This is a genomic window from Arthrobacter sp. Soil736 (genome assembly GCF_001428005.1).
Taxonomy (GTDB): Bacteria; Actinomycetota; Actinomycetes; order Actinomycetales; family Micrococcaceae; genus Arthrobacter.
This window is the reverse complement of sequence record NZ_LMSB01000012.1, coordinates 444-57,585: the sequence shown is the minus strand read 5'-3', so window position 1 is coordinate 57,585 and position 57,142 is coordinate 444. Positions and strand designations below refer to the sequence as shown.

General features: G+C 64.7%; 49 protein-coding genes and 10 pseudogenes (1 of these 59 running past the window's edge). 43 read left to right on the top strand and 16 right to left on the bottom strand.

The features are described 5' to 3' along the window. From ASG92_RS08685 to ASG92_RS08670, 4 genes are all read left to right on the top strand, one after another. Positions 1-923, top strand: partial view of an acyl-CoA dehydrogenase family protein gene (locus ASG92_RS08685; protein ID WP_056626856.1) — the 3' portion only. 283 nt of this gene lie to the left of the window's left edge; 923 of the gene's 1,206 nt are visible here — the last part of the coding sequence; its start codon lies beyond the left edge, outside the window; the stop codon is at positions 921-923. A gap of 65 nt (positions 924-988) precedes the next feature. Next, entirely contained in the window at positions 989-2,215 is a 1,227-nt protein-coding gene (locus ASG92_RS08680) for an acetyl-CoA C-acyltransferase (RefSeq protein ID WP_056626852.1), read from the top strand. Beyond that, positions 2,215-3,045, top strand: a complete 831-nt coding sequence (locus tag ASG92_RS08675; protein WP_056626850.1) for an enoyl-CoA hydratase/isomerase family protein — start codon at positions 2,215-2,217, stop codon at positions 3,043-3,045. Before ASG92_RS08680 ends, ASG92_RS08675 begins: the two co-directional genes overlap by 1 nt. Before the next feature lie 2 nt (positions 3,046-3,047). Beyond that, a complete protein-coding gene (locus ASG92_RS08670) occupies positions 3,048-3,935 on the top strand; it encodes a 3-hydroxyacyl-CoA dehydrogenase family protein (RefSeq protein ID WP_056626847.1) in 888 nt (295 codons plus the stop codon). A 224-nt stretch (positions 3,936-4,159) separates the two neighbouring features. On the opposite strand, the pseudogene ASG92_RS08665 reads toward ASG92_RS08670, so the two are convergent. Then, positions 4,160-4,715 (bottom strand): annotated as a pseudogene (locus tag ASG92_RS08665) (HNH endonuclease); the annotation flags it as partial. Between the two features lie 224 nt (positions 4,716-4,939). Between ASG92_RS08665 and ASG92_RS08660 the strand changes: the two are divergent. Then, a complete protein-coding gene (locus ASG92_RS08660) occupies positions 4,940-5,839 on the top strand; it encodes a LysR substrate-binding domain-containing protein (RefSeq protein ID WP_056626845.1) in 900 nt (299 codons plus the stop codon). Positions 5,840-6,080: 241 nt separating this feature from the next. Next, entirely contained in the window at positions 6,081-7,475 is a 1,395-nt protein-coding gene (locus ASG92_RS08655) for an MFS transporter (protein WP_200951923.1), read from the top strand. A 77-nt stretch (positions 7,476-7,552) separates the two neighbouring features. Here the strand turns inward: ASG92_RS08655 and ASG92_RS08650 are convergent, their stop codons facing one another. Both ASG92_RS08650 and ASG92_RS08645 read right to left on the bottom strand, forming a co-directional pair. Continuing rightward, positions 7,553-9,406, bottom strand: a complete 1,854-nt coding sequence (locus tag ASG92_RS08650) for a helix-turn-helix domain-containing protein (protein WP_157372154.1) — start codon at positions 9,404-9,406, stop codon at positions 7,553-7,555. Between the two features lie 10 nt (positions 9,407-9,416). Next, a complete protein-coding gene (locus ASG92_RS08645; protein ID WP_056626841.1) occupies positions 9,417-10,475 on the bottom strand; it encodes an alcohol dehydrogenase in 1,059 nt (352 codons plus the stop codon). A 255-nt stretch (positions 10,476-10,730) separates the two neighbouring features. Here ASG92_RS08645 and ASG92_RS08640 point away from each other — a divergent pair, with 255 nt between their 5' ends. From ASG92_RS08640 to ASG92_RS27225, 6 genes are all read left to right on the top strand, one after another. Then, a complete protein-coding gene (locus tag ASG92_RS08640) occupies positions 10,731-11,666 on the top strand; it encodes an alpha/beta hydrolase (RefSeq protein WP_056626839.1) in 936 nt (311 codons plus the stop codon). A gap of 60 nt (positions 11,667-11,726) precedes the next feature. Next, complete coding sequence (locus tag ASG92_RS08635; protein WP_200951922.1) at positions 11,727-12,803, top strand: NAD(P)/FAD-dependent oxidoreductase; 1,077 nt, start codon at positions 11,727-11,729, stop codon at positions 12,801-12,803. Then, positions 12,770-13,351 (top strand): hypothetical protein, encoded by a 582-nt coding sequence (locus tag ASG92_RS29200; RefSeq protein ID WP_200951921.1) that lies wholly within the window; start codon positions 12,770-12,772, stop codon positions 13,349-13,351. Before ASG92_RS08635 ends, ASG92_RS29200 begins: the two co-directional genes overlap by 34 nt. Positions 13,352-13,434: 83 nt before the next feature. Further along, a complete protein-coding gene (locus ASG92_RS08630; RefSeq protein WP_056626837.1) occupies positions 13,435-14,829 on the top strand; it encodes an NAD-dependent succinate-semialdehyde dehydrogenase in 1,395 nt (464 codons plus the stop codon). A gap of 4 nt (positions 14,830-14,833) precedes the next feature. Next, positions 14,834-15,247: a carboxymuconolactone decarboxylase family protein gene (locus tag ASG92_RS08625; RefSeq protein ID WP_056626835.1), complete on the top strand. Its 414-nt coding sequence runs from the start codon at positions 14,834-14,836 to the stop codon at positions 15,245-15,247. A gap of 120 nt (positions 15,248-15,367) precedes the next feature. Then, positions 15,368-16,216: an NAD(P)-binding domain-containing protein gene (locus ASG92_RS27225; RefSeq protein ID WP_082579395.1), complete on the top strand. Its 849-nt coding sequence runs from the start codon at positions 15,368-15,370 to the stop codon at positions 16,214-16,216. Here ASG92_RS27225 and ASG92_RS08620 read toward each other — a convergent pair. Then, a complete protein-coding gene (locus ASG92_RS08620; RefSeq protein ID WP_056626833.1) occupies positions 16,117-17,115 on the bottom strand; it encodes a zinc-binding alcohol dehydrogenase family protein in 999 nt (332 codons plus the stop codon). The genes ASG92_RS27225 and ASG92_RS08620 overlap by 100 nt on opposite strands. Then, positions 17,108-18,463, bottom strand: a complete 1,356-nt coding sequence (locus ASG92_RS08615; protein ID WP_082579421.1) for an MFS transporter — start codon at positions 18,461-18,463, stop codon at positions 17,108-17,110. The genes ASG92_RS08620 and ASG92_RS08615 overlap by 8 nt, the downstream gene beginning before the upstream one ends. 110 nt (positions 18,464-18,573) lie before the next feature. Between ASG92_RS08615 and ASG92_RS08610 the strand changes: the two genes are divergently transcribed. The 3 genes from ASG92_RS08610 to ASG92_RS08600 all read left to right on the top strand — a co-directional run bounded on the left by ASG92_RS08610 (position 18,574) and on the right by ASG92_RS08600 (position 21,420). Beyond that, positions 18,574-19,098 carry a PadR family transcriptional regulator gene (locus ASG92_RS08610; protein ID WP_056627364.1) on the top strand — a complete coding sequence of 175 codons (525 nt, stop codon included), beginning with the start codon at positions 18,574-18,576 and terminating at the stop codon, positions 19,096-19,098. 524 nt (positions 19,099-19,622) lie between these two features. Further along, entirely contained in the window at positions 19,623-20,492 is an 870-nt protein-coding gene (gene catA, locus ASG92_RS08605) for a catechol 1,2-dioxygenase (RefSeq protein WP_056626832.1), read from the top strand. Positions 20,493-20,631: 139 nt separating this feature from the next. Continuing rightward, positions 20,632-21,420: an SDR family oxidoreductase gene (locus ASG92_RS08600; RefSeq protein WP_056626827.1), complete on the top strand. Its 789-nt coding sequence runs from the start codon at positions 20,632-20,634 to the stop codon at positions 21,418-21,420. A gap of 122 nt (positions 21,421-21,542) precedes the next feature. Here ASG92_RS08600 and ASG92_RS08595 read toward each other — a convergent pair whose 3' ends face one another. Beyond that, positions 21,543-23,282: a helix-turn-helix domain-containing protein gene (locus tag ASG92_RS08595; RefSeq protein WP_162256313.1), complete on the bottom strand. Its 1,740-nt coding sequence runs from the start codon at positions 23,280-23,282 to the stop codon at positions 21,543-21,545. A gap of 217 nt (positions 23,283-23,499) precedes the next feature. On the opposite strand from ASG92_RS08595, the gene ASG92_RS08590 reads away from it, so the two are divergent. The 6 genes from ASG92_RS08590 to ASG92_RS08565 all read left to right on the top strand — a co-directional run bounded on the left by ASG92_RS08590 (position 23,500) and on the right by ASG92_RS08565 (position 29,696). After that, positions 23,500-25,131 (top strand): NAD(P)/FAD-dependent oxidoreductase, encoded by a 1,632-nt coding sequence (locus ASG92_RS08590; protein ID WP_056626825.1) that lies wholly within the window; start codon positions 23,500-23,502, stop codon positions 25,129-25,131. Positions 25,132-25,216: 85 nt separating this feature from the next. Then, positions 25,217-26,587 carry an NAD-dependent succinate-semialdehyde dehydrogenase gene (locus ASG92_RS08585; RefSeq protein WP_056626824.1) on the top strand — a complete coding sequence of 457 codons (1,371 nt, stop codon included), beginning with the start codon at positions 25,217-25,219 and terminating at the stop codon, positions 26,585-26,587. 27 nt (positions 26,588-26,614) lie between these two features. After that, positions 26,615-27,664, top strand: coding sequence for a 2,3-butanediol dehydrogenase (locus ASG92_RS08580; RefSeq protein ID WP_056626822.1), 1,050 nt, complete (start codon positions 26,615-26,617; stop codon positions 27,662-27,664). Positions 27,665-27,827: 163 nt separating this feature from the next. Further along, on the top strand, positions 27,828-28,460 hold the full coding sequence (locus ASG92_RS27220) for a cysteine hydrolase (protein WP_082579393.1): 633 nt from the start codon (positions 27,828-27,830) through the stop codon (positions 28,458-28,460). Next, positions 28,457-29,119 carry a serine esterase gene (locus ASG92_RS08570; protein WP_056626817.1) on the top strand — a complete coding sequence of 221 codons (663 nt, stop codon included), beginning with the start codon at positions 28,457-28,459 and terminating at the stop codon, positions 29,117-29,119. The genes ASG92_RS27220 and ASG92_RS08570 overlap by 4 nt, the downstream gene beginning before the upstream one ends. Before the next feature lie 16 nt (positions 29,120-29,135). Next, on the top strand, positions 29,136-29,696 hold the full coding sequence (locus ASG92_RS08565; protein ID WP_056626815.1) for an NAD-binding protein: 561 nt from the start codon (positions 29,136-29,138) through the stop codon (positions 29,694-29,696). A gap of 65 nt (positions 29,697-29,761) precedes the next feature. Here ASG92_RS08565 and ASG92_RS08560 read toward each other — a convergent pair whose 3' ends face one another. Continuing rightward, complete coding sequence (locus tag ASG92_RS08560) at positions 29,762-30,103, bottom strand: hypothetical protein (RefSeq protein WP_200951920.1); 342 nt, start codon at positions 30,101-30,103, stop codon at positions 29,762-29,764. A gap of 192 nt (positions 30,104-30,295) precedes the next feature. Here ASG92_RS08560 and ASG92_RS08555 point away from each other — a divergent pair, with 192 nt between their 5' ends. Further along, positions 30,296-30,937 (top strand): NAD(P)-binding domain-containing protein, encoded by a 642-nt coding sequence (locus ASG92_RS08555; protein ID WP_056626813.1) that lies wholly within the window; start codon positions 30,296-30,298, stop codon positions 30,935-30,937. Between the two features lie 160 nt (positions 30,938-31,097). Here the strand turns inward: ASG92_RS08555 and ASG92_RS29195 are convergent, their stop codons facing one another. Then, complete coding sequence (locus ASG92_RS29195) at positions 31,098-31,460, bottom strand: hypothetical protein (protein ID WP_200951919.1); 363 nt, start codon at positions 31,458-31,460, stop codon at positions 31,098-31,100. A 1-nt stretch (position 31,461) separates the two neighbouring features. Between ASG92_RS29195 and ASG92_RS08550 the strand changes: the two genes are divergently transcribed. Further along, entirely contained in the window at positions 31,462-31,911 is a 450-nt protein-coding gene (locus ASG92_RS08550) for a DNA-binding protein (protein WP_200951918.1), read from the top strand. A 128-nt stretch (positions 31,912-32,039) separates the two neighbouring features. Here ASG92_RS08550 and ASG92_RS08545 read toward each other — a convergent pair whose 3' ends face one another. The 4 genes from ASG92_RS08545 to ASG92_RS08530 all read right to left on the bottom strand — a co-directional run bounded on the left by ASG92_RS08545 (position 32,040) and on the right by ASG92_RS08530 (position 36,967). After that, the gene (locus ASG92_RS08545) at positions 32,040-33,146 is read right to left on the bottom strand and encodes an NAD(P)-dependent alcohol dehydrogenase (RefSeq protein ID WP_240987056.1); all 1,107 of its coding nucleotides are present in this window, start codon (positions 33,144-33,146) and stop codon (positions 32,040-32,042) included. A gap of 33 nt (positions 33,147-33,179) precedes the next feature. Then, on the bottom strand, positions 33,180-34,631 hold the full coding sequence (locus tag ASG92_RS08540) for an aldehyde dehydrogenase (RefSeq protein WP_056626811.1): 1,452 nt from the start codon (positions 34,629-34,631) through the stop codon (positions 33,180-33,182). Between the two features lie 95 nt (positions 34,632-34,726). Further along, complete coding sequence (locus ASG92_RS08535) at positions 34,727-35,527, bottom strand: alpha/beta hydrolase (protein ID WP_056626806.1); 801 nt, start codon at positions 35,525-35,527, stop codon at positions 34,727-34,729. 84 nt (positions 35,528-35,611) lie between these two features. After that, positions 35,612-36,967 (bottom strand): aromatic acid/H+ symport family MFS transporter, encoded by a 1,356-nt coding sequence (locus ASG92_RS08530; RefSeq protein ID WP_056626804.1) that lies wholly within the window; start codon positions 36,965-36,967, stop codon positions 35,612-35,614. Between the two features lie 172 nt (positions 36,968-37,139). Between ASG92_RS08530 and ASG92_RS08525 the strand changes: the two genes are divergently transcribed. The 12 genes and pseudogenes from ASG92_RS08525 (at position 37,140) to ASG92_RS08480 (ending at position 48,003) form a co-directional block, all read left to right on the top strand. Further along, positions 37,140-37,973: a PaaX family transcriptional regulator C-terminal domain-containing protein gene (locus ASG92_RS08525; RefSeq protein WP_082579392.1), complete on the top strand. Its 834-nt coding sequence runs from the start codon at positions 37,140-37,142 to the stop codon at positions 37,971-37,973. 120 nt (positions 37,974-38,093) lie between these two features. After that, positions 38,094-39,668 carry an FAD-dependent monooxygenase gene (locus ASG92_RS08520; protein ID WP_056626803.1) on the top strand — a complete coding sequence of 525 codons (1,575 nt, stop codon included), beginning with the start codon at positions 38,094-38,096 and terminating at the stop codon, positions 39,666-39,668. Further along, the gene (locus tag ASG92_RS08515; RefSeq protein WP_056626801.1) at positions 39,661-41,697 is read left to right on the top strand and encodes an acetate--CoA ligase family protein; all 2,037 of its coding nucleotides are present in this window, start codon (positions 39,661-39,663) and stop codon (positions 41,695-41,697) included. The genes ASG92_RS08520 and ASG92_RS08515 overlap by 8 nt, the downstream gene beginning before the upstream one ends. Then, positions 41,694-43,367, top strand: a complete 1,674-nt coding sequence (locus ASG92_RS08510) for an AMP-binding protein (RefSeq protein ID WP_056626795.1) — start codon at positions 41,694-41,696, stop codon at positions 43,365-43,367. Before ASG92_RS08515 ends, ASG92_RS08510 begins: the two co-directional genes overlap by 4 nt. A 10-nt stretch (positions 43,368-43,377) precedes the next feature. Further along, positions 43,378-43,958 (top strand): annotated as a pseudogene (locus tag ASG92_RS27215) (cupin domain-containing protein); the annotation flags it as partial. A gap of 669 nt (positions 43,959-44,627) precedes the next feature. Continuing rightward, a partial coding sequence (locus ASG92_RS27205; protein WP_157372167.1) for a cupin domain-containing protein occupies positions 44,628-44,911 on the top strand: 284 nt, incomplete at its 5' end. Positions 44,912-45,069: 158 nt separating this feature from the next. Continuing rightward, on the top strand, positions 45,070-45,894 hold the full coding sequence (locus ASG92_RS08495; RefSeq protein ID WP_056626793.1) for a fumarylacetoacetate hydrolase family protein: 825 nt from the start codon (positions 45,070-45,072) through the stop codon (positions 45,892-45,894). Beyond that, positions 45,894-46,265: pseudogene (locus tag ASG92_RS29695) on the top strand (maleylpyruvate isomerase N-terminal domain-containing protein); the annotation flags it as partial. The gene ASG92_RS08495 and the pseudogene ASG92_RS29695, both read left to right, overlap by 1 nt. Position 46,266: 1 nt before the next feature. Then, positions 46,267-46,744, top strand: a pseudogene (locus ASG92_RS29690) (maleylpyruvate isomerase family mycothiol-dependent enzyme); the annotation flags it as partial. 1 nt (position 46,745) lies between these two features. Beyond that, a pseudogene (locus tag ASG92_RS29685) lies at positions 46,746-46,946 on the top strand (maleylpyruvate isomerase); the annotation flags it as partial. A 60-nt stretch (positions 46,947-47,006) separates the two neighbouring features. Next, entirely contained in the window at positions 47,007-47,576 is a 570-nt protein-coding gene (locus ASG92_RS08485) for an adenylate kinase (protein WP_200951935.1), read from the top strand. 79 nt (positions 47,577-47,655) lie between these two features. Further along, a complete protein-coding gene (locus tag ASG92_RS08480; protein ID WP_056626789.1) occupies positions 47,656-48,003 on the top strand; it encodes a nuclear transport factor 2 family protein in 348 nt (115 codons plus the stop codon). Positions 48,004-48,289: 286 nt separating this feature from the next. Here the strand turns inward: ASG92_RS08480 and ASG92_RS08475 are convergent, their stop codons facing one another. Both ASG92_RS08475 and ASG92_RS08470 read right to left on the bottom strand, forming a co-directional pair. Beyond that, a complete protein-coding gene (locus ASG92_RS08475) occupies positions 48,290-49,546 on the bottom strand; it encodes an FAD-dependent oxidoreductase (protein WP_056626788.1) in 1,257 nt (418 codons plus the stop codon). Then, on the bottom strand, positions 49,539-50,903 hold the full coding sequence (locus ASG92_RS08470; protein ID WP_200951917.1) for an aromatic acid/H+ symport family MFS transporter: 1,365 nt from the start codon (positions 50,901-50,903) through the stop codon (positions 49,539-49,541). The genes ASG92_RS08475 and ASG92_RS08470 overlap by 8 nt, the downstream gene beginning before the upstream one ends. A 48-nt stretch (positions 50,904-50,951) precedes the next feature. On the opposite strand from ASG92_RS08470, the gene ASG92_RS08465 reads away from it, so the two are divergent. The 6 genes and pseudogenes from ASG92_RS08465 to ASG92_RS27200 all read left to right on the top strand — a co-directional run. Further along, complete coding sequence (locus ASG92_RS08465) at positions 50,952-51,773, top strand: IclR family transcriptional regulator (RefSeq protein WP_056626786.1); 822 nt, start codon at positions 50,952-50,954, stop codon at positions 51,771-51,773. Positions 51,774-51,917: 144 nt separating this feature from the next. After that, positions 51,918-52,498 (top strand): annotated as a pseudogene (locus ASG92_RS29680) (cupin domain-containing protein); the annotation flags it as partial. Between the two features lies 1 nt (position 52,499). Then, positions 52,500-53,155 (top strand): annotated as a pseudogene (locus ASG92_RS29675) (cupin); the annotation flags it as partial. A gap of 169 nt (positions 53,156-53,324) precedes the next feature. Further along, positions 53,325-54,152 carry a fumarylacetoacetate hydrolase family protein gene (locus ASG92_RS08455; protein WP_056626785.1) on the top strand — a complete coding sequence of 276 codons (828 nt, stop codon included), beginning with the start codon at positions 53,325-53,327 and terminating at the stop codon, positions 54,150-54,152. Beyond that, positions 54,152-54,528, top strand: a pseudogene (locus ASG92_RS28210) (maleylpyruvate isomerase N-terminal domain-containing protein); the annotation flags it as partial. The gene ASG92_RS08455 and the pseudogene ASG92_RS28210, both read left to right, overlap by 1 nt. A gap of 1 nt (position 54,529) precedes the next feature. Next, positions 54,530-55,098 (top strand): annotated as a pseudogene (locus ASG92_RS27200) (maleylpyruvate isomerase family mycothiol-dependent enzyme); the annotation flags it as partial. A 189-nt stretch (positions 55,099-55,287) separates the two neighbouring features. Here ASG92_RS27200 and ASG92_RS08440 read toward each other — a convergent pair. Further along, entirely contained in the window at positions 55,288-55,554 is a 267-nt protein-coding gene (locus tag ASG92_RS08440) for a DUF1876 domain-containing protein (RefSeq protein WP_056626784.1), read from the bottom strand. 285 nt (positions 55,555-55,839) lie between these two features. Here ASG92_RS08440 and arfB point away from each other — a divergent pair, with 285 nt between their 5' ends. Further along, positions 55,840-56,262, top strand: coding sequence for an alternative ribosome rescue aminoacyl-tRNA hydrolase ArfB (arfB, locus tag ASG92_RS08435; protein ID WP_056626782.1), 423 nt, complete (start codon positions 55,840-55,842; stop codon positions 56,260-56,262). 173 nt (positions 56,263-56,435) lie between these two features. After that, a complete protein-coding gene (locus ASG92_RS08430; protein ID WP_056626780.1) occupies positions 56,436-56,720 on the top strand; it encodes a hypothetical protein in 285 nt (94 codons plus the stop codon). Between the two features lie 77 nt (positions 56,721-56,797). Here the strand turns inward: ASG92_RS08430 and ASG92_RS28955 are convergent. Continuing rightward, positions 56,798-57,142 (bottom strand): annotated as a pseudogene (locus ASG92_RS28955) (integrase); the annotation flags it as partial.

Below are 57,142 nucleotides of genomic sequence, written 5' to 3'. Positions count from 1 at the left end.
CAGACGGCAGCCTCAACACCTTCCTCGGCATCCACTCCAATCTGTGCATGGGCGCGCTTAACATCCTCGGCAGCGCCGAGCAGCGGGAACGCTGGCTTCCTGCCCTGGCCCGGATTGAAAAAACAGGAGCCTTCGCCCTGACCGAGCCCGACCATGGGTCGGACTCGGTTGCTTTGGAGACGCAGGCCCGGCGCGACGGTGACCAGTGGGTGATCAACGGCCACAAGCGGTGGATCGGCAACGGACATGTCGCGGACGTTATTGTCCTGTTTGCCCGCAACACCGAGGACGGGAACGTCAACGCGTTCGTTGTCGAAAAGGACGACGACGGCCGGTACCCCGCGGGCTACTCCCCCACCGTCATCACCGGCAAAGTCGGCAAGCGCGCCATCCTCCAGGCCGACATCGTCATCGAGGAGATGCGCCTTCCTGCCAGCAGCCGGCTGGAAGGGTGCCACTCCTTCCGCGACGTGTCCCGCGTCCTTCAGGCAACCCGGGGCGGCGCGGCATGGGAAGCAGTCGGCCACGCGATGGCGGCCTTCGAAATCGCAGCCGACTACGCCCAGACGCGTATCCAGTTCGGTAAGCCCATCGCCTCGTACCAGCTGGTGCAATCGCGGCTGGCGAACATGCTCAGCGAACTGACCACCATGCAGCTGCTGTGCACCCGCATGGCCGAACTCGCGGACCGTGGACAGCTCACCGTCGCCCAGGCATCGATGGTCAAGATGGCCACCGCCCAGAAGGGAAAGTGGATCTGCAACGAGGCACGTGACCTGCTCGGCGGCAACGGCCTGCTCCTGGAAAACCACGTCATCCGCCACATGACCGACATGGAGGTCGTTTCCACCTACGAGGGCACCGACTCGATGCAGGCCCTGATCGTGGGCCGCGACATCACCGGCATCTCCGCCTTCAACTAACCCTCCTGACCGCAACCGGACGTTGACCAACCCGGACAGTGACACGAACAAAGGAAAACCAAAACATGGCTGAGGCCTTTCTGATCGGCGGCGCCCGCACACCCGTGGGCCGCTACGGCGGCTCCCTGTCTTCCGTCCGACCGGACGACCTCGCGGCACTGACCGTGAGGGCCGCCGTCGAACGCGCCGGAATAGACCCCGCGACGGTCGACGAGGTCATCCTCGGCAACGCCAACGGCGCCGGCGAGGAAAACCGCAACGTCGCCCGCATGGCGTGGCTGCTCGCCGGATATCCGGACACCGTCCCAGGCATCACAGTCAACCGCCTGTGCGCCTCCGGGCTGAGCGCCGTCATCATGGCCAGTCACATGGTCAAGGCAGGCGCCGCCGACATAGTGGTCGCCGGCGGCGTGGAGTCCATGAGCCGCGCGCCCTGGGTGATGGAGAAGCCCGCCACCGCGTTCGCCAAGCCCGGAGCCGTTTTCGACACGTCGATCGGCTGGCGCTTCATTAATCCCGCTTTCCTCGCCGGGCAGCACTCCCGCGACGGCAAGGCCGCGTTCTCCATGCCGGAGACCGCCGAAGAAGTCGCCCGCGTCTTCGGCACCTCGCGCGATGACTGTGACGCCTTCGCCGTCCGCTCGCACGAACGGGCCCTGGCGGCCATCAACGCCGGCCGGTTCGCCGACGAAATCGTGCCCGTGACTATCACCGGACGCAAGGGCGCCGACACTGTCGTGGACACCGACGAGGGCCCCCGGCCCGGGACGACCGCGGATGTCCTCGCCGAACTCAGGCCCGTCGTCAAAGGCGGCTCCGTGGTCACCGCCGGCAACGCCTCCTCGCTCAATGACGGGGCATCAGCAATCGTCGTCGCCTCCGAGGCCGCCGTGAAGAAGTACGGTCTGACGCCGCGGGCCCGGATCCTGGAGGGCGGCTCGGCCGGAGTGGCTCCGGAGATCATGGGAATTGGCCCCGTCCCCGCGACACGCAAGGTTCTTGAGCGCGCTGGCCTGACTGTCGGTGATCTGGGCGCCGTTGAACTCAACGAGGCATTCGCCTCGCAGTCCCTGGCCGTCATGCGGGAGCTGAAGCTGGACGAGGACATCGTCAACGCCGACGGCGGCGCTATCGCCCTCGGCCACCCGCTCGGGTCCTCGGGGTCGCGGCTCGTCGTAACCCTGCTCGGGCGCATGGAACGCGAACTGGCCACGGACGGCCGCAAGCTCGGCCTGGCAACGATGTGCGTCGGCGTCGGACAGGGCACCGCCCTCCTGCTGGAGGGCGTGTAATGACCACTCAGCAAGTCAACGACACAGTAGATCCTTTGGCCGACGAAGGCCCCGCATTCCTCGACGCCGCCGCCTTCGCCACACTTCGGATTGCCGAGCGCCAGGACCGCGTCCTGGTCAGCCTGCACCGCCCCGAGGTGCGCAATGCCATCGACGAGACCATGGTCACCGAGTTGCACGCCGTTTGCGCCCACCTGGAAGCGGCCCCCAAGATCCTCATCCTGTCGGGAACGCCGGAGGACCTGGCGACAGGATCAAAGGCTTTTTTCGCCTCCGGTGCCGACATCGCCCAGCTGCGCGAACGCCGTCGCGATGACGCCTTGGCAGGCATCAACTCCTCACTGTTCGACCGCATTGCCAAGCTTCCCATGCCCGTCATCGCGGCCCTCGACGGGTATGCCCTGGGCGGCGGCGCCGAGCTCGCCTACGCCGCCGACTTCCGTATCGGCACGGCCGGCCTGCGCCTGGGCAACCCGGAAACCGGACTCGGCATCATGGCCGCCGCCGGCGCCACGTGGCGGCTTCGCGAGCTCGTCGTGGAACCGCTGGCCAAGGAGATCCTCCTCGCCGGACGCATCCTGACAGGCGACGAGTGCTTCCGGGCGGGACTGATCACCGAACTGGTTGAACCCGGGAACCTCCTTGACGCGGCCCACGCCCTCGCCGACCGCATTGCCCGGCAGGACCCCCTCGCAGTGCGGCTTTCCAAGGCCGTGTTCCACACCCCGCGGGAGGTCCACCCGCTCATCGACACTCTCGCCCAGGGCATGCTCTTCGAATCCCAGGCGAAGTTCGACCGCATGCAGCAGTTCCTCGACAGGAAGAAGTAGCAGTGACGAATAGCAACGAAACAACTCCCACGACCCCCTCCGGCCTCCTCCCCGCCACGGTCGGCGTTCTTGGCGGCGGCCGCATGGGTGCCGGCATCGCGCACGCCTTCCTCACCAGAGGCTCGAAAGTCGTCGTCGTCGAGCGCAACGAGGAAGCCGCCAGGGGCGCGCAGGGGCGGGTCGCCGCATCCGTCGCGGCGTCGTTCGACCGCGGCGTCCTTGAGGGCGATCGCAGCGAGGTCCTCCAGAGGTTCGAGACTAGCGTCGACTATGCCGACTTCGCCTTGTGCGACCTCGTTGTTGAGGCCGTTCCCGAGGACGAAAAGCTCAAGGCGGACGCGCTCCGCGCCGTGGCGAAACACCTGTCCCCCTCTGCCTATCTGGCGACCAACACGTCTTCCCTGTCGGTCAGCGGGCTAGCCGAGTCGCTGGCGAGGCCGGAGTCATTCCTGGGGCTGCATTTCTTCAACCCGGTTCCCGCCTCGACGCTGATAGAGGTGGTCGTTGCGGAAAAAACCTCCGAGGAGACCGTCGCCGCCGCGAGGCGGTGGGTGTCCGGACTGGGCAAGACCGCCGTCGTTGTCCGGGACGCGCCCGGCTTCGCTTCCTCCCGCCTTGGCGTCGCCATCGCATTGGAGGCGATGCGGATGGTCGAAGAGGGAGTCGCCACCGCCGAGGACATCGACAACGCCATGGTCCTGGGCTACAAGCACCCGGTGGGCCCGCTCCGGACTACAGACATCGTCGGGCTGGACGTGCGCCTCGGCATCGCGGAGTACCTGCACTCAACCCTGGGAGATCGTTTCGCGCCGCCTCAAATCCTTCGCGACAAGGTCGCTGCCGGTGAGCTCGGCCGGAAGACCGGCCGGGGCTTCTACGACTGGAGCTAGGACGAGCTGGAGCCCGGACGGACTGGAGCGAGGGCGCGTGCAGGCACCTGCTCCCGGCACGTGGATCCCGGTCACCGCATTCTTGTTAGCTACACCTGTCATCGGCTGCCTGGTTAGGAGGCGCGCTCTAGCCGCTCTGTAGTGCTGGTTCCGGGGAGTGGGGGCGCTGTGGAGCGGTAGGTGTGGCCGGTGGGGGTGCGGTAGTCGATGGTGTGTCGTGGGCCGGGGCATGGACGCAGGCTGACGCACCGCTCGGTGGCGGCATGGCTGGCGCGCTGGGTAACGGACCGCGGATCCCGCCGGTACGACGCGGCCCTGACCGCGGCCACAACGGCACGGTCTCCGGCGCCGGCGAAGGTGCCGGTGTCGGCGGAGAGATCGTCGTCCACCGCGGACCTGTCAGGCGCTGACAGGCAGGCCGTTTCTTTGACCAGCAGCGTGGCCCGCCATTCGTTCAGCTAGCCGGTCTCCAGGGCGGCCAGCGTGTGGCGGCATCTCGGTTACGAGCGCCTTCGCCAGCCCCAGCAGGCGGGAGCCGCGGGCCGGGGACTCGCTGCGGGCGAGGGCGATCTGCGCGGACACTCCCTGGCCCTGCTCCGCTAAGGGAATCCCGACCTCGGCCTGGGCGCGGCGCTGAGCGAAATCGAAGGCGACAGCGATCCGGGCCTGCATCCCCGCGGCGGCCGACTTCAGATCTTCAAGCCCGCGCAGCTGGTCGATCAGCCCGGCACCGTCAGAAGAAAGCTGCAGTGACCCCGCCGCGGCGATCAAATCCTGCACCGTGACACAGGAAACAGCAGCACATGAGGCCGGGCACGTTCCGACCGCTGGCCAAGAACCTTGGACTTTCGCCAAAATTTCGGAGTGGCCCTATGTCAGCGTGCGGAACGGAGGCCTGCGCCTCGCCGCGGGGAGCCACTCCAACCCGACTCAATTGGTTACTCGGAACAGAATCGAAACTGACTCGGTGATACCCTAGGCTCAATAATGCGCGAGGAGAATCGGTGGAAGTCAGCCAGCTAAGAGCCTTCCTTGCCGTGGCAGAGGAACTCCACTTCGGGCGCGCCGCCGAACGGCTGCACATCGCCCAGCCGCCCCTAAGCCGGACCATCAAACAGCTCGAGTCTGAGCTTGGGACACGCCTGTTGGATCGAAGCACCCGCTCAGTGAGGCTCACCTCCAGCGGGCAGGCGCTGTTGGCTCCTGCCGCCGAAGTACTGGAGGCCCTGCGCCGCGCTGAAGAGGCGGTCCGGTCTGCCGAAAACGGCGAGGTCGGACTCGTGCGGATCGCCTTCGCCGGGGTCTCCACGCACCAGCTTGTTGCCCGGCTTGCCCGGCTGGTGAGATCCAATAGGCCAGGGATCCAGCTCGAGCTGTCCAGCCAGAACTTCGCCCAGCCAGCCATGAAGAAGCTTGTGCAGGGCGAGACTGACATCGCACTGGGGCGCTGGGATGTCATCCCATCAATGGTTTCCTCGCGCGTGGTCATGAAGGACTCGCTCGTCATGGCCCTGCCCGACACACACCCCTTGGCCGGCGCGCGCCGGCTGTCGATTGCGCGGCTTGCCGGCGATGGCTTTATCTCGCTCAGGCCTGACGAAGGCGCGGTCTTGCCTGACCGGCTCCGGCGGTTGGCCCACGCCAACGGCTTCGTTGCCGACGTCGTTCAAGTGGCACCGGATACCCAGACGGCGCTGGCACTGGTCAGCGCCGAAGTCGGGTGCCACCTAACCCTGGCGTCCGTCGCCCGGAATGCGACAGATCCGCATGTGGTGTTCGTCCCCCTCGAGGACTCCGCCGCCGATGTCGATCTGAGGGCAGCATGGCGCCGCGACGACACCAGCCCGGCCCTGAAGGCTGTGCTGGATGAAGTCATCAGCCTCGATGGGGCCACTGCGACCTAAACATCCAGGATTTGCCTTCGCGCCGGATGACCGTACTGCCCGGCGGCCGGCTGCCGCACGTCCTGGAACGATTGTCACCGCTCCTAGGGGCCGGCTGTTTCACATTGGAACACTGTGGGCCGAAACACGCCTCTACCGTGGATACAGACGCCGTGGCGGCCATCACATTGGGGGCGCCACGGCAGAGCATCCTTGGCCTCCAGCCGCGCTAACCAATGAGCCTGTTTCAAAGGAGAAACACATGACAGCTACTGCAACATCGTCGCCGCCCGCAATGACTCCACGCCGCGCCGCGACCGCCGCTCTCCTCGGCAGCGCACTCGAGTACTACGACTTTTTCGTATACGGCGCCGCAGCCGCCCTCGTCTTCAACGGGCTGTTCTTTCCGTCCGGCGATCCCGCCGTTTCCTTGATCGCATCGTTCGCCACCTTCGCGGTGGGTTACGTGGCACGGCCCGTCGGCGCGGTGGTGATGGGGCACTTCGGCGACCGCATCGGCCGCAAACGCATCATGCTTGCCACGGTCGTCATGATGGGCGTCGCATCCTTCGCCATCGGGTGTCTTCCAACGTACGGCCAGGTGGGCCTGTTGGCCCCGGCACTGCTGGTGGTCCTGCGCGTCGTCCAAGGCTTCTCCGCGGGAGCCGAATCTGCGGGAGCCTCCACCCTGACCGTTGAGCATTCCCCGGCGGGGCGGAGGGGCTTCTTCACCAGTTTCGTCATGGTCGGCTACGCCGTCGGCTGCTCGTTGGCGACGATCGTTTTCCTGCCGGTGGCTCTCCTGCCTGTCGAGCAGCTATACGGCTGGGGCTGGAGGGTTCCCTTCTGGCTCAGCGCCGCCGTCGTCGTCATTACCTACTACGTTCGCAGCCGTCTGGATGAAACCCCCGTGTTCGCCGAAGCCAAGGAAGTAAGCGCAGTCAGGAAGCTGCCGCTGAGCGACGTGTTCACGTACCACTGGCGTGACGTGATCCTTGTGGCCGGAGCATCCCTGATGGCAGCGATGCAGACCCTGTTCGCCGTGTTCAGCCTTTCGTACGCAACCTCTGTCGGGGTGGACCGGAGCGCGATGCTCGCTATCATCTCCGGCGCAATAGCGTTGTCAATTTTCGGCATCCCTGCAGCCGGCTACCTCTCCGACCTCATCGGCCGGAAGCGGACAATGCTGATCGCCTCTGCCGGCTGTGCGCTGACGATCTTCGGGTACCTTTGGGCGATCTCGACGACGGACATCCTGCTGATTGCGATCTTCGCGTTCATCAACATGACGCTGTTCTTCAGCTGCTACAACGGCGTGTGGACGTCGTTCTTTGCCGAGCAATTCCCGGCACCCGTTCGGTTCACGGGCATGGCCGTCAGCAACCAACTGGGCAACCTCCTTGCCGGATTCGCTCCGATGGTCGCGGCGATGCTCCTTGTCCCCGGTCCGTCGGGCTGGCTGCCGGTGGCAATTTTTGGCGCGGTTGCCGCCGGAATCGCCGCGATCGCCGTGATCGGAATGCGCGAGACGTCGAAGACCCCAACGGAACTGCTCGGTGGTCCAAGGGCCGCAGTCCTGGGGGCTCACCTGCCCGCCGCAGAGGTTCCCGAACCGTCCGGTCACTCAGCAGACTCGCTCATGAGCAAGTTCCACTAGGCCGCGTGGACAAGTCGACCCCCGACGCAAAGTCGGGGGTCTACTCATTCTGGCGGAGACGAATCGGCTTCCCGCGGTTATGCCCCGGGAGCCATCATTCGTTCGTCGTCATCGATTTTCAGGGCCCGCATCCTGCGGTAGAGGGTGGTGCGGCCGATGCCCAGGATCTCCGCAGCGCGGGACTTGTTTCCGTCGGCGTCCCGCAGGGCGCCGATGATCGTGTCGCGCTCGGACTGCTCGTAGCGGCTCAGCGAGGACCAGGACGTCTGGCGCATGGGGACCGGCAGGTCCTTGGTCTGGATCAGGCCGCTGACGGCCGGATGCTGCAGGGCGGCGAGGAGTCTGACCAGCTCGGCCACGTTGCCTGGCCAATGCCAGGCCAACAGGCATTGGAGCGCAGCGGGCGAGAACCGTAGTGCCGGCGCGCCCGGGAAAAGCTCGGCGGCGACCTCGCGCACGACGTCAGGCAGCTCGCCGGGCAGCTCGGCGAGGGAGGGGATGCGTACTGCAGCCGGAACGGCATTGGCTGCGTCGCCGAAGCTGTCTGTCCCGTCGATGCGTTCGGTGCGTTCAGTGAGGATTACCCGGGCACCCGGGTGGACGCCGGGGCGCGGAAGCTTCGCGAAGTCTTCAAGGCGGCCGCGCAGCTCGCCGGAGAGGTTGTCCCCTCCCGCGACGACGATCCCGCGGCCTTCGCGCAACGCGGCGTCCCCGCCGATCCAGACCTCGCCATCCACAGCGAGGTCGCCGGCGGTGAAGACCCGGGGTGTCTGGCCGGTATGTTGCCGCAGCCACGTTGAAGCCTGGTGGCGCTTGCCGGTACCGGGGCCCCCGATGAGGCGGATGAGCCCGTCGACGGCGGCGGAAGCGGAGAGCTGCCGTTGGACAGCGCCGTAGGGGGTCGGCCGGGCCCGCTGGGCGGCCATGCCGTCCAGCACATCGCGGAGGGCAGGCGCGGCCGCCCCTTTCAGGTTGTGGAGCGGGTTATGAACGACGGCAATCTGGCCGGCTGCCGCCGTGCTGGCAGGCTCCGTGAATTCCAGGGCGAAGATCGCGTCCTGACCGGCGCGGCCGAGGCGCCGAACCATGGCCTCGGTGCCCAGCATGGGCAACTCGAGGTGCAGCTCGTCCTCATCCCAGCGGTGCAGGCGAAGCATTTCCCATAAGTAGGCGTGGGACTCGGCGTCAAAGTGGGCCAAGGCGGGCAGGTCCGTCATGACAGTTTCCGAGTTCATGACCAGGACCGGGTGCCGGGAGGACCGGAAGCGGCGGTAAGTGCGCGCCAGCTCCAGGTCACGGGAGTCGGCCATGAGTTCGAGCGCTTCCGCGATCTCATGCCCGGCCTGCCGGGCCATGGCCACCATCAAGGGGCTGGCGGCGTCAACGTGGGAGGCGATGGAGAGCGAACCCACGATCCGGCCGGTGATGGGGTGCTTGATGGGAGCGCCCGCGCAAGCCAGCCGCGACAGGGCGTCATTGAAATGTTCGTTGCCTCGGACGAAGACGACTCCCCTCCCCTCGATGGGCGTGCCGAGCCCGTTCGTGCCCAGGGCTCGTTCGGAGAAGACGAAACCTTCCGCTGCGTTTGCCCGGTCCAGTGTCCGCCCGTCCTGGGCATCGACGATGCGGCGGGACACGATGCGGCCGTCCTCGTCAGCGAGGAAGAGGGCCATCCGCGAGTCGGTAAGGTTTGTCTGCCACTGGTCCAGGATCCGGCCAGCGGCTCGCAGGATGGCACTGTCAGGGTCGATCTCCCCCAGGATGTGGGGTCCGGCGCCGGGATCGACGTGGTGCGAGACCGAGCGGCGCCAGCTCTGCTCGATCTCCTCAGCGACGAGGGACGCCGGAACGGAAGCCCGGACGAGGCCCTGCATGATCAGCCGTTCGCGGGCGCTCCGTAGCTCGTCCTCGCGGCGTGACTTATCTAGCACAATCTCATTGTCAAGCAGTCAAGACGATGCGTCCAACAATCCCGCCAGCGGTCAGGTCGTCAAGGGCGCGGGATACTTCGGCAGCGGACAGCGTCCGCTCGACGACAGGGATGTTGGGCAGCTCCCCGCTTTGGGCGATCCGCACCAGGTCCTGCATCTGCGCGAGGGTGCCTACAAAGCTGCCCTCGATGCGGATCATGCGCAGGGCCAGCATTGCAGTCGGGATGGTCACTTCGCCGCCGAAGAGTCCGACCTGGATCATGCTCCCCGCCTTGGCCAGGACGTCGAAGGCCGAAGCGGCCGTGACGCCGTTGTTGACGAAGTCGACGACGGCGCTGGCAGGCCCTCCGGCCGCGCGGCGGATGTCCTCGGCTCCGCTGCCGGGCCCGGAGAGGACTGTGCTCGAGGCGCCCATCTCCCGGGCCAAAGACAGGTTCCCCTCGGCGACATCGACCGCGCAGATGTTGCGGTGGCCCCGCGCACGCAGGATCGCGATGGCTGTGAGGCCAAGGCCGCCTGCGCCGAAGATGACGACGGGCTCGTCCGGTTCAAGCGGAAGGACCTTGTCCACGGCGCTGTGCGCGGTCAGGCCGGAACAGGCCAGCGTGGCAGCCCAACTCGGGTCGATGCCCTCGATGTCCACGAGGTACTTCTCATCGGGCACGAGGATGTAGTCGGCGTAGCCGCCGTGGCAGGCCACGCCCAGGTTCTGTCCGGCAGCACAACGGTTGTCGTGGCCTTCGCGGCATTGGCGGCATTCACCGCAACCGATCCACGGGTAGATCAGGCGCACGTCGCCCGCACGAACGGATGCCACGTCCTCCCCCACCTGTTCGACGACGGCGACCACCTCGTGGCCGAGAACCATCGGATACTCGATGCCGCGGTCCTTCATGCTCATATGCCCGCGGCTGCCCAGGTCGTATCCGCCGGCACGCAGGTGGGTATCGGTGTGGCAGACGCCGGCCCGCGTGACTTTCAGGAGTACCTGCCGGCCCGCGGGGCTCGGGGTCGGAATTTCCAGGTCATGAATGGTGGTGTCGTCGGGGAGGACGGCGAATGCATGCATAGCGGGAGCACCTCGTTCATTGTGGCAATCAGAGTCTCCCTTCATCATGTCGAACTCTTTCAGAACCTTCCAATACCAAATCCGACGCCGATTGGGCGGCTTTGGGGTATCAATCGGATCGGAGCGCACAGTGTTTCACATTGGAACACATGTGGGCTGGAACACACGCCTACCTTTGATCTAAACGCCGCGGCGGCCATCACATTGGGGGACGGTCGCAGCGAGCAGGACACAGAACAAGTCAAAGGAGACACCATGACCACCAATGTTGCCGAACAGCACGGCGTGACTTCCGCCGGCCTCGAGGGCCAGGACGTGCTGCGCGACCTGTACGCCGATTGGGCCCAGATCATGGCGACGACGCCGGACCTGACCATGCGCCTGTTCCGCGCCATCTTCGACGAGTGGCACCAGCCCACCGTCGAGCCGGAGGGTGTGACCTACCGCGAGGACACTATTGGCGGCATTCCGGGCATCTGGTGCCTGCCTGAGGGAGCGGACAAGGCCAAGGTGCTCCTGTACACGCACGGCGGCGGATTCGCCGTCGGCTCTGCCTCCAGCCACCGCAAGCTGGCCGCCCACGTTGCCAAGGCCCTCGGCTCCGTCAGCTTCGTGCTTGACTACCGCCGCGCCCCCGAGTTCCAGCACCCTGCCCAGGTCGACGACGGCGTGGCCGCCTTTGATGCGCTCGTGGAGTCCGGCATCGACCCGCAGGACATCACCACCATCGGCGATTCCGCCGGCGGCAACCTTGCCATCGCCATCGCCCTGGCCCGCAAGGAACAGGGCAAGCAGGGCCCCGGCCAGGTCATCGCCTTCTCCCCCTGGCTCGACATGGAGAACAAGGGCGAAACCCTTGTCACCAATAACGACACCGACGCCCTGATCACCCCGGAACTGCTCGAAGGCATGATCACCGGAGTCCTTGGCGGCACCGTTGACCCGACGTCGCCGCTGGCGAACCCGCTGCACGCCGACTTCACCGGCTTCCCGCGCCTGTACGTCACGGCCGGCAGTGTCGAGTCGCTGCTCGACAACGCCACCCGCCTGGAGGAGCGCGCCCAGGCTGCAGGCGTCGATGTCACCCTGTCCATCGGCGAAGGCCAGCAGCACGTCTACCCGTTCCTGGCCGGGCGCTCCGCCCTTGTGGCTGAGGAGTTTGGGAAGCTCGCCGCCTGGTACCGCAAGTAACGACCCGCCCCCAACCTTCACCATTTCTTACCCCGCTTCAGAACGACAAAGGAGTCTGCCATGACTGCACAGACCACTACCCACACCGTTGACGCCGTCGTCATCGGTGCCGGATTCGGCGGCATCTACGCCGTCCATAAGATGCACAACGAGCTGGGCCTCACCACGGTCGGCTTCGATAAGGCAGACGGCCCCGGCGGCACCTGGTACTGGAACCGCTACCCGGGCGCCCTCTCCGACACGGAAAGCCACGTCTACCGCTTCTCCTTCAACCGCGACCTGCTCCAGGACGGCACCTGGAAGCACACCTACGTCACCCAGCCCGAGATCCTCGAATACCTTGAAGACGTCGTCGACCGCTTCGACCTGCGGCGCCACTTCCGCTTCGGCACCGAGGTCAAGTCCGCCGTCTACCTCGAGGATGAGGGTCTGTGGGAGGTCACCACCGGCGGCGGCGCCGTGTACCGGGCCACCTACGTCGTCAACGCCGTCGGACTGCTCTCGGCCATCAATCTCCCCAAGCTGCCGGGCCTGGACACGTTTGAGAGCGAGACCATCCACACCGCCGCCTGGCCCAAGGGCAAGGACCTCGCGGGCCGCCGCGTCGGCGTGATCGGCACCGGTTCCACCGGCCAGCAGGTCATCACCGCCCTGGCACCGGAGGTGGAGCACCTGACTGTTTTCGTCCGCACCCCGCAGTACTCCGTCCCGGTCGGCAAGCGCCCGGTGACCGCGCAGCAGATCGACACGATCAAGGCCGATTACGACCGGATCTGGTCGCAGGTCAAGAGTTCCTCCGTGGCCTTCGGCTTCGAGGAAAGCACCGTGCCGGCGATGAGTGTCTCGGAGGAAGAGCGCCAGCGCGTGTTCGAGAGGGCCTGGGAATACGGCGGCGGCTTCCGCTTCATGTTCGAAACCTTCGGCGACCTCGCAACGGACGAGGACGCCAACGAGGCCGCAGCCTCCTCATCCGCGGCAAGATCGCCGAGGTCATCGAGGATCCGGAGACGGCGCGCAAGCTTACGCCGACCGGCCTCTTCGCCCGGCGCCCGCTGTGCGACGACGGGTACTTCCAGGTCTTCAACCGGCCGAACGTGGAGGCCGTGGCCATCAAGGAGAACCCCATCCGCGAGGTAACCGCCAAGGGTGTGGTGACCGAAGACGGCGTGTTGCACGAACTGGACGTGCTTGTCTTTGCCACCGGGTTCGACGCCGTGGACGGCAACTACCGGCGCATGGAAATCCGCGGCCGCAACGGCCTGAACATCAACGACCACTGGGACGGGCAGCCGAGCAGCTACCTGGGCATCTCCACGGCCAACTTCCCCAACTGGTTCATGGTGCTGGGCCCCAACGGCCCGTTCACGAACCTGCCGCCGAGCATTGAGACCCAGGTCGAGTGGATCAGCGACACGATCGGGTACGCCGAGCGCAACGGGCTGCGTGCGATTGAGCCGACGCCGGAGGCCGAGGCCGAATGGACCGAGACCTGCACCCAGATCGCCAACATGACGGTGTTCACCAAGGTCGAATCATGGATCTTCGGCGCGAACATCCCGGGCAAGAAGCCCAGCGTGCTGTTCTACCTGGGCGGCCTGGGCAACTACCGTGCCGTCCTGGCCGACGTCACCGCCAACGGATTCCGCGGCTTCGAGCTGAAGTCGGCCGACGCGATCGCGGCCTGACGCCACATCCCTAGCCGGGGACGGCCGGTGCCATCGAACCGATGGCGCCGGCCGCCCGCCTTGACCACAAAGGAGAACCACCCATGGGTGTGTACACCACCATCGACCCGGCCACCGGGGACGAGACCGCAGAGTACCCGGAGATCTCGGATGCCGAGCTGAACGATCTGATCGGACGCAGCGCGGCTGCCTACCGCTCCTGGCGCACGACGCCGCTGGAGCAGCGCCGTGCCGTCCTCACCCGGGCCGCAGAGATCCAACGGGAGCAGTCGGACGAACTGGCCAAGCTCCTCACCCTCGAAATGGGCAAGCCGATCGCGCAGGCCAAGGGCGAGGTGGAGTTGGTTGCCTCGATTTACCAGTACTACGCCGACCATATGGAGGAATACATGGCGGACGAGCCCCTCAGCATCACAGGGTCCGGCACCGCCGTCGTTCGCACCGAGCCAATCGGCCCTCTCGTGGGGGTCATGCCCTGGAACTTCCCCTACTACCAGGTGGCACGTTTCGCCGCCCCGAACATCGCACTGGGCAACACGATCATCCTCAAGCACGCGCGGAACTGCCCGCAGTCCGCCCTGGCCATCGAGCGGGTCCTGGATGAGGCCGGGTTGCCCGCGGGCGTGTACCTCAACGCCTTCATCTCCTCTGCGCAGGTCGCGGATGCCGTTGCGGATCCGCGCGTCCAGGGTGTCTCGCTGACCGGGTCAGAGAAGGCCGGTTCCGCCGTTGGTGAGGTCGCCGGCCGGAACAGGAAAAAGTGCGTCCTGGAACTCGGCGGCTCGGACCCGTTCATTGTGCTTGACGACGCCGATGTCGACGCGGCGGCCGCCGTCGCCGTCGTCGGCCGGCTCAGCAACGGCGGGCAGGCCTGCACGGCCTCTAAGCGCTTCATTGTGCAGGACAGCGTGTACGACGAATTCGTTCGGAAGTTCCTCGACGGGATGGCCCGTTGGGAGGCCGGCGATCCGACCAGCCCGGAGACGAAGCTCGGACCGCTGGCGTCGACCGCGGGAGTCGAGGAACTGGACGAGCTGGTCCACGAGGCGCTGTCCCGTGGCGCCGAAATCCTGCTGGGCGGCAACCGGCCGGAAGGGGCCGGGGCCTACTACCCGGCCACCGTCCTGACTGGCGTCACACCCCAGATGCGCGCCTTCAGCGAGGAGCTGTTCGGCCCGGTGGCGGTCGTCTACCGTGTCGGGTCCCTGGATGAGGCGATCGACCTGGCCAATAACTCCCCGTTCGGCCTTTCATCCAGCGTCTTCACCTCGGACGCGGACAAGGCCAACCGGGTGGCGGAGGAGCTGGAAACAGGCATGGTGTGGATCAACAGCACCAGCAAGAGCTCGCCGGACCTGCCGTTCGGCGGCGTCAAAGGTTCCGGGGTCGGCCGCGAGCTTGCCAAGTACGGTTTCAACGAGTTCGCCAACAAGAAGCTCGTGCGAAACCCGCAGGGGCGACAAGTTAAAGAGGGATAGCCACATGGCCACAGATCGCTTCCAGCGCGGCCTCGACCGCATGAAGGAGCTCGTCTCCGCCGAGCACACCAACACTTTCGACCACGTCAAGCTCGTGGAGTCCTACAAGACTCTGGATGCGGACTTGTCCGACTACATCGTCTCCTTCGCCTTCGGAGACATCTACTCCCGAAGCAGTCTGACCCAGCAGGAGCAGACGCTCGTCACCATCTCCACACTGGTCGCCCTGGGCACCGAGCCCCAGTTGAAGCTGCACATCAATACGGGTTTCAACGTGGGCCTGACCAAGGAGAAGATCGTCGGTGCCCTGATCCACTGCATCCCCTACATCGGGTTCCCGCGCGTGCTCAACGGCCTGAGCCTCGTCAAGGAGGTCATGGCAGAGCGGGGTCTCGCCCCGGGTTCCTCCACAGACTGAGGCGGTTCCCCGACCCGGCGTCCCGTGACGCCTGCCGATCTTGGCCGGCAGCTCGATGTCGCGCCATTTCGGCGAGGCATCGTCTCTCACAACCTCCTCCCTCACAACTAAGGAACGCTCATGCATTTGGTAATTGGACTCGGGCCCATCGGCGGGAACATCGGCGCACGTCTCGCCGAGCTGGGAGAAAAGGTCTACGGCTACGACTTCAACACGGAGCGCGTCCGCGAGTGGTCGGAGGAGAACAAATCGCCGGCTGGCGTCGACCTGGCCGCAGTTGATTGGCAGTCGGTGAGCAGTGTCCACATTGCGGTGCGGTTGGCCGACCAAGTCTCGTCGGTGTTCCAGGCGCTCCAAGACCACACGGAACAGCCATTGACGATTTTCGTCCACACGACGCTTGCACCGGAAGATGCCCGGAAGATCTTTTCCTCGGCCCCCGGCTCGTGGCGCGCGTTCGAGGCACCGGTGTCAGGCGGACCCCAGGGTGCACGCCAAGGCACCATGACCATCTTCCTCGGCGGACCTGCCACAACAGATGCAGAGGACAAGCTGTTGGCCGACATCTCGGGCCGCGTCTTTCGGATGGAGTCGTACGGTCAGCCGGCCCTGGTGAAACTCCTCAATAACGCGCTGGCCACCTACAACCTGGCCGCCACGGCACGGATGCTCAATCTGGCGACGCAGCTCGGAGTGCCAGCCAAGGGCCTCTTTGAGGTGATTGGCGTGTCCACCGGCCAGAGCTGGATGAGTGACAACTTCACCGACGTCCAGTACGACCTGCTGCTCAAGGATGTAGGACTGCTCCGCGGCGAGATCGGTTCACTGCCCGCCGCAGATCTCAACGACGACGTCGAACAGGTGATTCTTCAGGCGCGTGCGAAATTGGGCACCGTGACCACCAGCTTGCCCGTAACGGACCCGTCCTCCATGTCCTGGTGCGCCTGCACGATGTCCTCGAGCGTGTAAATCCTGCCGATCGGGACGGTGACCTGCCCCGATGCGACAGCGTCCAAAAACTCCTGCAGGACAGCAGAGGGCAGGTCCTTGGCCCCTCCGGAGTACGCGGTGAGCCGGACACCATTCGGGATGTAGCCAATGGGGTAGAAGTCCGGCACGATCCACTGGTCCGAAAGCATGCCGGTGAAGCACACTGTCCCATGGACGGCGGTGGCACGGAGCGTGTCGCGCAGTGTCGGGGCTCCAACGAGCTCAACGGCGCCGCTGACTCCTTCAGGGAAGATCGTCCGAACCTCATCAGCGATACTTCCAGCGTCGATGATGACATGGTCTGCTCCGACGTCGAGGAGCGTTTGTGTCTTGTTGGGGTTCCTGGTGGTGGCCAGGACCGTGATGCCGCGGCGCTTCGCCAAGACGATGAGAGCAAGCCCGATGGAGGATGTGCCGCCCCTGATCAATAGGCCGCTGCCCCGTGCGGCGTTGACGCCAACCGTCAGCGAGCCGTAGGCGGTCTGCAGCATTTCCGGAACCGCACCCAAGGTGGCCCAATCAAGGGTGCTCTCGAACGGGATGACGCTCGAGACAGGCACCGAAGCGTACTCGGCGTATCCGCCGTCGAAAGTCCGCCCCATGCCGCCCATCAACGCAGCGACCTGGGTCCCCACGGGAAACTCTCCTCCGGGGGCGTCAACAACCACACCGGCCGCCTCGATGCCGGGAATGCGGGGAAAAGACCCGAACGAACCCATTCCGCGGCGGAAATGCAGCTCGGAACGGTTCAGGCCGAAGGCGCGGACCTTGATGAGGACCCACCCGGGTTTGGGAACTGGCCGGGGCACATCCCGTATTTTGAGGGCGTCCGGTGCTCCGGGCCCGTCCAGGACGACGGCGCGCATCAGTTCAGGCATGGTCCTTCACTCCTTTTAAGTCGGCGTCAGCTGTGGCGAGCGGTGCTACTGCGAGGGGCGCGGGTTGTTCGCCGCGCGGTGCCGCGGTCTCAGGTCCGCGCCGGATGGCCGGAATGGCAGCGAGGGCAACGACTGCGATCAGCAATCCGGGCACCAGCGGCCAGCCCGTCGATTCCGTGAGGGTCTGCACTGCGTACGGGGCAATGCCGCCAAAGATCGTTGTGGCGACAGTCCCGCCGATTGCTAAAGCCGTCAGGCGGCCCCTGACATCGAACTGCTCCGGGATTGCTGAGGCTCCGACTGCGCTGAGGCTGCCTGCGAGACAGGCAAGGACCACTGCCGCCGCTACCGCCGCGCCTACGGTTGATTGGCTGGCCGCAGTGAACATCGGGACAGGCAGAACAACCGCCGCAACGGCAAGGACCAGCAGCGTTGCACGCCGCCCGTACCGGTCAGACAGCCAGCCTGCCACAGGGGAAGCAAGAACGACGGCGACGGCCGCGAGCGTCGCCAGCCCAAGTGCGGAAGATTCGCTCCAGTTCCGGACCGATATCAGGTACGTCGGGAGATAGATGATGCCCACGTAATAGGCAGCAGAGCACAGTCCCGAAATGATGAACGTACGGACGATGGCCCGCCACTGCCGCCGCAATACACTCGGCAACGGCTCCTGCCGCGCCTTAAAGCGGCTTTGCAGGAACAGCGGCGTCTCCGGCAGTGCGGACCTGAGAGCCAGAATCAGCCCGGCAAGTACCCCGCCCACAATGAACGGGATCCGCCAACCCCACTGTTCGACCTCGGGTGCAGATAATGCCGTCACTGTCAGGGCAGAGACACCGGCAGCAAGCAACGCGCCAACTTCGCTCGCGGAAGCCGCCAACGAAGTGACCAGGCCGCGATTCCTGGCACGGCTGCTCTCCAGGAGATAGGTCATGACGCCCGTGTATTCACCGCCAACAGAGAACGCCATGAGGCATCGAAGCGCAAGGAGCCACACTGCTGCCGATTCGCCGACTTGGGCATGGGTGGGCAATGCGGCCATCCCGGCTGTGGCCAGGAACATCAAAGCCATGGACGCCAGAAGGACCGGGCGCCTCCCCCAGCGATCACCCACATAGCCGAACACCAGACCACCAACGGGCCTCAGCAAATAGGAAACAGCAAACGTCGCCAGTGTCATGACGACGCCCGTCGGACTGTCCCCAAAGAAGACCCGGGACAGCACGGAGCTCAGGTAGAGGAACAGTGTGAAGTCGTACCACTCCACAACGGTCGAGACCACGGCAATGGCAAGGCGGCCACGGGAAATACCCGGCTTGGATGTACCGGGGACAGGCGATGACGGCATGGACAGGTCCTTCGAAAACGAATGCAGGACGGCCAGCATATACCTCGAAACGAGGTATATGCGAGCGAATACCTCGTTTCGACATATAAGCGTCATGTAGCATGGCGTTCGTGCTGGAACTGATGATTTTGGGTTTCCTCGCGGAGGGCCCGCTCCACGGCTACGAACTTCGCCGGAAAATGAACGAACTGTACGGCTTCGCCCGTGAAATCAGTGATGGAAGCCTGTACCCCGCCATTCAGCGCCTCATCAAATCGGGGTCAGTTGTCCGCCGAATCGAGAAGGGCCGTGCCGCCCAGCGCCACACGCTCGAACTCACTCCGGAGGGCAGGAAAGACCTCGAGAACCGCCTGCGCACAGCCTCAGCGGGCGACATTACGGACCCCGGGCGGTTCATGGTGATCCTCGCGTTTCTGTCGCAGCTTCCCGACGTGAAAGAGCAGCACGAGGTACTTCGGCGGCGACTTCAGTTCCTCGAAGCCCCTGCAAGCTTCTTCTACGAAAATGGCCGGCCCTTGCGCCGGGCCGAAATAGAGGACGTCTACCGCAAAGGAATGGTCACGATCGGCCGGGCCGCCAGCCGCGCGGAAATCGCCTGGATCCGGCAATCCCTCGATAACGCTTATTCAGCCTGACATACCAAGATTGCCGAAGCAGGAGCACTCACGGAGTACCCCGAAGGATCAGTCCGGCCGCTGAGGCTGGACCACTTTTCCGCCGACTGGCGCGACGTCATTCCATCCATCGGCGTTCCTTCATGGGTCGCCACCGGCCGCCATTCACCCGGCTTCCCGCTGGAGGGCATGCAGTGGTTTGCGGACACCTTGCCCGACGCCACACTGACCGTATTCGAGAACGGCGGCCATTGCCCTCACTGGAACGAACCCGAGATTTCAACCGTGAACTGCTTGCTTTTCTGGAGAAGGCCGGGAACAGGTAATCACCTGATGGTTTCGAGGAGGTCTATCGCCTTGGAAGCCGGCGTCAGAAAATAGAAGTGCGCCCAAGATCCGGCATTCATTCGTTCGGGGTATCAATACGGACCGAAATAGGTATTTCCCTCCGATCAATCACGCGGCATACCGTAGAAGCATCCCCAACGTATCCCCGGATGCGGTCGCGACGACGCCTCTCCGGCAAACATGACATAGGAGTCATCATGAGCGTTGAAACCCCCCTCCCCCGCTCCGAAGCGACCGGTACCGCCGCCGAGGCCGGCGCCGGGGCCACAGCCCGCTTCCGCGCCAACAAAACCTCTGCGACAGTCTCCTCCCAGGACCGCGTGGCACGCCTGGCTGGACGCGTCATCAAGGCCATCAACGACACTGTCCTGGAAGAGAAAGTCTCTTACGACGAATACAACGCGTTGAAAGCCTGGCTGATCAAGGTCGGTGAAGACGGTGAATGGCCGCTGTTCCTCGACGTCTGGGTCGAGCACTCCGTCGAAGAAGTCGCAAATGAAAACCGCCACGGATCTAAGGGCACCATAGAGGGCCCGTACTATGTGCCCGACTCGCCCACACAGCAAACCCCGGCCACCTTGTCCATGCGGGACGCCGAACCCGGTACGCCGCTGCAGTTCCGAGGACAGGTTACCGACGTCGACGGCGTGCCGCTGAAGGGCGCCAAGGTGGAGGTCTGGCAGGCGGACGACCTCGGCTTCTATTCACAGTTCGCCCCTGGCCTCCCCGAGTGGAATCTCCGCGGTACCGTCCTGGCCGACAACGAAGGCCATTTCCAGATCAACACAATCCAGCCTGCCCCATATCAAATCCCGACCGACGGTGCCTGCGGGCAGCTCATCGCGGCTGCCGGCTTGCACGCCTGGCGCCCGGCACATCTTCATTTGAAGGTCTCCGCCCCCGGCCACCAGTTGATCACGACTCAGCTGTACTTCCCCGGCGATCCACACAATGCGGACGACATTGCCTCGGCCGTCAAGCCCGAGCTCATGCTCGACGTTCAGGAACGCGAAGATGCTCCGGGCCGCGTCACAACCTATGACTTCCGGCTCGACCCCGACGCCTGAGGACGCCCCCTACAGCCAACCGGGTGCGGTAACCGCATCCCAAGGAATAAGAACCGAACGGTCCACTGCGGGGTCCGGCGTCGGCGCCCCTCACATGTTGGGCGCTGCCTCGGACCTCGAATAACAAGGAGATTAATAGATGGCAGGACGAGTTGACGGCAAGCGGATCCTTATCACGGGCGCGGGAAGCGGCATGGGGCGGGCTGTTGCCCGGCGTCTGGCCGCAGAAGGGGCAAAGCTTACAATTTTCGACCTCAACGCCGAGGCAGCCGCAGAAGCAAGCGATGAAATCACATCGGCGGGCGGAACAGCGATCGCGGCTTCAGGAAATGTCGTGGAAAGAGAAGACGTCGCAGCCGCAGTCTCCGCGGGAGTGGAGGCCTATGGCGGCCTGGACGTGATGTTTTCCATCGCCGGCATCATCCGTCCCATGCACTTCCTGGACGTGACCGAGGAGAACTGGCGTTCGACGCTCGACGTGAACGGCCTCGGGTCATTGATCTGCCAGCAAGAGGCCGCCAAGCAGATGATTTCCCAAGGCACTGGCGGCAAGCTGGTTCTCACCTCTTCGATCGCAGGCCGCCAGGGCTACCCGAACTTCGCGCCGTACTGTGCGAGCAAGTTCGCCGTCAACGCCCTGGTACAGGCGGCAGCACGGGCACTCGCTGAGCACGGCATTACGTGCAACGCCTTCGCTCCCGGCGTCGTCGACACACCGCTATGGCGCAAACTCGACCTGGACATCATGGAACTTGGGGACACCTCGGCACCCGGGCAGGCCTTCGCTGAGTTCTCGGGCGGGATTCTCGCCGGCCGTGCCGGGACGCCTGAGGACGTGACCGGCACGGCCCTCTACCTCGCCTCAGCCGACTCCGACTACATGACCGGCCAAGTTGTCATGATCGACGGCGGGATGGTCCTCGTCTGAGGAACGCAACCATACGGCTCTAGAGAGATCCACCATTCGAAGCACCCCCGGAGAGCCTCCGGGGGTGCTTTACCTGTTAAGGCTGCGGCATGACCTGATAGCGGACTCCGCCGTCTTCGGAATCAGATCGACCCCTCGCCCGTGTCGAGTCCAAGCAGGCGCAGTTTCCGATAAAGGGTGTTCCGCCCTATACCCAGCAGCGCGGCAGCCTCGGATTTGTTGCCTCCGGCGGCGTCCAGGGCTCTGATGATCGCCCCTCTCTCCGCCGTCTCGATAAGGTTCAGGTGACGTCGCGGCGGCGCCTGCTGCACATGTTTTGGCAAATGCCGACGTTCGATGACCGAACCGTTCACCTGGCCGACCAGGCCCGCCACAGTGTCGGCAAGTTCGGCGATATTACCGGGCCAGTTCCACTGGACCATGGACTGCAAAGCAGCCGGCGAGATAGTGTGCCGCGATTCCGGGTCAACGACGTTGAGGATGGCCTTGACCAGTCCGGGGATCATTTCCGGGGTCAGGGCCAGGGCGTCCGTACGCTTGGCAGGTCCGATGGTGTCGATCAGCGCCTGAACAGCCAGCGCAGCCTGATCGCGCGAGGATGTGAGCAGGAGGCAGCTGGCGCGCTGTCCAGCGGTCCGTGCTTTCCGGTGCGCATCCACAAGGCTGGCCAGATGGACAACTTCCTGCTCGGCGATCTCCTCTACGCGCCGGATGAGCACGTCCGTGCCACCTGCCAGGAAGTCCGCCATGGCCGTCCACGGTGTAGCCGCCTCGGCGGAAACAACAAACACTTCAAGACGCGCCGTGCTTCCCTGCCCGGTGCGGAGTCCCCGGGCTGCTGTCGCCCTCCCGGAACCACGCGGTCCATCAACGAGCTGGACGGCAGCGTCCGGCCGGCTTGGTGCCGGCGCCTCCGTGCCCACACTCGGGGTCCGGGAAGGCAAAGCCAGTCCAGGACGGCGATCCGAAGCGTCATTCAGATCCGAGAAGTGCACAACGTAGTGCTCGCGCGGCCCATCCACCACCCTCCGTGCCGTGACCTCAATCGGGGTGCCCTCCAGTGCGCGACGCAGGGTGCTGCTGGAGGACCAGTCGTAGGAGTTGAGCAGTTCCCAGAGCATCACGTGCGATGCAACGCTGACGTAAGGCAACCCCGGCGTGTTGGCCAGGATTGACTCGTGGTTCATCACCACTGTGGGGCGTTGCGAGCTGCTGAAGCGCATGAAAGACATGGCAAGGGCGAGGTCTTCAGGCCGGGACGACGCCCGGAACCTCTCCTCGATTTGTTGGCTGATCTCCCGGGTGAGGGACAGCATGATGGGGTTCGCTGCCTCGGACGGGCCTGCCAGCGCTACCGAGCCGACTACCAGGCCACTGGGTGAATACACGGGCGCAGCCGCGCACGCATTCACCGCCAGAGCGTCGCTGTAGTGCTGGCTCCCCTTTACGAAGACAGGTCGCCTCTCGACCATCGACGTTCCCAGCCCGTTCGTTCCGATCGCGTCCTCGGAATAGTCGAAACCCTCCGCTGCGTGCACGCCATCAAGGCGCCGACGCTCACTGCTGTCACTCGTCCGTCTGGCAACGATGCTGCCCCCGCGGTCGCTGAGGAACAGCGTGGTCCCCGTGTCAGCAAGCTGATGCTGCCAGCGGTCGAGGACGGGGACGGCAGCCCGGCACAGCAGGGAATCCGTGTCCACGTCCTGATAGCGCTGCGGCGGGGCAGTACTTTCGACGGCATTGCTGAGCGACCGGCGCCAGCTTCGAACAATCAGGTCCGGCACGACATCGTCGGTACTGAAGTGGCCAGTCAAGCCAACACGAATCAACTGCTCCCGCGCTTCCCGTACGGGATCGGACATATCTGCCCCTTTGCAATGTCGGGCCGTCCACCCGGTTGTCGGCCAATCGGTACTCATCAGCGGTGGGAATTATTGCTGAGCAGGTATCAACCGCGGCGTCACGGGCTGAACGCAAGTGTTCCAAATCGGTACACCAGGTCCTGGTTTTGCCACCACAGACTGGTGATTACGAAGTGAATTATCTCACAGAGCCCTATTAGTCGGAGGAACAGACATCATGGACAACGCCGTCCCCGGGAAGATCCACCAGCTCGACGCACTCGTCGTTGGAGCAGGCTTCGGTGGAATCTACATGCTACACAAACTGCGCAACGAGCTCGGTCTCGACGCCGTGGCGATTGACCGCGCCGGAGGCGTGGGCGGAACCTGGTACTGGAACAAGTATCCGGGCGCCCTCTCGGACTCTGAGAGCTTCGTCTACCAGTACTCGTTCGATCGCGACCTCTACCACCAGACTCCGTGGACCACGAAGTATGTGCCCCAGGCGCAGATTCTGGCGTACCTGAACGGCGTCGTTGACCGGTACAGCCTGCGCGAACACATCCAGCTCGAAACCGGCATGACTGACGCTGAATTCGACGAGACCGCCGGCACGTGGACTGTCCGGACCGACCGGGGCGTCACATTCCAGTCCCGGTTCCTCGTCACCGGCCTCGGCCTGCTCTCGGCCACCAATCTTCCAAAGTTCCCCGGCATGGAAACCTTCCAAGGCAGGCTGGTGCACACAGGCGCCTGGCCGGAGGACCTGGACCTCGCAGGCAAGCGGGTGGGTGTCATCGGCAACGGTTCCACCGGCAACCAGGTGATCACCGCCACCGCCCCGGTGGCAGCTCATCTGACATCCTTCCAGCGCACACCGCAGTACAGCGTGCCGGCCGGCAACCGCCAGCTTACCGCGCAGGAACAGCAGGCCCACCGGGAGAACTTCGAGTCCAACTGGGAACAGGTACGGAACTCGTCCGTCGCCATGGGCTTCGAGGAGAGTGCCCTTCCGACGTTCAGCGTCTCCCCGGAAGAGCGCGAACGGATTTACCAGCAGACCTGGGAGGAAGGCGGAGGGTTCCGCTTCATGTTCGAAACCTTCTCTGATATCGCCACCGACCCGGACGCCAACGAAGAGGCAGCGAAGTTCATCCGCCGCAAGATCGCCGAAATCGTCAAGGACCCGGAAACCCGCCGCAAACTGACGCCTACCGATCTCTACGCCCGCAGGCCGCTGTGCGATTCGGGCTACTACGAAACGTTCAACCGTTCAAATGTCTCCCTCGTTAACGTCAAGGAAAACCCGATCGAGGAAGTGACGGAACAGGGCATCGTCACGGCTGACGGCAGCCTGCACGAACTTGACGTTCTTATCTGTGCAACGGGTTTCGATGCCGTGGACGGCAATTACGTGCGGGTCAACATCCGAGGCCGCGCGGGAGAAACGCTTAAGGAGCACTGGGCCGACGGCCCGACCAGCTACCTCGGCATGGCAACCAGCGGTTTCCCCAATATGTTCATGATCCTGGGCCCCAACGGACCCTTCACCAACCTCCCGCCGTCAATCGAGGCGCAGGTCGAGTGGATCAGCGAAACCATCAGCCACGTCGCGACCTCCGGCACGAGCTGGATCGAAGCCAAGTCCGAAACCGAAACCGCCTGGACCGAGACCTGCTCGGATATCGCCCACCAAACCCTCTTCCCACAGGCCGCCTCGTGGATCTTCGGGGCCAATATTCCTGGCAAGAAGCGCACCGTCATGTTCTACCTCGGTGGCATCAAGCAGTACCGTTCCATCCTCGCCGACGAGGCCTCGAACCAGTATCCGAACTTTATGACCGATGCCGACGCGCTGACACCGGCCTGACCAGCACCAGAGCCGCAAGCCCGGGAAGGACAGCAGGCGATGCCGTTCTTCCCGGGCTGCCCACAGCAAGGATGAAAGACTTTCAATGAAGAAATATGCAACAGTCGACCCCACCAGCGGCAATGTGGTGCAGGAGTACGACAGCATGACCGACGCCGAGGTGGCAGCCTCCCTGTCTCGCTCCCACGCTGCCTACCGGTCTTGGCACGCAACGGACCTTGCCGAACGCTGCGCCCTCTTGCAGCGCATAGCAGACCTTCACCGGCAGCACGCCATCGACCTTGCCAAGCTGATGACGCTGGAGATGGGTAAGCCGATCACCCAGGCTAAGGCCGAAGTGGAACTGTCCGCCGCCATTTACGAGTACTACGCCACTTCCGGCGAGAAGCTGCTCGCTGACGAAGAGCTCGACATCGCAGGCGCCGGCCGGGCGCTGGTGCGCACAGCTCCCATCGGCCCTCTCCTCGGCGTCATGCCATGGAACTTCCCGTACTACCAGATGGCGCGCTTCGTCGCACCCAACCTGCTATTGGGCAACACTGTGCTGCTCAAGCATGCCAGCAACTGTCCGCAACAGGCTCTGCGTATTGCCGAGCTTATCGACGCCGCCGGGGCCCCTGAAGGCGTCTACCAAAACATCTTCGCCACCTCCGACCAGATCGCCGACATCATTGCTAGTCCCGTCCTACAGGGCGTGTCCCTGACCGGGTCAGAGCGCGCAGGCAGCGCCATCGGTTCGCTCGCCGGGCGCCACATGAAGAAGTGCGTCCTGGAACTGGGTGGCTCCGACCCGTTCCTCGTGCTCCCCGACGCCGACATCAAGAAAGCCGCCAGCGCGGCAGCGGCCGGACGCTTCGGGAACGCGGGCCAAGCCTGCACGTCATCGAAAAGGCTCATCGTCGATGCTTCCAACTGGGACAATTTCCTGGAAGAGTTCCTGGCCAAAGCCTCGGAATGGCAAAGCGGAGACCCCATGAGCGAGGACACCCGCCTCGGTCCGATGTCCTCCGCCCAGGCTCGCGCAGAACTCGCCGAACAAGTCGATGACGCCGTGTCAAAGGGGGCGACAGTCCATCTGGGCGGAGTGGTCCCGGAAGGCCGCGGCGCCTATTACCCGGCCACGGTCCTCTCCGGCGTCACACCGGAAATGCGCGCCTTTCGCGAAGAACTCTTCGGGCCGGTCGCCATCCTCTACCGCGTCAATTCAGTGGACGAAGCGATTGAGATGGCCAACGATTCGCCGTACGGGCTCGGCAGCGCGGTGTTCACGGACGACGAGAAGCAGGCGGCCTACGTCACCGACCGCCTCGAGGTCGGCATGGTGGGAATCAACACCACCATAAAGAGCGCCCCGGACCTGCCGTTCGGCGGAGTCAAGAGCTCCGGGATCGGCCGCGAGCTCGGCAAATTCGGACTCAACGAGTTCGCGAACAAGAAACTCATCCGGACCATCTGAAGCTGACCACGACATTTAGGAGGCGCCATGCGCGCAGCGGTGTACTACGGCAAGAACAAACTTGAGATTGAGGACATTCCGGAGCCGTCCCCGGGCGAAGGCCAGGTGAAGATCAAGGTCAGCCGCAACGGGATCTGCGGCACCGACCTCCACGAGTACTACGACGGGCCGATCTTCATTCCGCCAACCGACCCTCACCCGCTCACAGGCCGATGCATGCCCTTGACGCTGGGCCATGAGTTCTCGGGTCTGGTGACAGAAGTGGGCAAGAACGTCACGGATGTCCACGTGGGTGACCGCGTCGCCGTCGAGCCCATCTACCGCTGCGGCGAGTGCCGTCCATGCCGGACTGGTGCGTATAACCTCTGCAACGTCATCGGATTCCACGGGTTGATGGCGGACGGGGGCATGGCCGAATACACGGTCGTGCCTGTCAACCAGGTGCACAAACTCCCCGACAACGTGTCGCTTGAGATGGGGGCCCTGGTCGAACCCATGTCCGTGGCCTATCACGCCGCCACCATGGGTGAGGTCAACGACCAGAGCAGGGCGCTGATTTACGGCGCAGGGCCCATCGGCATTGGCCTCTGGTTCGCCCTCCGCGGGATGGGGCTGACCGAAATCGACGTCGTTGAACCATCGGAGACCCGCCGCAGGTCCATCGAGGCACTCGGTGCTCGGACACTGGATCCGAGCAGCCAGGACGTGACCGCTCTCATTGCTGACCGGACCAACGGTGACGGGGTCGACGCCGCCTTCGATGCCGCCGGGGTCGCCCCTGCCGTCCAATCAGCCCTGGAATGCCTCGGCGAACGCCGCCCGCTTGTCAGCGTGGCGATCTACGAGAAACCCCTGCCGACACCCCTCATCAACCTTGTTCTGCGGGAGCGACGCATCCAAGGGACCATCTGCTACACCGGAGCCGACTACTCAGCAGTCATCGACCTGATGGCGAAGGGCCACTACAAAACCACCGGGTGGGTGGAGGACGTCCCTCTCACCCGCGTCATCGAGCAGGGATTCGAACAGCTCCGGGCCGGCCAAAAGATGAAACTTCTGGTCGACCCCGCAAGCTGATCCGCCGCAGTACTCCCCCGGCGTTGACGGCCGAATGCGTAAGCCTGGACCTGCCATTGCAGGTCCAGGCTTTCGGCGTGAAATGGGAGGGGAGGCTGCGGACGAAAGTCACGGAAATAGAATACCTCGAAACGACAGTTGTAGTTTAAAGTAATCTTGACGAATAAGACGCGCATACAGGAGTCACCATGGACACACGCCCCTCGACCTCAGCAAGACCGCTCTGCTACTGGTCGATCTTCAGAACGATAACGTCCATCCGGACGGGGCCTTCGCCTCGTTCGGTGCCGCCGACCACGCAGCTGAACAAGACCTGGTCCCCCACGTTCGCCAACTGCTCGAGTGGGCCCGCAACGAATCCATTCCGGTCATCCACAACCGCATCGTCTTCTACCCGGGCGGTGAATTCGGCGGCAGCAACGCTCCCATCTTCCGGATGATCGGCCCGGAATCGCTCAAGCTCGGCACATGGGGCGCAGATGCACTGGAAGGCTTGGAGGCACGGGCGGACGAACCTGTCCTGATCCGCAATCGGATGAGCAGCTTCAACGGCACGGGCCTGGACATGCTGCTAAGGAATTCAGGTGTCACCACCGTGGTGGTGGCAGGCGTCTGGACCAACATGGCCGTGGAACACACCCTTCGTGACGCTGCGGACCACGGCTACCGAGCCGTCCTCGTCACAGATGCGGCGTCGAGCATCAACGCGGACTGGCACGGGGCCGCGTTGACTTACGCATTGACCAACATCGCCGAGTTCGGGACCACTGACGAAGTTACCGGAGTAGCTGCATGAGCCAATTGCCTGATGCGGCCGTTGCGTGGCAAACTCCGGACAGTCCAGACAAGCCCCTTGTGGTTCTGCTGCATGGGCGAGGATCGCGCGAAACAGACATTCTCGCGTTGGCCGATTACCTCCCGCTCGGTCCGAGCTATGCAGCGGTGCGGGCCCCCATCGCCGAAGGTCCAGGATTTGCCTGGTTCGCCAACCGTGGAATCGGCCGCCCCGTAGCCGAGTCCTTGGTAGCAAACATGGCATGGTTCCGAGACTGGCTGGAAACTGTCGCCCCTGCTGCACGGCCAGTGATTCTCGTGGGGTTCAGCGGAGGTGCCGCCTTCGCCGGAGGCCTCATCCTCAACGATCCGGAACGCTTCGCAGGCGCGGCAATTCTTCATGGAACACTGCCCTTCGACGCCGGCGTGCCCACTACACCGGGCCGGCTCCACGGCACTCCCATGTTCGTTGCCCACGGTGACGGCGATTCAGTCATACCGGCAGAGCTGCTGAAATCCACTTGGAGCTATCTCACCGACGGGTCAGGCGCACAGACAGTGGGCGTCCGCTCGGCCGGTGGACACAGCATTAGCCAAGACGACGTCACGGCCTTGGCGCGCTGGATCACGGACGTGCAGGAGTCCCAAGCAGCGCGTCGCAGAACCATTGGTCACTTATAAGGAATTTATATAACTCATGGCGGCAGCCGAACGCCCAGCCGGGGGCCCGGTCCTGCTGGACGTTCCGGTCACCGGAGGAATCCCGGGAGCAGTTGCCGGAGCCCTTACGCTTTTTGCGGCCGGCAACGCAGACGCCATCGAACGGATACGCCCCGTGCTGGAAACCATGGGAAAGGTAGTCATTTCCGGGCCCAACATCGGTGACGGACAGTCCTACAAGATCGTCAACCAGCTCCTGGCGACCAGCCAGCTGGTGGTAGCCGCAGAAGCCCTTGCCTTCGCCGAACGGCTCGGACTCGATACGGGCAAAGTCTTCGACGCGGTCAAGGGAGGCGCCGGCGGATCCTGGATGCTGGAAAACTACGGTCCCCGGATGCTCGACGCGAACACCGGTGACATCGCGGCACGCGTGGACATCTTCCTCAAGGACGCAGCCCTGGTTGGCGAGACGGCCGAGCGGGTTGGCTTCGAAGGCGGGATGGCCACGGCCACAGTCGCCGTCCTGGAACGCGCCGCGGCCCTGGGACTTGCAGCCCGCGACGCCTCCGCCGTGATCGACGTCTACCGCAAAAGCTGACCAGTGGTCCGCGCTAAATACTGAACGCCCCCACCAGGAGAATCATGGCTCAATGGGCGGGACGATCAAGCATCGCGACAGGATTTGCGAACCCTCGTCTGGCGTTTCGCGCGGCGATGCGATCGGGTGCGCGCTGCCGCTTGGGCCAGCCGCGCCTGGATCAGGAGCAGGCGGGGCACAGCCACGTAGACGGCAGTGGGTACCACCACGAGGGTGAGCGTAAAAGCGCGCAGGACCGGATGCCACCTCGGCGCCAGGGCGGCCAACACCGTCATTCCTATTGCAGCCAGCGGAAAGATCGCCACCCAGGTGACCACGGCCCTTACATGGACGGAAGCCAAGCCGACGATTCGGTGATGATGTGCGTCCGTTTCGTCGGCTGCCAGCGCTTTGCCTTCGTGCTCCACTCAATCTCCAAACGTTTGGTTGGACTTGATGCTACTGAGCAAGAGCCGGCAAAAGCAAACGAACGGTTGGACAAATACTTGACGCTTCAACTTCTTCGGCGTACATTTAGTTGTAGCTTCAAGCATCGCTCCCAAGTAGAACAGAATCTGATGAAAACCCTCCTGGCCCGCATACTCGGAAAGAAGACTCCAATGACCAACCTCACTATCATCGGCAACGGCAACATGGCGCGCGGCATTGCCACCCGTGCCCTCGCTGCCGGCCTCACCGTGCAGATCCTCGGACAGGACGCCGCCAAGGCGCAGGAACTGGCCGCCGAGCTTGGCACCGGCGTCTCCTTCGGTACCACCGCCGACGCTCCGCGGGGCGCTATCGTGGTTCTGGCGGTCCCGTTCGATGCCGCCAAATCCGTGGTCAGCGCCTATGGCGCCGCATTGGCCGGCAAGACCATCGTGGACATAACCAACCCGGTGAACTTGGAGACCTTCGATTCGCTGGTCGTTGAGCCCGGCAACTCCGCGGCCGAGGAAATCGCGAAGGTTGCCCCCGCAGACGCCAACGTGGTCAAGGCATTCAACACGACCTTTGCCGGCACTCTCGTGGCCGGCGAGTCAGGCGGACAGCCGCTGGACGTCTTCATCGCCGGCGACAATGCAGAGGCCAACGCTGCTGTCAGCAGCTTCGTCAGCGGCGGCGGCATGCGCCCCCTGGTGGTCGGTCCGCTCAAGCGAGCCCGCGAACTCGAAGGCTTCCAGTTCGTCCTTATGACCATGCAGGCCAACCCGGAGTTCGCCGACTTCAACTGGGACACCGGACTTCTGGTCACCAAGTAATAACCGGCTGTAGCCAGCCGGCACCAAACTGAGAAGCGGACGACTGCGGGAACTTTCCCGCCGTCGTCCGCTTTCGCATGAAGTGAACGCCAGCCGGAATCCCCGTTCACTCGGGGAAGTCGAACCGCCTACAGTCACGGCCTGCGACGCGAGCACCACGTCAAGCATCGCGCTTGCGATGGCTCCCCCAAGGGTCCGCATCACGGCATTGATGCCGTTCGACGCTGCAGCGGCAGAGGGCGGCGCGTCGCTCATCACCAGTCCATCCCCAGCTGCTGCCCTTCGAGACGCCGAGGAGGACGGCAGCAAACCCCGCCCCGAGCCCGATGGCCCAGACGATGTCGAAGCGTCCTTCGCTCCGCACGGTGCTCGCGGGGATGATCCGCCAGACGAGCACGACTGCGATGGCGGCGAGCAGTGCAGAGAGCATAAAGAGGAGGCGCCAATCGAGGTATTGGGAGACCACTGCCGAGACGGGGAGGCCTACCGAATTGGCCCGGCTCGCGGGAGTCTCGAAAGCCACCGTGTCGCAGCTCGAGTCGGGCAGCGCTAACCCCAGTGTCGAGACACTGTGGGCGATCGGGGATGCGTTGAACGTGCCGTTCGCGCAGCTGGTGGAAGGGCCGGCAACCAACACGACCTTCATCCGGGCCGGCGAAGCTACCGTCATCACCTCCGAAGCGGGTTCGCACTTCACTGCCTTGTTGTCGACCAGCCCACCGAACGCCCGACGTGACATCTATTTCGTCCGGGCCGAACCAGGCTTCCCCAAGATCACACAACCGCACGGACAGGGCGCGGTCGAACACGTCATCCTGATCAGCGGCATCGCCGACGTCGGCCCCGGCGACTCGCCGCAGCGCCTCCAACCCGGTGATTACCTTTCCTATGGCGCCAACACCGCGCACCCTCTTCGACGGGCTCGTGCCGCACACGGCAGCCGTTTTGTTCTCGGAGATCCGCTAGCGCTGTAGGCCATCCCAAAACTTTCGCGGCTACCACGCCCGGGACAAACAGAGGAGGAGAGCGACGGCGGTGGGCACCGCCGTCGTCCTCCCCCTTTTTACACTTTTGCAGTTTCGGGCCTTAGGACCGCTTGAGACTAGAACACAATGACGGGCTTGATCACGGCTCCCTTGGCGGAGTCCTCGAAGCCCCGGTTGATGTCATCCAGGGTATAGTTGCGCATCAGCTTGTCCATGGGGAAACGGCCTTCCTTCCACAACTGAATGAGTTTGGGAATGAACACCTGCGGTACCGAGCTGCCCTGAATGATCGTCTTGAACGTCCATCCTTTGACGAGTGAAAGGCCGATCTCGAACGTGACCTCCGTCCCGGGTTTGGCAGCGCCGACCAACGCCAGGGTGCCCCGGAGGGCGAGAGCGTCGGCTGCCTTGCGGAGCAGCTCCGGGCGTGCGGTCGTGTCCACCACGTAGTCAGCGCCGCGCCCGCCCGTCAAGCGAAGGATCTCGTCAGTCAGGTCGGCTTCCTTCGTGTTGATGACGTCCGTCGCCCCAAGTTCTTTCGCGAGGTTGAGCCTGGAAGTGTGGATGTCGACGGCGATGATACGGGCGCACCCTGCCACGCCACCGGCCATGATGGCCCCAAATCCGACGGCGCCGGTGCCGATGACCACGAGCGTGCTGTTCAGGTCGGGCTTGAGTTCGTTGAGGACCGCGCCGGCTCCGGTCTGGATGCCGCACCCGAGCGGGGCAACGACCTTAAGGGGAACGTCGGAATCGACCCGGACGATGCTTTCCTCGACGACGTTGGCGTACGTCGCGAACGACGACTGGCCGAAGAAGTGGGAGGAAATGACTTCGCCGTCCTTGCTCAGCGCAGTGGTCCCGTCAGGCCTCCGGCCGCCGAAGTCTGCCGCGAAGAGGTTCTCGCAGTACGCCATCTGGCCGGACCGGCAGCGGTCGCATTTACCGCAATAAGCGGCTGCCAGCAGGACATGGTCGCCGGGCCGCACAGTAGTTACCGCATCCCCGATCCCCTCCACGACTCCGGCTCCCTCGTGTCCAAGGACCGCGGGCAACGGTGTGGGATAAACCTGGTCACGCACGATGGCGTCCGTGTGGCACACACCGGAGGCCACCATTCTTACGAGTACTTCATTCGGGCGGAGGTCGTCCAGCTCAAGCTCTTCAATCGTGAGCGGTTGCCGTGGCTCCCGGGCCACGGCTGCGGTTACCTGCATGGTCATGTCTTTCCTTTTCGGATGCGTCGGGCTTGGTATTCAGAACGGGTACTGCTGGTCGGACTGCTCCACCGTGATCCACTTCAGCTCCGTGAACTCGTTGATGACGGCCCGGCCATCGAACCGGCCGTAGCCGCTGTTTTTCATGCCGCCGTATGGAGCCTGGGCCTCGTTCTGCACGGTTGCCCCGTTGACATGCACGTGTCCGGCTTGAATTCGCATGGCAACCTGCAACGCCCGGGTGCTGTCGGCCCCGAAAACGGCGGCCGCGAGACCGTACTCCGTATCATTTGCCACCTGAACTGCCTCTTCGACACCAGAAACGCGAACAACCGTGGTGATTGGTCCGAAAGTTTCCTCATCGTAGATCGACATCTCGGGCCGCACTTTGTCGATGATGGTGGCAGGCATCGAAGCACCGTCGGCACGGTCACCGACCACAAGCTCCGCTCCCTTGGCCAGCGCGTCTTCAATGAGTCCGTTGATCCGCGCGCCCGACTCTTCGCGGATCATGGGTCCGACGACGCAGGCTTCGTCGGTAAGGGGGTCTCCGGCGCTCAACTGAGCTGCGCGTGCTGCGAACTTCGAAACGAACTGGTCGGCGACACTCTCGTCAACCACGAAGCGTTCAGTCGACATGCAGATCTGGCCCTGGTAGAGGAAGGAGCCGAAGACGGCCGCATTGACGGCACCGTCGATGTCAGCATCGTCGAGAACGATGAAGGGTGCCTTGCCGCCGAGCTCAAGCAATACCGGTTTGAGGTGGCGGGCGGCCTTTTCGGCGATGATGCGCCCCACTGCCGTCGAGCCAGTGAAGTTGATCCGGCGAACTGCCGGGTGCGCGATGATGGATTCCACAACCCGGTCCGAGTCCTCAGGTGCGCTTGTCAGGAAGTTGAGAACACCGGCTGGAAGTCCCGCCTCGTGCAGGACCTCTGCAATGATCGCATGGGTCTTCGGGCTGGTTTCCGACGCACGGAAGACTACCGTGTTACCGCAAACGATGGGGTACGCAATGGCCCGGGCCGCAAGCACGCCTGCTCCATTCCAAGGGGCCATGCTGAGAACAACTCCGGCAGGCTGCCGGACAGTCATAGAGAGTGTGCCCGGCTTGTCCGTGGGGAGGGTCTCACCCTGGATCTGGGTGACGAGCCCAGCTGCTTCACGGAACAGCTGCGCCGTGAGGAACACGTTGAACCCGGCCCAGAGTTGTGCTGCACCAACTTCTGACATCATCGTTTCGATGAACTCGGGGCCTCGCCGCTCCATGATTTCTGCGGCCTTCAGCATCACGGCCCGACGTTCGGTGGGGCCGGTAGTTGACCACGTGCTGAATGCCGTTGACGCCGACTCAACCGCATCGAGTGCGTCATCTACCCCGGCTGCCGCACCTTCGGTCACGAGGGCGCCCGTCAACGGGTTCCTCCGCTCGAACGTCTTACCTTCACGGCCGTTACGGGGCTGATTGTCGATGATGAGCTGCGTTTGCATGGGTTTCCTTAGTTGGGTTCTTAGTGCTGGACGGTCCTGATGACTGCCGGGGAGTCGATGGCCGGCCCCGAGTCATCGACTTACCTGTGCCCGGCCTAATGCCGCAGGAATGACTTGATGGCGTCAGCAACGCCCGCGGGATCCAGAACGTGGGCCATGTGACCCTGCCCGGGGAGAATGCTCTCGGTTACGTCCCGCAGTCCCTGCTGGAGGCGTCTGGTTGCACCGACCAGGTGAGCCGGGCTCGCTTCGCCAACAAGCAACAGCGTCGGGACGTCAGTTTCGACATACTCCCGAATGAGGACGTTTGTCCGGTCTATCTCGCTGAGTTCACGGGTCCAGGTGGGGCTGAGCTCAACCATTTCTGGCCATAGCGGCGATGCAGCCAGGGCTTCGGTTTCATCCGGGGAGATTCGCAGAAAGTGGGCGGCGGCTATGCGCATCGCTTTGTCTCCGTTTCCCTCCTCTACTGCTGCTGCGTACTCCTGCAGTGCCGCTCCCGCGGTAGGCGCGTCAACAGGCAGCGGCGGCTCGTAGAGCACCAGCGAGGAAACCGACGCTCCGGTGCGCACGGCCTCGAGTGCGCAGATCGCCCCATAGGAGTGTCCAAGCAGGGCAGATCCCTCACCGGCGAGGTTGAGCACGGCTTTGATGTCGTCGGCTTCGTTGCGTAGAGAGTAGGCGTCGGCGTCGGCGCTGAGTCCACGGCCGCGGCGGTCCATGATGTACACCGTATTGGCGCCGGCCAGTTGCTCGGCCACGGCCAGCCATTGCTCGCCGGTGGAGATGCTTCCATGGACAAGGACGATGGGACTGCCGGACCCTAGCTTGCGAAAGCCGATCAGCGTGCCGTCGAATGATTCCACGGTGTGGTTGCTGATGCGCTGGGTTTTCATGGGAACTCCTTGGTCATTGATCGGTTAATCGTTGTGCGTTGCGTGCACTTCGGTGGTGGCCGCAAATAAAACCGGGCGGGCGCGTTAGTGCGGGATAGCGTCTGTGGAGACAGCCGGCGCAGCAGCCGTGCCCTCACCGGTCTTCGCAGCCTCGGTCTGAAGCCGCGGTACGGAGAGTACGGCGACCACGCCCACTGCTGCCGCGATGGCCCAGACGGAGAAGTTGATGAAGTTGCCCAGCGAGGCGGCGACCAGGACGCCGCCGCCGGAGATGGCCAGGACCGCGCCGATCCGCCCGATGCCCAGCGTTATGCCCAGGGCTGTGGCCCTCGTTGTGCCCGAGAAGTAGGTTGCGACGAAGCCGTTGACCAGGATCTGGGCTCCCACTGAGCCGAAGCCCACGACTGCGACCAGCAGGTACATGATGGGAAGTGGCATGATCCCGGTTCCCATGAGAACCAAAGCGAATCCGGAGCTGGCGAACGAGGTCGCGGTGACCGGCCGGGGGCCGAAGCGGTCGGCCAGGCGGGAGGACACGAGCACGCCCACGACGGCGCCGATGTTGACCGTCAGGAGGAATGTTAGGGAGGAAGCCAGTGAGTATTTGGCGATGACCATGAGTTGCGGCAGCCAGGTGTTCAGCCCGTATACGAGGGTCTGGCCACAGATACCGGCCAGGCAGAAGAGGATCATCGCGCCAAGCAGGCGCCCGGTCAGCAGGGTGCGGAAACGGCCGGCTACGGGTGCCTCGTCCCGTGCCGGTGCTTCGGGTAGTGGTTCCAGCCCGTAATCGGCGGTTATGCGTTCCGCCTGTGCCCGGTCCCCCTTGGCTGCGAGGAAGGCCGGGGATTCGGGAAGGAACTTGAACAGCAGGGGGACAACGGCGAGGAGTGGAACGCCGCCCAGGGCCAGCATTCCCTGGAATCCGAGTGAAGGCAGAAAGGCGAGGGCGAGCAGCGCGGCGAGAATCCCGCCGACGGCGTAGCCGGAGAACATCAGGGCGTTATTGAAGTTGCGTCGGTTCGACTTGGAGAACTCAACGGTCAGGGCGATTGCCGTCGGGATGACACCGCCCAGTCCGAGTCCTGCCAGGAAACGGAACAACCCGAAGAGCCCAGGCGTCGGCGCCCACGCAGTCATGAGCATCAGAAGCGAGAAGGCCGCTATGGAAACCATCATGACCGTCCGGCGGCCGACGACGTCCGTGAGGTACCCGATGAGGATGGCGCCAATGAACATGCCAGCCAACGCATAGCTGCCGATGGCACCGGTTTCCACGGGGGTTAGTCCCCAAGCCTCGTAGGCCAAGAGCTTGGGAACGATTGCGCCATAGACAACCAAGTCGTAGCCGTCAAAGACGATTGCCAGGAAACAGAGAAAGATGACGATGGCCGGCGATTTGACGGGCCGCATCGACGAAGAGGATTGGGGGAAAGCCATGAGGGACTCCAAGTGCTATACACAACGTTGTGGTGTGCCAGAGATGAGGGGATCGATCGTCTGTGATCTGACCCACAATCGAATGTAACATAAATCCGTTGGTCGTCAATAGGTTTGTTGCACGTTTTGTATTGGATGATTTAGACACGCGGTCAAGCACTAGAGGAGCCTTATGCAGTGGAAACCCAGAGCCTTAATCCTGGATCTTTTCGGGGATTACCTTCGCTACGCCGGGGGCGAGGTGCGCCTGGCGGACATCACAGAGCTCCTCGCCGTCTTTGACATCGAGGCGGCCACGGTTCGAGTCAACCTGTCCCGCCTGCGCAAGGAGGGCTGGTTCACCACCCGTCGCGTAGGTCGCGAAACGGTGTACTCCCTCACCCCCCACATGCTGGAGATCCTGAACGAGGGTCGCGAGCGCATCTTCAAACGACGCGAGGAAAACTGGGAAGGCCGATGGACAATGGCCATCTACCAGGTCCCGGAATCAGAACGCGCCGTCCGCGAACAGCTCCGGAAGCAGTTGGCATGGCATGGCTTCGGCCAGTTGTCGCCATCCACGTGGCTGAGCCCCCACGACTTAATGTCCGAGGTCCGCGAAATCGCAGCGGAGTATCCATTGGCCAAAGTTGATGCCCTCTGGTGCGGGACCGGCGACCTGCAGGAGGATCGGGACCTGGCGGCGCGCTGCTGGGACCTTGAGCAGCTCGGCGCCGACTATCAGCAGTTCATCCGGACATATGCAGACTCGAATGACGAGGCTTCAAACGCTGGCAAGGATGGGCGAACGGCCCTTATCGAGCGGATGCACATCATTGGCGACTTTCGCCGCTTCCCTTTCCGCGACCCCTATCTGCCGCGCGAGCTCCAGCCCTCAGGCTGGCCGAGCAGCGAGGCCTACAGCCTATTCGGGGCGGTGCACCGCCAGCTCGGACCAGCAGCCACGGAATTCGTGTCCGGCATCATTGGCCAGCCTGTCGGGCAGGGCCAGGAAGTGGCCTCGTAAAGGCCCGAGTCGCCGGCGGTGAGGAACATGTAACAAATAGTTGACGCCAAGCGCAGATTAGTTACATAATTTGGTGAGAGCTTTTCTCACTGACTTTCCAAACTTTAGAAGGTGGCATCGATGGCACTTCGCGTAGCCTGCATTGGCGGCGGTCCCGGCGGACTGTTCTTCTCAACCCTGTTCAAGCAGACCGTACCCGACGCAGAAGTCGTGCTTTTTGAACGGAACCAGGCCACGGACGCGTTCGGCTTCGGCGTGGTCTTCTCCGACGCAACACTGAATCGGATCAACGACGCCGACCCCGTGGTCCGGGACGGGCTCCGGGATCACGGCACGCACTGGGACGACATCGAGGTCTGGCTCAAGAGCGAGCGTAAGTCCTTCACCGGAAACGGCATGGCCGCCATCTACCGCAAGACCCTCCTGAAGCTGATGCAGGACCGCGCAGCAGAAGTCGGCGTCGACATGCGTTTTGGCCAGTACGTGCCCGAGCTGTCCCAGCTCGATGGCTTCGACCTGATCGTTGGAGCGGACGGCGCCAACTCTTCGACCCGCGAACAGCTCGGGGAGAGCCTGGGCCACACTTCTGAAACCGCCACGGCGAAGTTCATCTGGTTCGGGACCACCTGCAAGTTCAGCGGCCTCACCTTCGTCCACCGGCAAAGCGAATTCGGCAACTTTGCCGTCCACGGCTACCCGATCAGCGATGAGCTGAGCACCTTCATCGTCGAAACCGACGAGGAAACCTGGCGGAAGGCCGGCCTCGACGAATTCGACGCCAGCCAGCCCCCCGGACCCTCCGACCTGAAGACCCAGCGGTTCCTGGAGAAACTGTTCGCCGAAGACATCGACGGTGAGCCGCTGGTGGCCAACAACTCCCGATGGGCGAATTTCCGCACCCGCCGGACCCGTTCCTGGCACAAGGGAAACGTCGTACTGCTCGGCGACGCAGTACACACCGCCCACTTCTCCGTCGGATCCGGCACGAAAATGGCCATGGAAGACGCCATCACCCTGGTCCGGGAAGTCGCTGCACACCAGGATGACCTGGAACTCGCCTTCACAAACTACGAGGCCGAGCGCCAGCCACATGTTGCTAAGATCCAGAACCAGGCCCGTGGCGGACTGAGCTGGTGGGAACATTTCGCCCGGTACTACAACTCGTTCGACCCCACTCAGTTCACCTTCCACTTCTTCTCCCGCAGCATCGACATCGACAAGATCCGCCAGCGCGACCCGGGTCTGGTTGAATCCGCGGAACAGGACTGGCTGGCCAAGCACGGCGACGCGCCGCTGGAGACATCCCTCATTGCCGGATCCGTTGAGTTCGCGGGACGCAAGCTCTCCCTCACACGCCAGGGCGGCCAGCCTTGGTTGACCGGCCCCGGCGGCCGCATTTCGCTGACCACCGTCCCGGCCGACGCCGACGCCACCACCGGACTGCTGCTCACTGCACCGGATGCCGAAGAGGGCCTTGCCGCCGTCTTTGAGCAGCTGCCGGACCGGGCTGCGGCCGTTGTCATCCAGGGCGGCAATCCGTTCACCCGCATCCTCCTCTCCGAGGAAGCCCGGCTTGGTCGCGGCCTGACCAGTGTCATCGTCGATGACCGTGGACCGGCGTCGAACTTGACCCTTGTGCTCTCCGGCCGCGCAGACGCCGTTGCCACCGCCAGCATGGAGGCTACCGATGCATAACCTATCTCCCCTGTTCGCGCCGCGCGGCATCATCGTCGTTGGCGCCTCATCCAGCCCCGACAAGCTCGGCGCAGTCATGGCGCAATCACTGTCCAGTTACCCGGCTCCCGTGGAACTCGTCAACAGCCGCGGCGAAAACGGCATGCACACCAGCATCGCCGACGCCGCAGCCGCGATCCCGGGCGGTCCGGACCTGGCCGTACTCTGCGTACCTGCCTCCGCCACCGCCCAGGCATTGCGCGACAGCGCGGCGAACGGCGCCAAAGCAGCGCTGGTCTGCGCCGGCGGATTCGCTGAAGCCGGCGGCCCCGGTGTCGAATTCGCGCACCAGGTGGAGGATGCCGTCCGTGACACCGGCATCCGGCTGCTCGGTCCGAATACGTCCGGCTTCTTCGTTCCGCGCCGGAACTTGCGCGCCAGCTTCGTGCCCGGCGTCGCGGAACTCGAACCGGGTTCGGTGGCGGTAGTGGCGGCCAGCGGCGGAGTGAACCACGTTCTGGCCTTCCGCCTCCAGCGCTCGGGCGCCGGCGTCAGCCTCGCCGTCGGCATCGGCGCAGGCACCGACATCACAGCACCCGACGTCCTGGACTACCTGATCACCGATGAGCAAACCAAGGCCGTTGCCCTCCATTTGGAAACCGTGACAGACGGACCGGCCCTTATCGACGCCGTCTCGCGCCTCAGCGCCGTCAAGCCGGTAGTCGCCTTGGTGGTTGGCCGCAATGACGTCTCCGAGTTTGCCCAGTCCCACACCGGGGCTCTGGCTACGTCCTGGCGCACCACGCGCGCTGTCCTCAAGCAGGCGGGCGCTGTGATTGTCGACGACGAGAACCAGCTCGTTGCCTCTGTCACCGCCCTTGCCGGGCGCCGGCTTGCGCCGGCGGCAGACCCGGGGGTCGGGCTGATCACGGGGCAGGCGGGCCCCGGGCTACTGATCGCCGACAGCCTCCACACCGCCGGCGTGACGCTGCCCCGCTTGGCGCAGGAAAGCCAGGACGTCATAGGAACGTTGTTGCCGCCGTTGACCTTCCAGGCCAACCCGGTGGACACGGGCAGGCCGGGACCGGGATACGAGAAGATCGTTGCGGCCGTGGCCGATGACCCGGCTATCGATGTCGTCGCTGTGTACGGGCTGACCGAGCCCGTGGCGGACCTCCCGCTCGCCGTCGCCAATTCCGGCAAGGCAGGCACGATGCCGTTCGTCATCGGCGTGGACGGCCCCGACGGTGACCTCGAACGTGCACGGAAGTCCGCGCAACAACATGGGCTGCCACTGATCTCTGGACCAACATCGCTGGCCCACGGCATCGCCGCGTTGGTCAACGACGCCCGTGGTCAGTTCGTCCGCGCCCTCGCCCCTGAGCGCGGCGTCACGTGGCCGGACCTCAAGGGACCCTGGGACGAGAACCGCGCCAAGGAACTCCTCGGCGCCCTGGGCATCGCCACCCCAGCGCGGCGCAGCTGCAACACCCGTGCCGCCGCCCATGAGGCCCTGTCAGAGCTCGGCGGCCCCGTAGCCGTCAAGCTACTCGACGCCGCCATCCTGCATAAAACCGAGATCGCCGGCGTGCACCTGGGGGTAAACTCCCCCGAGGCCATGGACCGTGCCTTGGATGGGCTCGAGGCCGCCGGAGCCCGCGAATTTTTAATTGAATCCATGGCCCCGTCCGGTGTGGACCTGGTTGTCGGCGTTCGCCGGGATCCCGTCTTCGGACCGATCGTTGTTCTGGGCCTGGGCGGCACCGCAGCCGAGGTGTTCGCCGATATTTCCATCCGTTCCGCTCCGCTGTCGGACCGCGCAGCGGAGGGCATGCCGAACGATCTGCAAGCCCGCGAAATCTTGTTTGGCTTCCGTTCCGGACCGATGCTGGAGACAGCGGATCTGGCAGGCCTGTTGGTCATACTCGGCGATGCCCTCGTTTCCAACGACGCCATCGCGGAGATCGAAATTAATCCCTTGCGCCTGACCCACGACGGACTCGTGGCGCTCGATGCCGTAGTTATCAATGTCGAGGAGGACATGAAATGACCAGCCACACCAGTGAGGGCACCATCCCCTGGCCAGCAGATCTTGCCGCAGAGTTCCGCGCCAAAGGCTACTGGGAGGACCGCACGCTCGGCGCCCACATACTCGACACAGCCGACCGGCTGCCGGAAAAAATCGCGATAGTGGACGGGGACGTCCGGCTCAGTTACGCCGAGCTGGCCAACAGAATGGACGCTGCCGCGGAACGCCTCCTCCAGTTGGGCCTGAAAGCGGACGACCGCATCATGGTCCAACTACCCAATGGCTGGCAGTTCACAGTACTGACCTTGGCATGTTTCCGGGCCGGGATCATTCCGGTGATGGCTCTGCCGGCACACCGGCAATATGAGCTGTCCTTCCTCATCGAACTCTCCGAATCGCGGGCCATCGCGGTACCGGACGTCATCAAGGACTTTGACCACCAGGCGATGGCCGAAGAACTCGCGTCAAGTATTCCGTCCCTGGAGATCATCCTGGTTTCCGGTGCAGCGACCCCCCTGAATGCCCGACTCGAGGACATCCTGGCTCCCGGCAAGGATGTCTCAGGCGCCCGCGCCAGGCTGGACGCCGCTGCGCCATCCCCTGACTCGCCGGCCCTGTTCCTGCTCTCAGGAGGCACCACCGGTCTGCCCAAACTCATCACCAGGACTCACAACGACTACGCCTACAACATCAAAGCAACATCAGTTCCCACCGGAGTCACCGAGCACACTGTTTACCTGGGCACCCTTCCAGCGAGCCACAACTTCCCCCTGGCCTGCCCCGGCATCCTCGGAATCCTGTTCGCCGGCGGACGCGTGATCATGCTGCCCAGCCCCGAACCGCGGAAGGCCTTCGCCGCCATCGAACGTGAGGGAGTGACACTTTCGACGGCGGTCCCCGCAGTCGCCCAGCGATGGATCGAGTACCAGCAGGAAACAGGCACCAAGCAGCTGGCCAGCCTCGAAGTGCTTCAGGTCGGCGGTTCGCGCCTGCCGGACGAGATTGCCCGGAAAGTGAAGCCAGTCCTTGGCGCAACCCTGCAGCAGGTCTTCGGCATGGCAGAGGGACTCATCAACACCACCCGACTGAATGACCCCGAAGACGTCATCTGCACGACACAGGGACGCCCTGTTTCCGATGCCGACGAGGTCCGCATCGTCGATGAGACCGGCGAGGAACTGCCAGACGGAGTTCCCGGCTCCATCCTTACCCGTGGACCCTATACTCCGCGGGGCTACTACCGCGCCCCCGAAGCCAACGCACGGGCGTTCACCCCCGACGGCTGGTACGCCAGCGGTGACATTGTCGAGCGGCGCCCCGACGGAAACCTGATCGTCCAGGGCCGCGACAAGGACATGATCAACCGCGGCGGAGAGAAAATCTCGGCCGAGGAAATTGAAAGCCTGGTCTACCGGATCGACGACGTAACCATGGCAGCCGCCGTCTCCATGCCCGATCCGGTGCTGGGTGAACGGCTCTGCCTCTACATCACCGTCAAACCCGGACACGAAGTAACACTTGAACAGATCCAGGAGATGCTGCGCCAAACGGGTGTGGCCGCATTCAAAATCCCTGAACATCTGGTGGTCCTCGACGAGCTACCCACGACCAAGGTGGGCAAGATCAACAAGAAAGAGCTACGCGCCGACATCGCCGAACGGCTGGCCTCCGCCAGCGCCCACTCAAAGTAGGGAGGAAGCCATGATCGAGAACACGACCCATGAATCTCTTGCCGCCAGCCACGCCCTGCCTGAGCCAACCCCAGAGGAACAGGCTCAGCTGGACCAGCTGTACAAGGACTTCGACAAAGAGAACCTGATCCCGCTGTGGACCGAGATCGCGGATCTGATGCCGATGGTCCCGTCTCCGAAGGCGGTGCCCCATGTCTGGCGGTGGAGCGATCTGTATCCGCTGGCTGCCCGGGCCGGTGACCTGGTGCCGGTGGGCCGCGGCGGGGAACGCCGCGCGATCGCCCTGGCGAACCCGGGCCTGGCGGGTACGCCGTATGCCACGCCGACTTTGTGGGCGGCGATCCAGTACCTGGGTGCCCGCGAGACCGCCCCGGAGCACCGCCACTCACAGAACGCGTTCCGCTTCGTCGTCGAGGGCGAAGGCGTCTGGACCGTGGTGAACGGGGACCCGGTGCGGATGTCCCGCGGCGACTTCCTGCTCACGCCGGGCTGGAACTTCCACGGCCACCACAACGACACCGACCAGCCCATGGCCTGGATCGACGGCCTGGACATCCCGTTCGTGCACTACGCCGACGCCGGGTTCTTCGANCCGGGCTGGAACTTCCACGGCCACCACAACGACACCGACCAGCCCATGGCCTGGATCGACGGCCTGGACATCCCGTTCGTGCACTACGCCGACGCCGGGTTCTTCGAGTTCGGCACCGAACGCGTCACCGACGAGGCCACCCCGGACATCTCCCGCTCCGAGCGGCTCTGGGCCCACCCCGGCCTGCGGCCTCTCTCCGGACTGGATGACACCACGAGCTCCCCCATCGCCGCGTACCGCTGGGAACACACCGACCGCGCCCTGGCCGAGCAGCTGCTGCTCGAAGACGAGGGCCACCCGGCCACCGTCTCCCAGGGCCACGCNCTGCCCCGGCCCAGTTAATGACACCACGAGCTCCCCCATCGCCGCGTACCGCTGGGAACACACCGACCGCGCCCTGGCCGAGCAGCTGCTGCTCGAAGACGAGGGCCACCCGGCCACCGTCTCCCAGGGCCACGCCGCCGTCCGCTTCACCAACCCCACTACCGGCGGGGACGTGATGCCGACCATCCGGGCCGAATTCCACCGCCTCCGCGCCGGCGCCACCACCGAAGCCGTCCGCGAGGTCGGCTCCAGCGTGTGGCAGGTCTTCGAAGGCACCGGCGCCGTGGTCCTCAACGGCGAGACCAGGACCTTGGTAGGCCGATCGGGTCCTGCCCCGTCAGCCNTGCCGACCATCCGGGCCGAATTCCACCGCCTCCGCGCCGGCGCCACCACCGAAGCCGTCCGCGAGGTCGGCTCCAGCGTGTGGCAGGTCTTCGAAGGCACCGGCGCCGTGGTCCTCAACGGCGAGACCAGGACCTTGGAGAAGGGCGACCTGTTCGTCGTCCCGTCCTGGCAGGAATGGTCCCTCCAGGCCGGAACCGAATTCGACCTGTTCCGATTCAGCGACGCCCCCATCTTCGAACGACTGAACTTCAACCGCACCTACACCGAAGGACGCAACAAGTAATGAGACTCCTCACCCTCCGCACTCCGAACGGCACGACGACGGCTGTCCGCCAGGACGGCGACACCCTGACCGAAATCAGACCACACCACGCACGNCGACGCCCCCATCTTCGAACGACTGAACTTCAACCGCACCTACACCGAAGGACGCAACAAGTAATGAGACTCCTCACCCTCCGCACTCCGAACGGCACAAAAGCCGTGCGCCAGGACGGCGACACCCTGACCGAAATCGGCGGCTTCGCCGACGTCGGGGAACTGCTCCGCGACTCCGCGTGGGAGGAAAAGGCGAAGGCGGCCAGCGGCGCCACGCACGCGCTCGACGGCGCGGACCTCGCCCCGGTCGTCCCCGCCCCCGGCAAGATCATCTGCGTGGGCCACAACTACCGCAACCACATCAAGGAAATGGGCCGGGAGATCCCCGAGTACCCCACCCTGTTCGCCAAATACGCCGAGTCCCTGATCGGCCCGAACGATGACCTGGCCCTGCCGCAGGAATCCGACACCGTGGACTGGGAGGCCGAGCTCGCCGTCGTGATCGGCAAGAAGGGCCGCCGGATCAGCGAAGCCGACGCCCCCGACCACATCGCCGGGTACGCCGTGCTCAACGACATCAGCATGCGCGACTACCAGTTCCGCACCATCCAGTGGCTGCAGGGCAAGACCTGGGAAAAGTCCACCCCGTTCGGCCCCGCCCTGGTGACGAAGGACGAGTTCAGTGCCGGCCCGATGATGACCTCGGCCGTGGACGGCGAGATCCAGCAGCAGACCCCCACCGGCGACCTCGTCTTCACCCCGGAGTTCCTGGTCTCCTACATCTCCACGATCATCACGCTGAACCCGGGCGATGTGATCGCGACCGGCACGCCGGGAGGGGTGGGCCACGCGCAGGACCCGAAGCGCTACCTGCAGGAAGGCCAGGTCCTGGTCACCACCATCGAGGGACTGGGCCAGCTGAAGAACCGCGTGGTCAAGGAGGCCTGATGGTCGCCCGGACCGACCAGACCACCGACCCGGAGCTGCTCGAGGGTTTGCTGCAGGCGCGGCGGGGCACCGCGTTCTTCGCCCGCAAGCTCAACGAGCTCTCCGACGCGGAGCTCGACGGCGCGTCCCTGCTTCCGGGCTGGACCCGCCGCCACGTGACGGCCCACATCGGCTACAACGCGCGGGCCATCGCGCGGCTCATCGAGTGGGCGGGCACCGGCGTGGAGACACCCATGTACCCCTCCACGTCGGTGCGGGACCACGAAATCGACTTCGGCGCCACCCTGCCCCCGATCGCGCTGCGGAACCTGTTCGACCACTCCGCGGTGCACCTGAACGTCGAATGGCGCGACCTGCACGCCGACGCCTGGNCGGCGCCACCCTGCCCCCGATCGCGCTGCGGAACCTGTTCGACCACTCCGCGGTGCACCTGAACGTCGAATGGCGCGACCTGCACGCCGACGCCTGGCACCACAAAGTCAAAACGGCCCAAGGCCGCGTGGTCCCGGCCGAGGAAACCGTCTGGATGCGCACCCGCGAAGTCTGGATCCACGCCGTCGACCTAGACAACGGCGCCACCTTCAGCGACATTCCGGTACCCGTCCTGGAACGGCTGCTCAAGGACATCACCGGTGCCTGGCACACCCGGGGCACCGATGCGGGCCTCGTGGTCAAGGTAACGGACCGCGATCTCACGTTCGGGGACCCGACGTCGACGTCCCCCACCGTCGTCTCCGGACCCCTGCCCGCCGTCGTCGAATGGGCCGCAGGCCGCGGCACCCAAGGCGTGAAAGCCCCCGCGGCCAGGGCCGACAGCACCGCCCCGAGCAACATCTGGGCAAGGGTCATGNACGGACCGCGATCTCACGTTCGGGGACCCGACGTCGACGTCCCCCACCGTCGTCTCCGGACCCCTGCCCGCCGTCGTCGAATGGGCCGCAGGCCGCGGCACCCAAGGCGTGAAAGTAACAGGCACCACTGCGGCTGGTGCCGCCGCGACGGCGTCTAACGCCCGCCTGCCCGAGGTGCCCGCAGCGCCCAAGTGGATCTAGTCCACAGATGGACACACAGCTACACCAACGGCACAATGAAGGGCTTTTGCGATGACGAGAATGTTGATTATCGGACCTCCGGGTTCCGGCAAGGGTACGCAGGCGGAACGGATCTCCGAACGCCTCGGCGTCGTTGCGATCTCCACCGGCGACATCTTCCGCGCCAACGTCAGGGGTGAGACGCCCTTGGGCGTCGAGGCCAGGAAGTACATGGACGCCGGCGATTTCGTGCCGGACAGCGTCACCAACAAGATGGTGCGCGACCGCCTCAGCGAGGACGACGTCGAAAGCGGCTTCCTCCTGGACGGTTACCCCCGCACCACCGCGCAGGTGGACTACCTCGATGAAATCCTCTCCAACGGCGAGCAGAGGCTGGACGTTGTCCTGCAGCTGACCGCCGATGATGAGGAACTCGTGTCACGCCTCCTGGGCCGCGCGAAGGAAACCGGGCGCAGCGACGACAACGAAGCCGTCATCCGCCACCGGCTGGACCTCTACCACGAGCAGACCGAAGCCGTCGTGGCCAAGTATGCCGAGCGCGGCATCCTGACCCAAGTTGACGGCATCGGCGGCATCGACGAGGTCACCGACCGCGTGATGGAAGCCATCAAGGCAATACAGGCAGCCTGACCCAGGACAACAGTTTGAATGCTCCTCCGACATCGCGAGGAGCCATCAAACTCCCGGAAATAAAACGGGAACGGAAGCGGTGGTCCGCAGCATCCTGGCCGCCATCGACGCACAAGACTTCGCAGCAATGACTGAACTGCTCACCGAAGACGCACACCTGACATTCTGCAGTGCCGAGACGACCGTCGGTAAGGCGGCACTGTTCGGTGGTGGCAACAAGCTCATGGAGGCCGTCACAGGAATGCGCCACGAGATCCACCACCTAGGGACCATTGACGACGATGTCGTGGTGACCGAGATGACCGTGCACTACGAACGCCGCGACGGAAGCCGGGTCTCCCTTCCGTGCGCGAACACTTTCCGTGTCCGCGACGGACGAGTCCACGACTACCGCATCTACATGGACATTGCCCCTGTGTTCGCCTGAGTCGGGCGCTTCCGTAGCGGTTCCAACGGATCCGTCCCTGCCCCCCTGACCTCAACGACCTGCCGCTACGGAGAAGACCATGTCCGGAACCATCACAACATTCGCTTTCATCGGCGGTCGGGCGACATTCACTGAAGCTCCGGCGCGCGCGCACGACGCCTCACACCGGCACTAAATCCGCGGCGCCTCGTTGGGGAACTGAGCCGGTCCGGTCATCGACACGATGACCGGACCGGCTTTTGCATTGATGGGTCATCCGGCAACGGGCCGGGGACCCGTCACAAGTTCAGGCGGATATCCGGTCCGCCAGGCTGGGGTGTGCCGAGCGAACGGCCGGCACGCCGTCGCCTTCCTGGCCGTAGAGCCAGTCGTTGTACTGGAAGTCGTTGTCCTTCCGGCTCTTGAAGAGCAGGTTGCGCAGCGTCCGGGCCAGCCCGGAGACGTGCCAGGATTCGCCCCAGATGCGGGCGGTGCGCTGGACCCGGGCGGTGCGGCCGGCACGGAGCTCGTTGAATTCCCGGATGGCGTCGTCCCAGGCTCCCGGATCCACGCCATCCGCGGTGAACACGGTGCCGCTGGTGGCGTCCTGCAGCACGGCGGCGTCCTCGAGGGCTTGGCAGGCGCCCTGGGCGAGGTACTGGAGCATCGGGTGCGCGGCGTCGCCCATCAGGACCATCCGGCCGGCGACCCAGTTCTCGATCGGGTCGCGGTCGTACATTGGCCAGCGGATGCCGGTGGCCAGGTTCTTGAGCGCTTCCTGGACGGCCGGGACGCAGTCCTTGTAGGCTGCCTCGAGCTCGTCGACGCCGCCGTACTGCTCCTCGCCGCGCTCGAAGGAGGCGGACTTGAAGACGGCCACGGTGTTCAGCAGTTCGCCCTTCCGCAGCGGGTACTGCACGAGGTGGCAGTCCGGGCCGAGGTAGACGATGACGTCCTCGAGGTCGGCCTTGGGGGTGTTTTTGGTGATCGGCACCGTGCCGCGGTAAGCGACGTATGCCGACGAGACCGGCTTGTCGTTGGCCACGAGCGGACGCAGGGTGGACTTGAGTCCGTCGGCGCCGATCACGACGTCGGCCTCAAAGTCCACACCGGCCGCGGTGTGGGCCACGCCCCGGCCGTTCACGGTTTCAACGCTCTCGACCATGACGTCGTTGACGAGCTTGACGCCGGCCGCCTCGCAGGCTTCCAGCAGGACCCGGTGCAGGTCGCTGCGGTGGATCACGACGTACGGTGCGCCGTAGAGTTCCGCGAATTCCCCGCCGAGCGTCTGGCGGGTGAGCTCTTCTCCGGTGACGGCGTCGCGGAAGACCAGGTGCTTGGGCTGGACACCGATCTCCAGTGCCTTTTCCAGCAGGCCCCAGCGCTGGAGGACGCGCGAGGCGTTGGGGGCCATCTGCAGCCCCGCGCCGACCTCGCCGAATTCGGGGGCCCGCTCTACGAGGGTGACGTTGGCGCCGTTTTCACGCAGCGCGAGGGCTCCGGCCAGTCCGGCCATTCCCCCTCCGATGACGAGGACATCGGTGGACGTGGCGTGCTCAGACATTGCTTGCTCCTGTGTGTGAGGGTGAGTGGGAGATTGAGAGTTTTGACTTGAGTTTGAGGCCGACGGCGGCCAGCAGTACCGCGGCGATGGCGGCCGCACCGGCGAAGGCCAGGAAATTGGAATTCACGCCCAGTCCGGCGGCCAGCAGGAGGCCACCGACCTGGGGTGCGGCGACGGCACCGATGCGGCCCGTCCCCAGCGCCCAGCCCAGCGCGGTCCCCCGCAGATGCCCGGGATAGTGGCTCGCGACGGCGGCGATGATGAGGCACTGCGTGCCGTGCGTGCCGACGCCGGCGAGGACCAGCATGAGGTAAACGACGGCGACCGGCGGTCCCGTGACCAGGACCACCAGCGCTCCGGCGGCGACGGCGGCCGCGGCGATCGCCGTCGGAATCGGACCGAAGCGGGTCCCGGCCCAGGCCGTGATGACCGACCCTGCCACCGCACCCAGGTTGAGGGCCAGGGCGAAGGTCAGGGCGGACCCCAGATTGTAGCCGGCCAGCTGCATGAGGTTGGGCAGCCAGGTGCCCAGGCCGTACCAGGCGAACAGGGTGGCGATCGTCGCCAGGGCGAACAGCATGCTGACGCCAAGGTACGGGGCGCGGAGCAAGGAGGAGAAGCCGGACGGTTCCTTGATCGTGTTGCCCTTGCCGGCCGCCTTGCGGGCAGCCTTGCCTGTTGCACTGCCTGTGGCGCGGACCGGGGCCAGCGTCTCCGGAAGGTATTTCAGTCCCAGCGGCACCACGACCACCAGTGCCAGCACGGCCACGAGGAACATGGACTGCCAGCCAAAGGCGGGAATCAGCTGGATGCCGACAAGGGCGGCGATGGATCCGCCGATCGGGACACCGGACATCATCAGGGTGGCGATGGTGGACCGCCACTTGGTGGGGACAAGCTCGGCAACGAGGGCGTTCGCCGAGGGCACCAGGCCGCCGAGCCCGATGCCGGCGAGGAGCCGCAGGACACCGAAGACGGCGGCGCTGGGGGCGAAGGCACAGAGGACGGTGAAGACCGAGAAGACGATGGCGCAGCCCAGGATGGTGCGGCGGCGACCCCACGAGTCCGCCATCCGGCCGGCAAAGATCGCCCCGATCATCATGCCGAGGAAGGCCATGGACCCGATGGTCCCGGCGGTGGCCTTGTTCAGGCCCCAGCCGGTCTCGGAGATCAGGGACGACTGGACAGTGCCGTAGACGATGAGGTCGTAGCCATCGAAGACCACCAATAGCCAGCAGACGAGGACGGCCAGGACGGATCGGCGGGGGAACCGGGATGTGCGCCCATCTCCGGTGACGGTAGGGGAAAAACTCGGCATAGACCGCTCCGGCGCTGCAGCGGAAGGTGTGTGATTCATGCCACCACTGTCGTGGCAGCCGAAGATGAACCTCAATACAATTCTGTTATGCAGAATATTCCTCCGCGCCCCCCGAAGAAAGCGCCCGTCCAGAAGAAGCCGAGCTATTCCATCGAGGCAGTGGACAACGCACTGCAGCTCCTTCAGTTGCTCCGGGACGGCGGGGCGCTGCGGCTCAAGGACGCCGCCGCGGAGCTGGACGTAGCTCCGTCCACCGCCCACCGGCTGCTGGCCATGCTCGTCTACCGCGGCTTTGCCGTACAGGACGAGACCCGCCGTTACGTTCCGGGACCGGCCATGGGCGTGGGGCCGGCCGGGCTGAGCTGGACGCGCCTGCTCCGTTCCGTGGCGCAGCCCCACATGGAACTCCTGTGCGGCCGGGTCAACGAGACGGTGAACCTCATGGTCCGCGTGGGTACCAAGGTGCGATTCCTGGCCACCGTGGAAAGCAACAACGTCCTCCGCGTGGGCGACCGCCAGGGCACGGTGCTGCCCGCAAACAAGGCGTCCGGCGGGAAGGCAATGCTGGCCGAACTGGAGCTGCCGCTGATTGAGCAGCTCTTCCGGAGCAACAACGCGGAAATCGGCGGCGACAGCATTCCGGACGACGAATATCCGGGCTTCCTCCGTGAGCTCGAAACCGTCCGGGCCAACGGCTTTGCCGCCAATTTCGAGGGCACCGAGGATGGCATCAGCGCTCTGGGAATGGCCTTGCACAACCGCGCGGGGCAGGTCGTGGGGGCGCTCAGCGTGGCCACGCCCGTGACGCGGTTCCGCAGCGCCTTCGACGCCGGCCTGGTCTCAGTGATGCGGGAGACGTGCCGCCAACTGGAGATCGACATCGCCGCCAATCCGGCCGAGCCGGACTAGCTTGGACGCGGCGTCCAGCCGCTTCGTTGATGCGGATACCCGCACTAAATTCTGATGAGCAGAATATGTTGGAGCTCACAGCGATTCCCTCCGTACAGTCGGACCACGCCAACGAACTGTTCCGCACACACCGAGGAGGGTCCTGTGTCCATCAGCGCCGAGAACACAACTCATGAATCTGTCGCCGCGCAGCATAGCGCTGCGGAGCCGACGCCCGAAGAAGCCGCCCAGCTTGAGCAGCTGTACCGGGATTTTGACCGCGAGAACCTGATCCCGCTGTGGACCGAGATCGCGGATTTGATGCCGATGGTCCCTTCCCCCAAGGCCGTGCCCCACGTCTGGCGGTGGAGCGATCTGTATCCGCTGGCTGCCCGGGCCGGTGATCTGGTCCCCGTGGGCCGCGGCGGGGAACGCCGCGCGATCGCCCTGGCGAACCCGGGCCTGGCGGGCACGCCCTACGCCACGCCGACGCTGTGGGCGGCGATCCAGTACCTCGGTGCCCGCGAGACCGCCCCGGAACACCGCCACTCACAGAACGCCTTCCGCTTCGTCGTCGAAGGCGAAGGCGTCTGGACCGTGGTGAACGGGGACCCGGTGCGGATGTCCCGCGGCGACTTCCTGCTGACCCCGGGCTGGAACTTCCACGGCCACCACAACGACACCGACCAGCCCATGGCCTGGATCGACGGCCTGGACATCCCGTTCGTGCACTACGCCGACGCCGGNCCGGGCTGGAACTTCCACGGCCACCACAACGACACCGACCAGCCCATGGCCTGGATCGACGGCCTGGACATCCCGTTCGTGCACTACGCCGACGCCGGGTTCTTCGAATTCGGCACCGAACGCGTCACCGACGAGGCCACCCCGGACATCTCCCGCTCCGAACGGCTCTGGGCCCACCCCGGCCTGCGCCCGCTCTCCGGCCTCGATGACACCACGAGCTCCCCGATCGCCGCGTACCGCTGGGAACACACCGACCGCGCCCTGGCCGAGCAGCTGCTGCTCGAAGACGAGGGCCACCCGGCCACCGTCTCCCAGGGCCACGCCGCCACGCCGCCGTCCGCTTCACCAACCCCACTACCGGCGGGGACGTGATGCCGACCATCCGGGCCGAATTCCACCGCCTCCGCGCCGGCGCCACCACCGAAGCCGTCCGCGAGGTCGGCTCCAGCGTGTGGCAGGTCTTCGAAGGCTCGGGCGCCGTGGTCCTCAACGGCGAAACCAGGACCCTGGAAAAAGGCGACCTGTTCGTCGTCCCGTCCTGGCAGGAATGGTCCCTCCAGGCCGGAACCGAATTCGATCTCTTCCGTTTCAGCGACGCCCCCATCTTCGAACGACTGAACTTCAACCGCACCTACACCGAAGGACGCAACAAGTAATGAGACTCCTCACCCTCCGCACTCCGAACNAGTGCGGTGTCGCCGTCGACCATGGAGGTTTCGCCTTTGACGGGCGCGGAACCGAATTCGATCTCTTCCGTTTCAGCGACGCCCCCATCTTCGAACGACTGAACTTCAACCGCACCTACACCGAAGGACGCAACAAGTAATGAGACTCCTCACCCTCCGCACTCCGAACGGCACGACGACGGCTGTCCGCCAGGACGGCGACACCCTGACCGAAATCGGCGGCTTCGCCGACGTCGGGGAACTCCTGAAGGACGCCTCCTGGGAGGCGACCGCGAAAGCCGCGGCCGGCGCAACGCACCCGCTGGCCGGCGCCGACCTCGCCGCCGTCGTCCCGGCCCCCGGCAAGATCATCTGCGTGGGCCACAACTACCGCAACCACATCAAGGAAATGGGCCGGGAGATCCCGGAGTTCCCCACCCTGTTCGCCAAGTACCAGGAATCCCTGATCGGCCCGAACGATAACCTGGCCCTCCCGCAGGAATCCGACACCGTCGACTGGGAAGCCGAACTCGCCGTCGTGATCGGCAAGAAGGGCCGCCGGATCAGCGAAGCCGACGCGCCGGCCCACATCGCCGGGTACGCCGTGCTCAACGACATCAGCATGCGGGACTACCAGTTCCGCACCATCCAGTGGCTGCAGGGCAAGACCTGGGAAAAGTCCACCCCGTTCGGTCCCGCCCTGGTCACCAAGGACGAATTCAGTGCCGGCCCGATGATGACCTCGGCGGTGAACGGCGAGATCCAGCAGCAGACCCCCACCGGCGACCTCGTCTTCACCCCGGAGTTCCTGGTCTCCTACATCTCCACCATCATCACGCTGAACCCGGGAGATGTGATCGCCACCGGCACCCCGGGAGGGGTGGGCCACGCGCAGGACCCCAAGCGCTACCTGCAGGAAGGCCAGCTCCTGGTCACCACCATCGAGGGCCTGGGCCAGCTGAAGAACCGCGTGGTCAAGGAAGCCTGATGGTTGCCCGCACCGACCAGACCACCGACCCGGAACTCCTGCAGGGCCTGCTGCAGGCGCGCCGGGGCACAGCGTTCTTCGCCCGCAAGCTCAACGAACTCTCCGACGCGGAGCTCGACGGCGCGTCCCTGCTTCCGGGCTGGACCCGCCGCCACATCACGGCCCACATCGGCTACAACGCGCGGGCCATCGCGCGGCTCGTCGAGTGGGCGGGCACCGGCGTGGAGACACCCATGTACCCCTCCACGTCGGTGCGGGACCACGAAATCGACTTCGGCGCCACCCTGCCCCCGATCGCGCTGCGGAACCTGTTCGACCACTCCGCGGTGCACCTGAACGTCGAATGGCGCGACCTGCACGCCGACGCCTGGCACCANCGGCGCCACCCTGCCCCCGATCGCGCTGCGGAACCTGTTCGACCACTCCGCGGTGCACCTGAACGTCGAATGGCGCGACCTGCACGCCGACGCCTGGCACCACAAAGTGCGGACGATCCAGGGCCGGGAAGTGCCCGCCACGGAAACCGTCTGGATGCGCACCCGCGAAGTCTGGATCCACGCCGTCGACCTCGACAACGGCGCCACCTTCACTGACATCCCCGAACCCGTCCTGGAACGGCTGCTCAAGGACATCACCGGAGCCTGGCACACCCGCGGCACCGATGCGGGTCTCGTGGTCAAGGTAACGGACCGCGATCTCACGTTCGGGGACCCGACGTCGACGTCCCCCACCGTCGTCTCCGGACCCCTGCCCGCCGTCGTCGAATGGGACGGACCGCGATCTCACGTTCGGGGACCCGACGTCGACGTCCCCCACCGTCGTCTCCGGACCCCTGCCCGCCGTCGTCGAATGGGCCGCAGGCCGCGGACACGGCGGTGTCACCGCCACCGGGAACGGCACGGCAGCCCCAAACGGTACGGTTCCGGCCGCCCCGAAGTGGATTTGAGCGCTTCGCCGCCCTGATTCCGGCAGCAGACCGGAAAAGCCCCCTCGGCGAGGGGGCTTTTCCGGTTAACTCCGCGCAGGCTGCTACGACCGTCCGGCCGGACTCAGCCCAAGTGGACGATTGGGGTGTCGCCTTCGGTACCGGTGAACGTCCTGCGGCTTCAGGTCATGTCATCAACAGGGCCCAGGGCTAAGCGCGCAGGTGCGGCGTTTCCTTGGTGACTTTCTCGATATCGGCCGCGGTGACCTCGATCAGCTGATGCGCCAGGTCCGCCAGTGCGCGCGCGGTCGCCAGCTCGTCCCCGATCTCGGGGACATCGGAATCTGCCGGATTCAGCCTGGCCCACCCGATACCTTCCAGTTCATCCCGGTTCTCGGGCCGCAGTCGCGCCGTGGCCCGCGTTTGGTTTTCATGTTCGTCAATAACGATGTTCACCGACCAGCTTTTCTCTTGCATGGTGGTCGCCTCCTCGATGTGAATTCCACCATGCCAAGCTCGAGGCAGGCCGTCAAGGGTGCGTACACTCCCCCGCGGAACGTGCGCCAAAGGTCCGGAATTTCCTCGCTCGACGAGGCAATTCCTTTGGGGTCTCAGACCTCATGCAGGCCGGAAATTCCGAGCTGATCGCCGTCCATCGGCACAGGAGGAGAATGGATTTGGCTCACGTCGTCCGACCATGAATTCCTTGGCAATCCAGAACGCCAAAGCACGTGATTGACGCATCCGTGCAACACTTGTTGCATGGATCTGGAGGTGTCGCCAGCGCTCACGATTCCCGCGTCGGAGCTCGGCTGGAGGTTCTCGCGTTCGTCCGGGCCCGGCGGCCAGCATGTGAACACCTCGGACAGTCGCGTCGAGCTCTCCTGGAACGTCGCCGGCTCGGCTGTGCTCTCCGACGGACAGCGGATGATGTTGGTCGCCCGCCTCGGACGACGCCTCATCACCGGAGTGATCACCGTGACCGCCTCCGAGCGTCGCTCGCAGCTCCGCAATCGCGAGATCGCTTTGGACAAACTCGCCGAACTCGTCAGCGAGGGTCTCGCTCCCGATGCGGCTCACCGCCGCCCGACAAAGCCCACCCGGGGATCTGACCGGCGGCGCCTCGCCACAAAGCAGCAGCGGTCAGCAACTAAACGGCAGCGGCAGCGGCCGTCCGCCGAGTAGCACCGCCAGGACCCTGAGTCCGAGGGACCCGAAGCCCAATCTGTTGACAGCGTCAACACCCTCTTCCGGACGCATTTGAGCAACTCAAAGCGACTGCCGCGCTCCCCGGGCAGGGGCGCGGCAGCTATGCGTCCGAACTCGAAGTAGCCGGCGTCCGGGCGTACCCTGCATTCATGGACAACACATTCAAGATCGAACTGGTGAATGACAACGAGTACGCCGTGCGGTCGGAATCGGAAGGGCAGACAGTGGAGTCCGTTTTCCGAACCGATCCCGATTACCTTGAAAGCATTGGGCTAGCCGGGGCCGATGGGCAACGGGTTGTCGAGGAAACTGCCCGCTTCCTCGCCGAGCATCAACCAGTGATCGACTTCCCTTCCATGGTGGATCTTGAAGACATCGCTGCCGCTTATGACGATTATCCCCAGCAACTACGGACTCGCCTTGGAAAAGAGTAGTTCGGCGCTCCTGCGTAGCTTGTTTCCTCACGAAGTTTCCTGTTTGAGCCGAGCGATCGGATCCGTAGCGCCTCATGTCAAGATGCTCGCGAAAGTGTTGTGCGTGCCTCAGCTATTTGTGCTCGCGTGGATGAGGCTTCCAAGGCCCGTGTTTTTGCGGCGGCGAGGGCGATCAGTTGGGTCTGGATGGCGGTGATGCCTCGGGTGAGGTCGGCCGGGTTGGTGGCCTCCATCAGTTCGGCGAGTTCAGCGGTTTTGGCTTCGGTGAGGATTCCGGAGTCGATGACGCGATGGTATGGAGTTCGGGGCTTGTCGTAGATACGGGTCTTTTTCCCGTGTTTGTTTGAGCGCCAGCCGGTCGCTTTGGTGGTGGCGGTGAAGAGGTTCAGCCGGACCCTGACCAGGGCGTAAAGGGTGTTGAG

What these genes read in the sequence shown, in the direction of transcription:
- ASG92_RS08580 (WP_056626822.1), top strand. Translation starts at nt 26,615, where the DNA reads ATGCGCGCAGCGGTGTACTACGGCAAGAACAAACTTGAGATTGAGGAC.
- ASG92_RS08540 (WP_056626811.1), bottom strand. Translation starts at nt 34,631, where the DNA reads ATGCAAACGCAGCTCATCATCGACAATCAGCCCCGTAACGGCCGTGAA.
- ASG92_RS08485 (WP_200951935.1), top strand. Translation starts at nt 47,007, where the DNA reads ATGTTGATTATCGGACCTCCGGGTTCCGGCAAGGGTACGCAGGCGGAA.
- ASG92_RS08515 (WP_056626801.1), top strand. Translation starts at nt 39,661, where the DNA reads ATGCATAACCTATCTCCCCTGTTCGCGCCGCGCGGCATCATCGTCGTT.
- ASG92_RS08655 (WP_200951923.1), top strand. Translation starts at nt 6,081, where the DNA reads ATGACAGCTACTGCAACATCGTCGCCGCCCGCAATGACTCCACGCCGC.
- ASG92_RS08675 (WP_056626850.1), top strand. Translation starts at nt 2,215, where the DNA reads ATGACCACTCAGCAAGTCAACGACACAGTAGATCCTTTGGCCGACGAA.
- ASG92_RS08585 (WP_056626824.1), top strand. Translation starts at nt 25,217, where the DNA reads ATGAAGAAATATGCAACAGTCGACCCCACCAGCGGCAATGTGGTGCAG.
- ASG92_RS08475 (WP_056626788.1), bottom strand. Translation starts at nt 49,546, where the DNA reads ATGTCTGAGCACGCCACGTCCACCGATGTCCTCGTCATCGGAGGGGGA.
- ASG92_RS08595 (WP_162256313.1), bottom strand. Translation starts at nt 23,282, where the DNA reads ATGTCCGATCCCGTACGGGAAGCGCGGGAGCAGTTGATTCGTGTTGGC.
- ASG92_RS08525 (WP_082579392.1), top strand. Translation starts at nt 37,140, where the DNA reads ATGCAGTGGAAACCCAGAGCCTTAATCCTGGATCTTTTCGGGGATTAC.
- catA (WP_056626832.1), top strand. Translation starts at nt 19,623, where the DNA reads ATGAGCGTTGAAACCCCCCTCCCCCGCTCCGAAGCGACCGGTACCGCC.
- arfB (WP_056626782.1), top strand. Translation starts at nt 55,840, where the DNA reads ATGGATCTGGAGGTGTCGCCAGCGCTCACGATTCCCGCGTCGGAGCTC.
- ASG92_RS08625 (WP_056626835.1), top strand. Translation starts at nt 14,834, where the DNA reads ATGGCCACAGATCGCTTCCAGCGCGGCCTCGACCGCATGAAGGAGCTC.
- ASG92_RS08440 (WP_056626784.1), bottom strand. Translation starts at nt 55,554, where the DNA reads ATGCAAGAGAAAAGCTGGTCGGTGAACATCGTTATTGACGAACATGAA.
- ASG92_RS08635 (WP_200951922.1), top strand. Translation starts at nt 11,727, where the DNA reads ATGACTGCACAGACCACTACCCACACCGTTGACGCCGTCGTCATCGGT.
- ASG92_RS08600 (WP_056626827.1), top strand. Translation starts at nt 20,632, where the DNA reads ATGGCAGGACGAGTTGACGGCAAGCGGATCCTTATCACGGGCGCGGGA.
- ASG92_RS08630 (WP_056626837.1), top strand. Translation starts at nt 13,435, where the DNA reads ATGGGTGTGTACACCACCATCGACCCGGCCACCGGGGACGAGACCGCA.
- ASG92_RS08590 (WP_056626825.1), top strand. Translation starts at nt 23,500, where the DNA reads ATGGACAACGCCGTCCCCGGGAAGATCCACCAGCTCGACGCACTCGTC.
- ASG92_RS27225 (WP_082579395.1), top strand. Translation starts at nt 15,368, where the DNA reads ATGCATTTGGTAATTGGACTCGGGCCCATCGGCGGGAACATCGGCGCA.
- ASG92_RS08520 (WP_056626803.1), top strand. Translation starts at nt 38,094, where the DNA reads ATGGCACTTCGCGTAGCCTGCATTGGCGGCGGTCCCGGCGGACTGTTC.
- ASG92_RS08530 (WP_056626804.1), bottom strand. Translation starts at nt 36,967, where the DNA reads ATGGCTTTCCCCCAATCCTCTTCGTCGATGCGGCCCGTCAAATCGCCG.
- ASG92_RS08555 (WP_056626813.1), top strand. Translation starts at nt 30,296, where the DNA reads ATGACCAACCTCACTATCATCGGCAACGGCAACATGGCGCGCGGCATT.
- ASG92_RS08465 (WP_056626786.1), top strand. Translation starts at nt 50,952, where the DNA reads ATGCAGAATATTCCTCCGCGCCCCCCGAAGAAAGCGCCCGTCCAGAAG.
- ASG92_RS08640 (WP_056626839.1), top strand. Translation starts at nt 10,731, where the DNA reads ATGACCACCAATGTTGCCGAACAGCACGGCGTGACTTCCGCCGGCCTC.
- ASG92_RS08620 (WP_056626833.1), bottom strand. Translation starts at nt 17,115, where the DNA reads ATGCCTGAACTGATGCGCGCCGTCGTCCTGGACGGGCCCGGAGCACCG.
- ASG92_RS08470 (WP_200951917.1), bottom strand. Translation starts at nt 50,903, where the DNA reads ATGAATCACACACCTTCCGCTGCAGCGCCGGAGCGGTCTATGCCGAGT.
- ASG92_RS08495 (WP_056626793.1), top strand. Translation starts at nt 45,070, where the DNA reads ATGAGACTCCTCACCCTCCGCACTCCGAACGGCACAAAAGCCGTGCGC.
- ASG92_RS08615 (WP_082579421.1), bottom strand. Translation starts at nt 18,463, where the DNA reads ATGCCGTCATCGCCTGTCCCCGGTACATCCAAGCCGGGTATTTCCCGT.
- ASG92_RS08645 (WP_056626841.1), bottom strand. Translation starts at nt 10,475, where the DNA reads ATGCATGCATTCGCCGTCCTCCCCGACGACACCACCATTCATGACCTG.
- ASG92_RS08680 (WP_056626852.1), top strand. Translation starts at nt 989, where the DNA reads ATGGCTGAGGCCTTTCTGATCGGCGGCGCCCGCACACCCGTGGGCCGC.
- ASG92_RS08430 (WP_056626780.1), top strand. Translation starts at nt 56,436, where the DNA reads ATGGACAACACATTCAAGATCGAACTGGTGAATGACAACGAGTACGCC.
- ASG92_RS08545 (WP_240987056.1), bottom strand. Translation starts at nt 33,146, where the DNA reads ATGACCATGCAGGTAACCGCAGCCGTGGCCCGGGAGCCACGGCAACCG.
- ASG92_RS08455 (WP_056626785.1), top strand. Translation starts at nt 53,325, where the DNA reads ATGAGACTCCTCACCCTCCGCACTCCGAACGGCACGACGACGGCTGTC.
- ASG92_RS08565 (WP_056626815.1), top strand. Translation starts at nt 29,136, where the DNA reads ATGGCGGCAGCCGAACGCCCAGCCGGGGGCCCGGTCCTGCTGGACGTT.
- ASG92_RS08535 (WP_056626806.1), bottom strand. Translation starts at nt 35,527, where the DNA reads ATGAAAACCCAGCGCATCAGCAACCACACCGTGGAATCATTCGACGGC.
- ASG92_RS08570 (WP_056626817.1), top strand. Translation starts at nt 28,457, where the DNA reads ATGAGCCAATTGCCTGATGCGGCCGTTGCGTGGCAAACTCCGGACAGT.
- ASG92_RS08510 (WP_056626795.1), top strand. Translation starts at nt 41,694, where the DNA reads ATGACCAGCCACACCAGTGAGGGCACCATCCCCTGGCCAGCAGATCTT.